We start from the raw sequence: 57,671 nt of genomic DNA, 5'->3' as shown, positions 1-57,671 counted from the left end.
GGTCATGCCGAGCTGCGGCGTCCGCGACAGCTGGACATGACGACGATAGGTGTCCAACTCCTCACCTACGGCACGGATTCGCTGAGTAAGCTTCGGCTGGGGAAAAGTGTCGAATCCATCGGAGGGGGTGTAGCGAAGCCGCGTCTCCAGCGTCGACTCACCCTTGACGGTCCACCAGTTGAAATGCCAGGTGCTGGTCAAGAGCGCGAGCATTGCAGCGCAGTCTGAAGTATAGAAGACACACAGAGCATGCGAAAAAACCTGGCCATTTGGGACGATGGCCGGTAGGCCGTATTTGCTATGCAGCCCAATAACTAGGACCTGATCATGTTTCGAGATGACTCGGCGCATCTCGGGCCGCGGTCGATGGAACCTCCACCATGCCTCTCGATTAGGGCGGCCACATGCCTCGATACGCGCAAGGAGGGAGGGGAAACTTTGCGCCTCCTGGAGACTCATCAACCCAAAATCTATCACCGATTTAGCGGCTCCAAGAGTCGGTTGATTGTTGACCTCGTCGGCATTCAGCAGCGGCAAGATTACACTTGCATTTCGCTGGTCCAGTGCAATCAGACTCTGAACTTCGTCGGGATCGTCAAGAACGAGGCCGTCCCCGGTTACCTGACATCCCACTGAGTATTGTCCGGTCGACGCAGCAAGCTTTCTCGGCGCGCCAACGGTGCGCGACGGGACAGTAAGGCTTTGCGAAATTTCGCGCACGGGTCGACCTTCGAGGATGAAGTTCTCTCTATCCCCAGCCATCCCGACCCACACTAGCGAGACATATACGCCGGCCTGACCTGGCCATTCCATTGACTTAACGGCACGCCAGATCTTCCAGCCTTGTGAAACAACTCGATCAAGGCCGACTTCACGAGAGTCAGTCTGCGCAATGCTATTGGTTGCAATGATGCCGGTTCGCCGAGCCGGTGCGAGGTCAAGGTTACGCAAGAGGAAATACGTGCAGAGGTCAGCCCGACCGCCCGATCCATGACCCTTTGCAATTACTTGCACGTTATAGTGCAGACAATCCTTCCCGATGCGGGCACTGGTCTGCACCCCACCGGAAAAGGGGGGATTCCCGACGACGGCATCAAAATGATGGTCGCCTCTAATTGAGTTAGCAAAGATCTCGGGGAATTCCAGCGGCCAATGCAACGGACGCAGGGGCGCCCTGCGTGGCCCGTCGCTGGGGCCACGCAGCCAGCTGTCAATGATGGCGCGAGCCTCGGCCGCCGCGTCACTGTCATCCAGCAGTGCCCGCTCGACAAGGTCGGCAATAGAGGCGAGACGATCGTCATAGGCGTCTTCGGACTTGGTTGTCGCGGTGGACAGCTTCGCTGCCACCACGGCGTCCGAAACAAGCCGCAACCGTTCCGTCAACGACTCGGCCTCAGCGAGCTTCTTTGCCTTCTCCCGCGCATCGCGGATGTCGAAGACCTCGTGCTCCTCGATGTCCCGGCGCAATTCCGCGGCTCGTGACAGCAGCGGGCCGATGACCTTGTCGATCTCGTCGGTAAGACGGACTTTCATCCGGCCCTCGCTGGGCATGAGGTGGAAGGCCTCGATCTGATCCACCGTAAGGCAGCCGATGAGGGAGTCACCACAGCGCAGTGCGTGATCGACGAAGTTGAAGGGTCGGCCCTTGGCGAGGGTGACCAGCCACAGTGAGAGCTTGGCGAGTTCCACCGCCATCTCGTCTTTGTCGACGCCGTACAGGCAGCGGTCGGCGACCATGCGGCGGGCTTCGAGGAGTAGAGCGTCACGGTCCTCAAGTTGTTGGCCCAGGCGCGCGACGACCGTCTCCGGCACTCCATCGCGGCCCCATGCTTCGACGACGCGTTCGGACAGGTACCGGCATGCCGAGACCAGGAATGCTCCGGAGCCCATCGCGGGGTCGAGGATCTTGAGCGCCAGGAGTTCCGAGGCTGGCCGTACTCGCCACTCGGCCGGCTGGGTGCCGTCGGCGGGGCGCGGGATGCCATCCGGGGAGCCGGGTGCGAAGCAGAGCGGGTCGAGGGTGTGGATCACGATCTCTTCGGCGAGGGCTCGCGGTGTGTAGTGCGTGCCGGAGTCGCGTCGGTCGCCGACCTGGGTGACGATGACCGTCCCGGCGGGGTGGACGACTGGCTCGTCGCGCAGGTCGAGGCGCAGCAGGCCGTAGAACGGCCTGACGCGGGCGGCGAGTTCGGGGTCGTTGTCGCAGGCCGCGTCGAGCTGGCCGATCTCTTCCCCGGTCGGTTCGGTGGCCAGTGCAGTGGTGAACTGCTTGTCTGTCAGTCCGGCGAGCTCGGTTACCTCAGTCTGGAGGCGTCCGGTGGCGTGCCAGGTTTCGAGGTCGGCGAGCTTGGCGGTGCTGCCGGACTTGCCCTTGAGGCCGAGGTGCGTCTCGTCGAGGCGGACTGCGGAGTGTTCGAGGAGGCCTTCGTAGACGTGGCCGATCTGTTCGACGTCGAGGCCCTTGTAGGAGAGGCGTTCCGGTGGCGCGCTCTTGCCGGTCGTGGTGATGCGCTTGAGCAAGATGAGCGCTTCGAGCATGGCGAAGACGACGCGGTCGCTGACCTTCAGCCGTTCCAGCCACGGGAACCTGCTGGGGTCGAACAGTGATCCGCCGTACGCGGGGATCCACATGTCCGGGTGGCGGGCGCCGCCGTGGATCGCCCGGAAGGTGGCGAGCAGGGTGGGCCAGGCGGCCCACTCTCGGTCCGCGATGGTGGCGTCGTCCTGGTCGAGGCGTTCGTAGAGCTTGGTGACCGAGTAGGACTCCGCGTACAACTCATCGTCGGCGGGCAGCAGGGCCTGCTCCTCTGCGTAGAGGAGGAAGACGACGCGCATCATGGCTGTCAGGGCGGCACGGTAGACGGTGCGGGGGGCAACGTCCGCCAGCACCCCGCCGCCGGCCTCGCGGTCGCGGCGGGAGAGCTCGGCAATGAGGAGTTCCACGGCCGCGCGGATCTGCCGGCCTAGAGTCTTGGTGACGGCAGTGGTGTCTTGGGCGGTGCGGGCCAACAGGGCGCCCAGGGAGTCTGTGTCCTTGCCGTCGCGGTCCTTCGGAGCGATCGCGGCGCAGCGGGCTCCCATCAGCGAGACAAAGGCGCGAAGCAGCAATGGCTCTTCCGACCAGAGGTCGGCGTCGAAGTCGGCGACGGACGTTGGCGTCGAGGGTCGTGCATGGACCAGGACCCACAGGCGCCCGTTGGTGAGCAGCGCGAGGGGGACGGCGCGTCGTCGGCACAGTTCGGCAGCCTGCTCGACCAGTGACGGCAGGCCCCTTCGGGCGCGGGTGAGCGATTCACCCCAGGGACGGCGGTAGATCAGGGCGCGTTCGGCTGCGCCGGGCAGGGCGCTGGTCGGGTCGGCCGGGCCCATCAGCAGTGCGTCGGGGGCGGTGCCCGAGCTTTCGGCGAGTTCGCGTGGCAGCATCGAGCCCTGGCGCAACGCTTGCCCGCGGTAGTCGAGAAGTTCCTCCAGGACGAGGTTCTGCCAGGCGGAGCACAGGGTTTCCGGCGCGGCCTGGAGCTCGGCCCACGCCTGCCGGAGGCGGGCCCGGAGCGCAGTTTCGACGACTCCGAGGCCCTGCGGGAACGCCTCGGCGAGGATCTTCGCGCTGATGAAGGGGCCGTCCGCGCGCAGTAGATTGAGCCACTCGCCGTGCTGCTCGATCGGGGTCTGCTGCTTGGGTTTCGGGGTGCGGGTGCGTGCTGGCATTAGCGGCCTGCCTGGTGTGCGGTAGCGCTTACGGTCAAGGAGGCAGGGACAAGGAAGGTGACCGCGGCGGGGAAGCGGCGGGCGACCGGGTCGGCGTAGCGGTGGCGCAAGGCAGCGGCCTCCGAGTCGCGCTGTGCGGGGATGGCTGCGAGGCGTGCCTCCAGCTCCGTATGGTCCTTCTCGAGTTGCTCGCGCTCCGGATCGGCGGTAAGTAGAGAGATCTGCTTCCACTGCGGGCTGGAGCCCAGGGATTCGCGGATGTTGCGTTCCAGTTCGGTCAGCACCGTCTGCATCGCCTTGACGTCCTCCTCGCAGCGCTTGGCCAGCACCTTGCGCTGCTTGCGTACGATCTTGTTGGACTCGACCGCCAGTGCCTTGCCGAGCGGTGCCTCCAGCGCGCCCCACAGTTCGGCGATCCGGTCGAGGAGCTCGGGCGGCGGTGCGTCCTGCGACGCGGCGGCGAGCCAGCGCTCCAAGACGTCGGAGTCCTTCTCCACAGCCAGCTTGCCGTGTTCGATCAGTCCACCGGCCAGAGCGATCTGCTCGTGCAGGCGCACGCCGCGGTTTCCGGTGATCACGACACGGCCGTGTGCGATCACCGCCGGGCTGCGCAGCAGGTCACTGGGGACGACGCGGGCGGTGACCCGGGTCAGGTGGTCACCGTGCTCGCCCTGGGACCACAGTTCGGCGCGCAGTAGGCGCAGACAGAGATCGACCAGGGGATGGTTCAGGTGCAGCAGCACCGCGTCGGCGCGGCCAGCGTAGTCCTGGTCGAAGGTTACCGGGCGCTCCTTGCCGCTCACCGGGTGCCGCAGGCCGTTGTTGCGGGCCTGCGCCCAATCTCCCTTGAGTTCCGGAAGCCTGAAGCAGCGCGCAGCAACCTTCTTTGGCGACGGAATGTCGATCAAGTCCTTGTTGTGGGCCAGCCGCAGCGCGGTACGCACCACCCGCTCGATCGTCTGCGGGCCCAAGTTCAGCTCGGTGCGGGTCCGGGTGAGCTGGTCCTGGGCCTGCTGCAGATCGTGCGCCAAATTCCGTTCAATCTTCAGTACGGCCTTGCCGACTCGGCGCTGGATCTCCCGGTCGGTGGTCTGCCAGCTGGAGCGCCTGCCGAGCATCTTCTGCTCGACCTGGCTGGCGATCACGTCTCCGGCGCTGCCGAGGTCGATGCGGATCTGTTCGACCTTGCGGACCGCGACGCCAAGGAACGCCATCGCGTCCTCCAGGGTGCCTTCGGCGAATCCAGTGTCCTCCTCGCGCTGCCGATCCCAACCCTGGGGGACGAAGTGCACGATCTCGACCTGTGCTGCGGTCTGTCCGTGCCGGTCCACTCGGCCGTTGCGCTGCTCGAGGCGGTTGGGGTTCCACGGGATTTCCCAGTGCAGTACGCGATGGCAGTGGTTTTGCAGGTTGATGCCCTCGCTCGCAGAGTCGGTAGCGAGCAGGATGCGCACCGGGTCGACATCCAGGTCGTCCTGGAAGACGTTCTTGACGCGCTCGCGTTCGTCAAGGTCCTGACCGCCGTAGAGCTGAGCGATGGCCTCTCGGGGGATCCCGGCGCTGATCAGCCGTTCGTACAGCCAGCGCTGCGTGTCGCGGTACTCGGTGAACACGATGACCCGCTCGCCGTCCCAGCGACCGTTCACACCGTCGGCACCCGTCTCCTTCCGCTGCACGTTCTTGCGTAGCCAGCCGAGGAACGCGGTGAACTTGCCGTCGGCTTTGTCCGAGTTGCGCAGCCCCCAGTCGCGCAGCTCCCCCAAGAGAGTCTTCTCGGCAGGGGACAGCGGCGGGACGAACCTGCGGGCGGTGGTGAGGGCCTCCCGCGCGGCCTCCTCGAAGGCGGTGTCGTCCTCCGCCGTCTCGTCCAGCTGCTCGATCATCTTGACCAGGATCTTCTCCGACGTCGTATGCGCGCCGGAGTTACCATCCCGCTCGGGCTGGTCCTGCCGCTCCCGAGCCAGCATTGTCTGCAGATGGGCCTCCACCGTGTTGGCGAAGGCCTTCGGGCTGGACAGGAAGCGGCGCTTGAGGAGCGTGACGACGAAGTCCGCGGCGCGGCTCGGAGCTATGCCTGCCAGCGTCAGCTGCCCGTTGATCGCCTCTCGACGGGACTGCGCGTACTGATCGAGCTTCGCGTAGGCATCGCGGGTGCCGACGTCGTAGGCGACCTCCAGGGGATGGTCGAGGTCGCGCTCCGGGAAACGCGGGCTGCCGTCCCAGTTCGGCGGCAGGTCCCGCTTCAGCCTGCGCACCATCACCTGAGCCTTGGCCTCCTCCGAGGGCTCGAGCGTACGAGCAAAGCGGTGGCTGTCGAGCAGTGCCAGCAGTGCGGTGAAGGAGGACAGGTAGCCGTTGTGCGGGGTGGCCGAGAGGAACAGCCGGTGCTCGGTGTGCGGGGCCAGAGTCTTGATCGCGTTTGTGCGCTGAGAGTCGACCACGTACCTCCCCGAGCCCGAGGGCGCGCAGGTGTGCACCTCGTCGACCACAAGCAGATCGAAGGTCCGCGGGTACTGGGGCACAGGCGGCAGGATCGAGCGCAGAAGCGCCAGCGGCCGCTCGCGCTTGAGCCAGTCGATCGAGACGATCAAGCGCGGATAGTGCTTCCACGGGTTCGCGTACAGGCCGCGTGACCGTCGCAGCTCCTTCAGCAGCTCCGCGTCCACGATCTTGAAGGTGAGACCGAACTTATCCCGCATCTCATCGCGCCATTGCAGCGTCAGTGACGCAGGGCACACGATCAGCATCGTCCGCGCCCGGTGCCGCAGCTTCAGCTCTTGCATCACCAGACCGGCTTCGATGGTCTTGCCGAGGCCGACGTCGTCCGCGATCAGCAGGTTCGTACGCGGCATCTGCAGTGCCCGCACCACTGGGTCGAGCTGGTAGTCCTCCGGCTTGACCCCGGAACGGAAGGGCGCCTGCAGCAGCGTCTTGTCCGCCGTCGCCACCGCACCCCAGCGCACCGCGTCCAAAAAGGCGTCCAACTTCGCCGGATTGTCGAACCCTGCAGCCGGTGAGGGCAGGGCGTGCTGCTCACGAGCTGTGGCACCGGGCTCCAGCTCCCACAGGACGCGAAGCTCCTCGTCGCCGGCGTCACCGTCCACGGATACCAGAGAGACCAGGTGCTGGGCTTCGGCGAGTAGTGGACTGCCTGGCTGCTCGACTGCGATCGAGGAGCGCTCCACCGCCGTGGCCACCCATTGACGGTTGCGTACGGTAACCAACTGTCCTACGGCCGGCACCGCAGCACCGTACGTGAACACGTCCGCTTCGTCGCGCTCTTCGACACCCACCCGCGCCAACTCTCCGCCCCTGGATCACCTACTGCTCCCTGTGCATCCTTCCACGAGCCTGAGGACTGCCCCAGATCCTGGGAGACGGTGAACGAAGCCGGACAGCGACGGCTCGGGAAGCGGAGCGGCTTCCCGTGATCTTGAACAGCAGAAACCTGCGTGCATGGACCAAGTCGCCTACAAGGTGCCCAGGTAGTCCCCCGGCCGTTGACGGCGGTCAGGAGTCGCCGGTGATGGTGCGCCAAGGTGCGGCGGTGACCGGCCGACTCAGCGCGCCGCCACGTCCGCCGGCGCCTGGTCACGGGTTCTGTAGAGCGGGCCGGGGTGGGTGCCGAGGTAGCCGGTCCAGCCGTAACGGGCCCTTTGACGGGCCACAGCGAAGTGGAAGCCATAGCCCCGCGTGGCCGGAACGTGAGCCCGGCTCGGCCGCAGCCCGCGCGTCACCCGCCGAGGCTTGGTACGTAACCGTGCACGTGCCTGGGCAAGTTCGGGCGTACGCCGACAGCAGGCCTGAAACCCGCTCGACGCCGCCGTTCGGGCGCTCTATGGCCCGGGTCGGTGAACACCACCACGGGAAACGGCAAGCGGGCGCGGGATACGCACCATCGTGGCCAAGGAGTTTTACCCCCGAAGATCTCTTCGGCCCGGCGGTAGGGCAGCCCGACCCGACCGGGGAAGCCTGGAATCATCAGCGGGTCTGGGCAAGCTCAAGCTCTGAGGCGAACATCAGCGTGGCGGCCCTAAGAACTGCATTGGCACGGCGCAGGTCCCGGATTTCACGCTCCAACTCGCGCAGCCGATCGTCCCCGGGAACCTCGGCCGTGGGCTCGCGACGGCTCGCCTCGGCCTTCTTGACCCAATGCCGCAGTACCTCAGGGTGAATCTTCATGAGGTCGCCGACAGTACCGACCACGCCAACACGGTCCGGGTCCTGTGCGCGGATGTCGAGCACCATGCGCACCGCACGTTCCATGACCTCGGGCGGATACCTGCGCTGAGCGGGCACGTCGTTACCTCCAAGCCGTTCGGCACGGCCGGACTACTGCCACGGACTGCAGCCTACTGAGCTGTCTCCACGCGTTACTGGAAGAATTATGCACAACTGTTCATGGTGGTGAAAGAGGCGCGAGTGATCAAGTCGGTGGCGTGTCTCCGTCTCTGCCCGACCCTGTGCTCCACGCGTTCGGAATGCACCTCCGGCGCATTCGCGAGGATCGCGGCATGACCTTGGAGGAGCTGGCAGCCCATAGCGGCCTGAGCTTCCGCGGAGTGGTCTATATCGAGCACGGCCAGCGCAATCCAAGCTTGACAACCTTGATCAACCTTGCTGGCGGCCTGCACATCCAACCTTCTCGTCTACTGGCCGTCTTCGATGTCGAGCAAGGGACATTCCCGGAGGCTGGCAGCCCGGCGCAAGATTGAGGCTAAAGAATCGGAAACTCGCGGCAGTAACAGAGTGCCGGCGGCCCCAGGCATTGCGAAGGCCCCGGCCGTCTCGACCGGGGCCCGCGCCCGCCCCACCGCGCTCTGCCTCAACCGATCGTCACGGTGACACCGACACCGCTGCCGATCATGACCAGTGCCAACGCGATGGCGCCCACTACCACAAGGATGCTGATTGGTCGTGCCGTCCGGCGCTCCTCCTTGATGGCGTACCGGACGGTCCGCCACCACTCGTTCCCCCAGCTTCATGCTCCTCACCTCCTGTGCTTTGAAGCTCAGTTGAGCATCCCAGTAGCGAGGGACCAGACTTCCAAGTCCCTACGCTGTGCCCCAAGGTTGCACAGCGCGCTACAAGACGATTTTGAGGACAGGGTGGCGATCGACATCCCGAGCCACTGGCCGGCTGGACCAGTGCTCGACTACCTGACGTGACTGCACAAGCTCTACGAGGAAGCAGGCAAGCCGGGATCGGCGAGACTGGGCCGTGCCATCGGGTGCGCGCACACCACCGTCCTTAGTCTGCTCAAAGGGCCTCCGCCGGGCCGCCGCCCGCGCGGGCCTGATCGCCTCCACCGAACTGCTGCCTGACCTCCCACCCCGCTGGAGCGGACACAGCCTGCGCCGCGGCTTCGGCACCGCCGCCAAACAGGCCGGCAAAGACCTCATCGAGACCGGACGCCACGGCGGCTGGGTCGACGGCTCGAAGTCCCTGGCCGGGTACTTCGGGCAGGCCGGGATGTGGGACGAGACGAACCCGCTGTACGGCATCGACCTGTAAGAGTTCCTTTAATACTCCAGCCCGACTTCTGTATTTTTCCTGGTCAACGGCCTGGCGGTGGGGATGTAGCGAGGGTTGGGCATCGATGGGACGGTGTTGGGCCGGTCGTCCTGCGAACGTGTGCCCGCGCCGCATGTAATGACAACCCTCCGTCGTCGTTATCTAGGGTTGTCAACCTAATCTCCCATGTCAGAGCGTGGATCAGGCTTCTGGCACGTTAGGCACGTAGGTCCAGCGATATCCGGAGACTTCGGGCGTTCGCTTCGCTCGGCCGGTGCCATCGGCGCCGACCCTGACGGAGCATGACCCTCAGCCTCATGGGGTTACGGGACAGCTCTTTGGTAGGTGCCGCTCGGGGCGATTCTCAAAACCCCTGCTGCGCAAGCCCTCGCCTTGTCAGGATGTGCGCATGGACACTTCACCCGCCCTGCCGGATCCTCTCCGCGCGATCATCTTCGACGCTAACGCGCTCGGCAAAGGACTCCCTCATCTAGGGAAGGTGCGGCGGATCGCGGCCCTGGCAGGAGACGCAGGAGTCGAGACATGGGTTCCGGAGGTGGTGGCCCTGGAGTGGGCGGAGCACCTCGTCCGCGAGGTCGAAACATTCCGCGTCGCAGCGAAGTCCGCAGTGAAGTTGATGTCTGCGGCAGGCATCAAGGTGCAGCCCCCAGTACTCCCTTCGGACGGTCAGGGTGTCGCCGAGGACTTTCTCCGGGAGCTGAAAGCCGTGCCGGGCGTCACGATCGTGGAGCTAAGCGGAGACGCGGCACGCGCTGGACTGAGGGACCAGATCATGCAGACTGGGCCCGGCCGGAAAAAGCAGGGAGTCAAGACCGGGGGTTCCGACTCCGCCTGGCTGCGGGACGTCCTAGTAAAGGCTGGTGGCTCGTTCGACGAAGTCGCCCTGCTCAGCCAGGACGGCGATGTACAGGTCGCCTGTAAGGCTCTCCGGGTGGCTCCTCCCCAGATGATGAACTGGAAGGACTTCAACCAGGCGCTGTTCAGGCTGGTGCAGAGCCCGCAGGTACTGGAGCGCAGGATCACCCACTACTTCTCCTCACTGGTGGGCGACTCAAACGGGACTCATCACGACTGGGCCGAACCGGAGATGGATCTCGGCGGCTTCGAGGCCGATGAGGCGCTCCTGCTGGCCGGCAGCCACCAACACCAGCCCGAACTGAATGACGTCACCCTGCGCCAGGTGTATGAGGTGCTCGATGTGTCGGACATCCGCATGGAGTACGCGACGATGGGCGAGGAAGCCGGCGATGACCCTCGAAACGCCACGCTGGAGGCGACCGTTGCGTTCCGTGCCGACCTAAACGTCTCTACCTATGAACTCACAGTGGATGGCGGCGTCGAGATGGGCTGGCACCCCGTAGACGATGTACGCGTGACCAGTTCGCTCATCATCGAAGTCTCCGAAGGAGAGATCCGCTCTTACGAGCCGGTCGATAGCTCCCGCGTGACGCGTATGTGATCCGCGCGTATACGGCCGGGCACCCGTTCGAAGAAGGTCTCCAAAAGGGCGTTCACCACGCCGTGCTCGGCATCGCCCGCCTCAACAACCCTGTCCTGGCTGGGTGAGTCATGGCTCCGTACCCGATCGACTGTCGTAGATCATTTACGGGACAGTCCTTAGGGCTTGCAGATCATCAAGGTGTTGCTTCCCGACCCATGGCTCGTTGATGTGGTATGCGCATCCCGGACGAGATCCGTGCCCAACTCAGCGTGAAGTTCATGGTGTTGTTCCCTCATCTGGATGAGCGGCAGCGACGGCTGCTGATGGCCGCAGAGGCCCGTGTCCTGGGACACGGTGGTGTTCGGGCCGTCGCGCGGGCGGCGTCGGTGAGTGAGACCACGGTCCGCAAGGGCGTGTTCGAGTTGGAGGCGGGCGAGGAGCCTCTGGGGCGGGTGCGGCGGCCGGGCGGAGGACGCAAGAGGGTCGCAGATCTCGATCCGGGGCTGCGGCCGGCCCTGCTGGCGCTGGTCGAGCCGGACGAGCGCGGTGACCCGATGTCGCCCCTGCGGTGGACCGTGAAGTCGACCCGCACGCTGGCGATGGAGCTGGCCCGGACCGGGCACAAGGTCAGTGCGGACACCGTCGCGGACCTGCTGCGGGAGGAAGGCTTCAGCCTGCAGGCCAACGCCAAGACCATCGAGGGAAGCCAACATCCGGACCGGGATGCCCAATTCCGCTACCTCAACGAGCAGGCCCGCGAGCACCGGGACGCCGGCCAGCCAGTGATCAGCGTGGACACCAAGAAGAAGGAACTCGTCGGCGAGTTCAAGAACAACGGTCGCCAGTGGCGGCCTGCGGCTGATCCGGCGCCGGTGAACGTCCATGACTTCGCCGACCCCCAGCTGGGCAAGGCCGTCCCGTACGGGATCTACGATCTCGCGGCGAACACCGGCTGGGTCAACGTGGGCACCGATCACGACACCGCCGCGTTCGCGGTGGAATCGATCCGCCGCTGGTGGTGCGGCCAGGGCCGGGTCGCCTACCCGCAGGCCACACGACTGCTCATCACCGCCGACGCGGGCGGCTCGAACGGCTACCGCACCCGGGCCTGGAAGCTCGAACTCGCCCGGCGCGCGGCCTAAACAGGACTGACGATCACCGTGTGCCACCTACCGCCGGGCACATCGAAGTGGAACAAGATCGAGCACCGGCTCTTCTCTCACATCACCATGAACTGGCGCGGCCGCCCGCTGACCAGCCATGAAGTCATTGTTCAGTCCATTGCCGCGACCACCACCCGCACCGGACTGCGCGTCACGGCCGAGCTGGACACGAACACCTACCCCACCGGAGTCCGGATCGACGACGCAGAGATGGCGTCCCTGCCACTGACCCGACAAGCCTTCCACGGCGACTGGAACTATGCCCTGCACCCCCAGCCCTGCCCAGCCATCCCAGCACCCCGGGCTCCGCAGGAGCTGGCCCAGGAGTGGGACCACGCTCTCCTGTCCGACCCCCTCCTGACCGGCATGTCCCGGCAGCAACTGAGCGATCTCATCAACACTTTGGCCCTCCACGGCGACGTCAAGCGCGGCCGCCCGCCCCGGCTCATCTTCCCCGACCAGGTCCTGGCAGCCGTCCTTCACCTGCGGGTCGCCCTGGCCGCGGAACCCCTCGCCGTGCTCTTCGACAGCAGTCGGACCGCCATGCACCGCACCCTGCTGAAGATCAGGACACTGCTGAAGGCGCACAGCATCGTCATCCCGTCGGCGGCCACTCCGCCCTCTGCCCTCACAGCCCTCCAGGCTCGGGTTCGAGCCCTGAGTGGCGACCCCAGCAGCATGATCAAGACGACGTGTTAATGATCTGCAAGCCCTTAGGGGACGAACCTTGGATTCTTGACCGTCCCGAGCCTCCTTCGGGGACGGTGCCGCATTGAGGGGCTCCTGCACTATTCAGGCCAGACGCGAGTACCGGTAATTACGTGAGCAGGGCGGCGAGTGCTGCGGTCACGGAGGCGGCGAGGGTGAGGACCGCGGCGAAGGTGATGGCAGCGCGAGTGAAGGCGGCGGGGTAGGTGGCACCGTCCATGCGGGCGAGCTTGCCCGCGCCGGCCGCGGCGAGCAACGCGACGACGATGACGAGTGCGGTGGTCAGCAGAACGACGGACACGACGGACTCCCTGTACATGGTGGGGTGTTGACGTGCTCGAAGGTCGCGGAAACGGTGTGCGCCGTGGTTCGCCCGGACGAAGATGAACACCGGCGAACACACCACGGCCCCGGGGGCGAGCACGTGCACGACGAACAGAGCGGTCACACTCCGGACTCGGCTCTGCGGGAACTACGCAGGAGACTGGCTGACGGCTTGGCCCAGGGCAGGCTGAACAAGACACAGCTCGTCCGGCGCACCGGGCTGGGGCGTACCTCCGTGTCGAATGCGTTCTCGCCCCGAATGCCTGGGCCGTCGCCGGAGACGGTGGTGGCGCTGGCCCGCGAACTGAAGCTGCCGGTGCAGGAGCTGCTGGCGTTGCAGCGGGTCGCGGCCGGGAAGTTGGACGCGGCCGAAGCGGGCAGGTCGGCCCCGGGCAGGCCGATCGGTGAGTGGGAGCCCCATGCCCTGGAGGTCCACCCGGCCGGGCCCGGCTCCGGGTCGCCCGGGCGGCGGTTGCTGCCCGGATACGTGCCCCGGCCGCATGACGAGGTGCTGGCCGATGCGGTGCGTGTTGCCGCGGGCGGCTTCAGCCGGATGGTGGTGCTGGTGGGCACCTCGTCGACGGGGAAGACACGGGCGTGCTGGGAAGCCGTCCAGCCGCTGGCGGCCGAGGGATGGCGGTTGTGGCATCCCTTCGCCCCGACCCGAGCCGAGGCCGCGCTGGAGAAGCTGGCTCGGGTCGGGCCGCGCACAGTTGTGTGGCTGAACGAGGCCCAGCACTACCTCGGCGACCGGACAGTTGGTGAGCGGATCGCGGCGGACGTGCACGATCTGCTGGTCAGCCCGGAACGTGGGCCCGTTCTCGTGCTGGGCACGCTTTGGCCCGACTACCTCAAGCAGTACACGGCCCTGCCCGTGCCGGGTGAGGTAGACCTGCACAGCCGGGTCCGGGAACTGCTCTCTGGCTGCACCGTGAAGGTCCCTGACGAGTTCGATGCCGAGGCGCTGGCCAGCGGGGCCGCCCTTGCCAGGGGCGGCGATGCGCTGCTGGGCGACGCACTGAGACGTACCCGCGCCGACGGGCGCGTCACCCAGGACCTGGCCGGCGCCCCCGAACTCCTGCGCCGCTACGAGCACGCCAGCCCGGCCGCCAGAGCACTACTTCAGGCGGCGATGGACGCACGCCGCCTCGGCGTCGGTCTCCACCTTCCCCAGGCCTTCCTCACCTCCGCCGCCCCCGAGTACCTCAGCCAGGCGGACTACAACGACCTCACCGACGACTGGGCGGAACGGGCCTACGCCGAGCTCGCCGAACCCGTCCACGGCAAACAAGCCCCGCTGCGCTGCACCATCCCCCGGCCCCTGCTCCGCCCGCCCACCCTCTCCAGCACCATGCCCGCATCGGAACAGCCTCTGGCGGCACCGGTGTTCCGGCTCGCCGACTACCTGGAACAGCACGGCCGCACCACACGCAACCACTGCTGCCCGCCCGCCTCCTTCTGGCACGCCGCGCAAAGCTTCCTCACCCACCCCGATGACCTGTACAACCTGGCCACGGCAGCCGAAGCCCGGAACCGCCTGCAAATCGCCCACCACCTCGACCACCGCGCCGCCGAACACGGCAGCAGCGCTGCCCTGGTCCGACTGGCCCTGCTGCGAAAGAGCACCGGGGACCGGGAGGGCGCCGCGGCACTCCTCCAACACGCCGCCGATCGCGGCAGCACCGAAGCCCTGGCCCGCCTGGCCGGGATACGGCAGGAGGCCGGGGACCAGGAAGCCGTCGACACCCTGTCCGAGCAGGCCGCCGACCGCCGGGACACGGACGCCCTGGAGCACCTGGCCGGGATGCTGGACGAGGCCGGGGACCGAGAGAGGGCCGAGGCCCTTTACCAGCGGGCGGCCCAGCACGGCAGCATCACCGCCCTGAGACGCCTGGCCATGATGCGGGAAGCGGCGGGGCACCGGAAACCCGCCGAGGGACTGGCCCGGCAGGCTGCCGAGCGCGGCAGCACCGACGCGCTGGTCAGCCTGGCCGTGGAGCGGGAGAAAGCCGGCGAACGCGAAGCCGCCGAGGCCCTTCACCAGCAAGCGGCCGAGCACGGCAGCACCATGGCCATGACCCGCTTGGCCATGATGCGGGAGGCGGCGAAGGACCGGAAGACAGCCGAAGCCCTGGCCGGACAGGCCGCCGACCAGGGCAGCGCCATGGCCCTGATCAAGCTGGCCATGATGCGAGAGGCGGCGGGGGACCGGAAAGCAGCCGAAGCCCTGGCTGGACGGGCCGCCGAGCACGGCGCCGCCGTCGCTCTGGTCAGCCTGGCCAGCATGAGGGAGAAGGCCAGGGAGCCGGAGTCCGCCGAAGCCCTTCTCCAGCGGGCGGCCAGGCACGGCAACACCATGGCCCTGACCCGCCTGGCCGACCTGCGAGAGGCGACAGGGGACGCTAAGGGCACCGACGATCTTCTCCAACAGGCGGCGGACCACGGCGACTCCGACGCCCTGGTCCGCCTGGCCGGAATGCGGGAGAGGACCGGGAACCGGGCAGGTGCCGATGCCCTGGCCCGGCAGGCCGCCGGCAACGCCCACGCTCTGGCCCGCCTGGCCATGATCCGGGAGGCGGCGGGGCACCGGAAACCCGCCGAGGAACTGGCCCGGCAGGCCGCTCAGCACGGCAACATCCAGGCCCTGATCGACCTGGCCGAAAAGCGGGACGCAGCGGGAGACCACCAGGCTGCCGTGGCCCTGGCCCAGAAGGCCGCCGACCACGGCACCGGGACCCAGCACCATCTGCCCGTGCATCGGGGGATCTTCAGCAGACTGTGGCCGTACGGCCTGGACCCGGACGGCACGCCGACGCCTGCATGGCAGCGATCCATGTGCTGCGGGCAGGAAGGACTGAGACCCAGCTAAAGTCGAGTGAAGGACGGTGCCGACCTTGGACACAAGCAGTGTCCGGTCGTCCTGGTGCTCGTCGGAGTGGCCGTGTCACCGCGTGCAGTACTGACACCCCTCGGAGGGGACGGCGTACATCGACTGGCACCGGTTCTCTCCCTGGTGGCGCTCGCGCAGCTCGTCTGCGTAGATCGTGGTCGGCTCCACGGTCCAGTGCGTAGCTTCCAGAGCGGCAACCTGGAAGCGCACCGCCTCCACAGCGAACTGCCCTGCTTACCCGGCACAACCTCGCCCACTGGCGGGGGCGGGAATGAGGCACGGGGCAGAGCGGTCGAGTGAGTACCCGGCGTTGGGAAAGAGATCCCCGACGTTGATGATCAGCTCCCGGCAATGCGTGACTTCCGCCCGATGCGGCAGACGTGGCTGCCCAGTTCGGTTCAAGCCCGGCGACATGCTGTCAGGCGTTCGTGCGATGATCCCCCGTCATGGGGAGATACAGGTGGGGGACAGCAACCGTCGGAGCGCTCCTGACGGTGACCATGGCGGCAACGAGCGGCTGCGGCGGCGACACGAAAGCCTCGACCGCCGACAGCAAGCCTGCCGCCGTGGCGCCCAGCTTCAGTAAGGCGGCTGCGGCTTTCCAGGACGAGGCCGCGAACGCGTACCTGGACGACGAGTGCACGGAGGAGGCTGGGACGTGCTGGGACAAGATGAAGCACATCGTGGCCTCGGCCCGGGTCCTGCGTAAGGCCATGAACGGCGAGAAGAGCGTGGGCCCCGAGTTCTGGACCGACGCCTACGCTCTGATCGACAAGATGGAGAAAGGCCTCGAGCCCGGCGAAGACCTGGGCGTGAACGAGATGACGTCCAACCGGCCGACGGTCTTCGGCTCTGCTCACGATCTGGCCGCCTGGCTCGACGAGCACCCGATCAAGTAGCACCCGACTCCGCTTCACACAGGGGCCCCGCACGCGCCGTGCGGGGCCCCTGTGGCGTTCTCAGACAGGCTGGGCTGACCTCTCGTAGTTTGTAAGGAGGAAGGATCTCCCCGGCTTCGGGGGAAGGCAGGTGACGGCAGCCCGCATGTTGACGTCGCCGACACGCGACCGCGGCTTGAGTGACTGGAGGAGATGTCGAACACCGCGCCCGGCTGCGCTGGTGATCCCGTACAACTGGATCGCGCTCTGATGCATTGTCAGTGGCGCCCGCCACACTGGCCTTCTCAACGATGTAGCAGGGGGGCCGATGGCGTTCCGGGCCGTGCACGCGCAGTGGGGGACGGTCTTCGCGCACTTACCCGATCTCGGGTGCGGGCGGTCGTGGGAGGCGGTGTGGAGAGTCCGGCCGCCCGCGCCGATCACCTGCGACGAGTGCCGGCACTCGATGCACGCCAAGCGGTCCCCCAGCGGCCTGCGGTTCTTCGCCCACGCCCCGGGGGCCCCGGAATGCGCGCTCGCCGGGGAGACGTTGGCGCACCACCTGCTGAAGCTAGAGCTGGCAGCCGCCGCCCGAGAAGCCGGAGCGCATGCGGAGTTAGAGGTCCGTGGTCCGGAGGGCGCATGGCGGGCCGATGTGCTGGCGAGCGATCCAGCCGGAGTCTGGCGGATGGCTCTGGAAGCACAGCTCTCGCCCATCACGGCGGACGACATCGGGACCCGTACGGAGCGGATGCAGGCTGATGGCGTGTCCTCGGTGTGGTTCAGCGACCGGTACCGGCCGCCGTGGTTCGGACAGGTGCCCTCGGTGCGGGTGAAGGCCGTCGACAGTGGCGGTCTGGTCGTGGTGGAGGGCCTGGCTAAGTTCTCCGGTGGGCAGTGGGAAGAGGGCCCTCAAGTGCCGCTCGCAGAGTTCCTGCGGTGGGTGTTCACCGGCCGGGTGGTGCCGCACCGGCGGCGGGGTCCCGTACGCAGCCCCCTTCAGGCTCGTCTTTCGGTCTGGACGCCCCCGCAATACGCCCAGCAAGAGGCCGCCCATCTGGAGAAGGAGGAACGCCGGAAGCGTCTGGAACAGGAGGAGAAGCGCCGTCTCCTGGACGAGGAGCGGGTCCGGTGGGAGTTCCTCCAGGAGCACCGGCGTCGGGAGGCCAGCGAGAGGGCTGCGGCGCAAGGCGATCATGCGGCGGCCATCCACGCGCTGCGCGAACGGCAAGCCCGCCTAGAGAAGCCGGCCTTTGAGTTCATCCGTCGGGAAACCGGCGTCCACCCCTTCGTAGAAGACGGTGGCGCTGCCGAGTTTGCCATGGGCGTGCCGGTGTACGTGGGGATGACCCTGTACGGCGTCATCTGCCCCGTCGCCAGTCGGGTCGCTGCCATCCGGGACCGCCTCGCGGCACTGGTGGTGTTCGTTGCCTCCGAGAGGGAGCGGCGGCGCATCGCCGCGCACGCATGCCCGGGACAGCGCATTGAGGTTCTGAACGGCGGTCCGGCTGCCGTCCCGCCTCCCCGGCAGCCGACAGGGCAAGACCCCCTCCCGCTCCCCGATGGCGAGGACGCATCTGGCCCGGAGGCTGATCGCTACTCCCGACGCGATCGGATGAACCCGTGAGGCGTGTGACCCAAATACGGATCAAAAGGGCAATGAGGAAACCGGGCCAAGGCTATGCCGCGGGTGTGGTGGTCCGCTGATGCCGGCGGCGAAGACGAGGGGCTCGTCCGCGTGCCGGTCGCGGCACGGACGATCGGCCTCGAACGCCCTGTCTCAGCAATGTACTGCTCTCCCCGGTGCCGCTCGGGCCTGGCGCAGGCGGCGCGCGGCGGACACCGGGTTGTGAGACCGCGCATACGGCAGCTGTCGTGGTGCTTCACTGCGTGGCCGTGCGCCCTGGCCAGTGCGTGGAGTCGGCTGGATGGTGCGGATTGACGGCCTGCCGGGGCGAGTTGACGGCATGGACAAGGTGCCGCACCCGCGTCCGCCGGGGGGGATGTCCGGATGCCCGCGATGATCGGGAGTGTGACCCGGGAACGCTATGACGAGTTGGTCAAGCTGGGGCGGGACCGGGTCGCGGCGATGAGTAGTGTCCAGTGGCGGCTCGGGGATGCGGCTGTGGAGATCGAGCCGATGCGTTCGTATGGGGGTGCGAATCCGTCCGGGAAGGACGACTTGCTCACGGTCAGCGAGGCCATCCGGATGTTCGCCGAAGACGTGGGGCTGGCTTACACGACGGTCCGCAGTTACCGGTGGGTGTCCTCGCGCTGGCCGAAGGAGCGCCGGCGGGCAGACATCTCCCACACGATCCACAAGATCCTGGCCAGCATCCCCGATGAACAGGAGCGTTACGAGCGGTCACCAACCCCCCTGCCAACTCACGCGGCGGACAGGCCCGGCGGCAGCGGATTGCGCGTCCAGTGAGCCTTCCTGCCGCCGCAGCTTCTTGACCACGCTTTCCGCTTGGTGGCACTGCCCATCGGTCCTTCGCAGACCGGGCAGATGGTGGCGAGTGGATCCTCGTGGACGGGCTTGCCGACAGTTTGCGAGTTCGGCGGCCTAGGCAGTGGTTCGCCTCGCTGGCGGAACTGGAAGGCGACTCGACGGCAGTGCGATGAGCACATGTAGCGGCGCTGTCCGAGCCGGAACCTCATCGCTCGTCCGCAGACCCGGCAGGGGACTTTCGTCAACTCTGCCGGTGGGATGCGTCGGCGGTATCGCTTCTGTCGGCAGGATCTCGAGCAGGTGAGGGGCTTGACTCCGAAGCTCGCCATCGGCCGCATCGGGGCGCCGCATTCCTCGCACTGGATCGTCTCCAGGATCTGCCGCAGTCCGCCGGGGTCGCGTCCAGCTGCCGCGGCGAGCCGGTCCCAGCTCGGAAGACCGCGGTGCATGGGGGGCTCGGCGAGGTATTTCCGCAGGTAGGCGGGTGGAAGACAGTTAGCTTGAGCGAGCCGGGTGATGAACGTGCGGGCTCCTTCGCCGCTTTTCGGCCGGACCTGGAACGGCAGCCGTGCGACGTGGCTGCGCCCGGTCGGCGAAGTCACCGGTCCGTGTCCGTGCGCTTGCGGCGGGAGGCGATGTCCAGATCGACGGCCAGCAGACCTGCTTTGTTGATCATCTCGTTGCGGCCGAGGATGGCGTCGACGGCGGCTCCGCGAATCTGGTGGGAGAGCGTGCCGATCATGCCGCCGGTGCGGGTGTGGATGAAGCGGTCCAGGCGGGTAAGGGTGCCGCGCTTGTGCTCGTGCAGCACGAGGTTGGCCTCCATCTGAGCGACCAGGGCCTTCCACTCGGCGTTGTAGGGGAAGGGGTGGGTGGCCATGGGGGTGAAACGGGCGGCGATCTGGTCTCCCCGGGTGCCGGACAGCAGGCTGCCGTCCTCGATGTCGATGCCTGCGTAGGCGAAGGTCGCCGGGATGCGTTCGGAGAAGTACTTCAGCGTGTCCGATGCCTCCGCTCCATGACGAGTCATCAGGGAGATGTTGTGGATCTCGTCCACCAGGATCAGGCCGGTCCGGGCTCTGTTGCAGACGCCGACGACTGCCTCGGTGAGGTCGGTGATGTTCGAACTCCGCAGGACGGGCAGGCCCAGGAAGCGGGCGAACTCGGCGGCGATCATGCGGGGTGTCGCGGCCGGCGGGACGGTGATGTAGATGACCGGAATGCGGTCGTCCCCTCCCGGGTGCCGACGGCGGTCCTGCAACTCGTGGGCCAGCCCGAGCTGGGTGAGAGCGATGGTCTTACCGGTGTTGGCAGGTCCGGAGACGATCAGGCCGCGGCGAGCGCTGATCGCGCCGCGGTTAAGAATGATCAGACGGCGCCCGCAGGTGACAGTTGAGCGGACCGTGGAGGTGGCGACCACCTGGAGGCGGGCATGATGATCGAGCCGGTCGTCGTCGTAGGCATCCCGGCTTTCTGCCTCCAGTGCCTCGTACTCGGCCTTCGTCAGCACGGCCATGGGCTGGCTCAGGCAGGCACCGACGAACTGGCGCCAACCGGGCAGAGTCGTCAGCTGCCGTCCGAAGTCCGTCTCCGGGCCGTCGGCAAGCAGCGCGATCACGGTCGCCTCCAGGGGTCTTCGAGCGGGTCGAACAGTCCCAGCGGGATCACCTCGGCGAGATCGTTTTCCTCGACAGGCGCTTCAACCTCGAGTTCCTGCGGCGGCTTTGGTGGTGGGGAGGAGATGGTGGGCGGGGCGGCCTTCGTGCGGGCGGCGACCTGTCGCTCGGCCTTGGCCGCCTTGGCTGACCTGGGCTTTCTCTTCGCGGCCGGCCGGTCGGGGCCGGCATGCGCCCGGGTCAGCAGGTCGGCAACCGCCTGGGCGAGTTCTTCCTCGGTGGCCTTGGGCAGTTGATGTCTGACGTGGTCCCAGGCCAGATCACCGAACGGGAACGGGGCTCGCTTCAGGTACTTCCAGGTCGCCTGGACCCAGCTGCCGTCGCCGCGATGGTCGCGTACCCAGACGTAGGAGACGTCGTAGGGGTCGCGGTGGACTTCCCAGAGCCCCCGCTTCGCGGTGACACCGGAGTCGCGAAGGCGCATCGGTCCCAGTTCGGAGCTGTCGTAGGTCCGGTTGTTGATCCGGACTCCATAAGGATTGACGGCTCGCCAGGCCGCAGGCAGGAGTTCCACGTAGTCCTGCCCGCTGAGCGCGACCGGAACGTAGCCGCATGCCTCGACCAGGGCGGCGTACTTCTGGTTCGGGGTGAACAGCCGTCCGGGATGGTCGGGGTCACGAAGGCCTTCGTGGGGGCGGTTCTGCCACTTGGCGACGACCCATTCGTCCAGCAGGTCCTGCAATTCGGGCAGCGACCAGAGGTTCTCGCGCTCGGGGTGGCGTCCGCGGTGGTCGGTGTTGCGGCCGGTGTATCCCGTCAGGAACTGGGCAAACATCGTGGCCACCGAGCCCAGCATCTTCTCGATGTGCCCCTTCTGGAAGGGCGAGCCCTTCCAGGTGGGCTGGAAGTCGATCTCCAGGAACCGGCATGAGGACCGGAAATTGCGGGAGATGAACACCTTGCCGTGGTCGCAGACAATCGTCTCAGGGACGATGACCGGCTTGGCCGCCGCATGCTCGAGACGTTCGTCCAGCGACAGCAGCCTGCGGTGCGGCAGCACCGACCGGGACATCTTCAGTGCGTCGACCCAGCCCGGCCGCATCAGCTCGGGGGTGACCGTGCGGGCCAGCAGCAGGCTCGCGTCCACCGACTTCGTCGTCGGCCGCAGGACTGCCGCCGACAACGTCCTGGTCCCGACGTCGATCATGCCCGTCAGTTCGACCTTGCCGACCACCCCGTTGTCAAGACGGACCAGCACGTCCATCGGGGTGGAGTCCATCTGCATGACCTCGCCGGGAGCCGACACTGTCAGCTCTCCGAACGGGGCCGCCGCCCCGTGGGCCTTCGAACGGCGCGTGACCGCCGAACCGGTCGCGTGGGTGCCCTTCGTCAACTTCGCAAGCAGCCGGTAGAGCGTCCGCTCGGTCGGCAGCTCGACATGCTCATCGTCCGATTCCCGCAGGATCTCCCCGGTCCGCCAGATCAAGTAGGCCCCGTTGCGGGTTGAAGTGTCGACACCTTCCTTGATCGCCTTCCGCATAGCTTCGACGACGGGTTCGGGCACCGAGCCGAACTCTGTGCGCTTGCGGACCGGCCGGTGGTCGGCCAGCCCGACCAAGCCCTGTTCCTGGTAGCGGCGACGCCGGTTGCCGATCGTGTTGGCCGCAACATCGTGGCCGGCGGCCGTCAGCTCGGCTGCCTTGGTCCGCTGCCGTGACGTCACCGACGAGCCCGGCCCGTAGCCCAGCCGCGGACGCGAACCGGGCTCAGCGTCCGGAGCAAGCCCGTGGATGACCTCCAGGATGTGCCCCTCCCACCACAGAGCCTGTTTCACGACTTGGGGCGGGAACGCTTCCAGCAGTCCGACTGTCGGCAGCGGCATCCGCTCGGGCTGGAACAGGACTTCGAAATCCGCCGCTTCGAACAGGTCGATCAGGGCGACCACCCGGTGCTCAACCTCCGCGTCCTCCACCACCGCAGCCTGGGCGGTGACCTCGAGAACCCCCCGGACCTGGCCCTCGAAGCGGATCTTGTGACCGACCGCCAGCACCGGCGGCCGCCTCAGCAAGCTCAACGGCTTCCCTCCGTCCAGACCAGGCTGTCGGTCTGCATCAAGCCGCCCACCAGGTCTGTTTCTAAGGCGCCGGACCACAGCAGATGGAACAGCACCGGCAGGACCTGCAACCGGTCCCCGACCGAACCGGCGCCCTCCCACAGCCCTTTGGGCTCACGGAACACGCCAAGCAACCGGTCGGCCACCGCTTGAGGCTGGCCGCAACGGGTGCGCCGGTAGCGGGCAAGCCAACGGATGTTTGCCATGAACACAGGATCGGGCCGCCCCAGCCAGTCGAACTCCCAGCCGACTGCCCGGCAAGCATGCTCGGTCGCGGTGAACGACTCCCGGGTGTCGTCGTCCAGGTCGTCCTCAGCACGGACATCGACGACACGGGCGCGTCCGTCGGCGAGCCGGACAAAGTAGTCGGGAGCGTGTCTGCGCTTTCGCACCCCGTCGTGCCAGTGCAGTCAGAAGGGCTGCGAGGCGATAGCCGTGACCTGCGGGTCCCGGTCCAGCAGGACCAGCCGGTCTCTCTCCAGCCACGACTCGTAGCCAACGTGATCTCGCACGGTCACCGAGTAGTACCAGCCTGCGAAGCCCCGGCCGTATTTGCGCCAGGAGAAACTGCGGACCGGCTCCACTGTCTCGAACCGCACATCCCAGCTCGTCTGCAACAGGCGGCGCTTACGAACCCCGTCGAGAGAGAAGTCCAGCTCAAAGGCTGTGAGCGCAGACTGACCGACTGCTCGGGCTAACGCCCCCACCGCACCCCCCGTCTGCCAAATCCCCTAGCGGCCCAACTTCGCCGTCACAAACTAGCGTTGGCCCAACTTCAGTGGCAAACGGCCCATCTTCGCTGTCACAGGTCAGGTCGCATGGCAAGGCCCCGCCGGTCGAGCGGATTCAGCGTGCGTCGCGAATCCCGAGGACGTACGTGGCCGTCAGTGCGACGACGCGGTCGTCGTCATGGGCCAGCTCCGCGAGGGCACGGGACGCCGTGGGTCCCGGGATGTCCGCGAGCGCCTGGGCCAGCCGCCGACGCGCGGACGGTTCGGCGGTGTCATGGGCGAGGCCGTCGACGAGCCCGGTGGCGATCCGCTCCGCCGACTCTGGATCACTCGCCAGCGCGCTCAGCGCATCGGCCGCGTCGACGTCGTTCGCCTCCTCGACGACCATGCCGATGAGCGTCGGCACCGCGTCGGCCACTCCACGCGCCCCGAGCTCCAGAGCCGCGTATCGGCGGACCACGACGTCGGGATGCGCGAGGGCGTCCTTCAGCAGTGCGGTCGCCGCGGCGTCCGGCATCTCGACGAGGGACTGGACGGCCCGCTTCCGGACCTCGGCCACGGGTGAGCCGAGGCCTTCGGCGAGCAGGGCCGAGCCGCCCTCGCCCGATTGCGCCAGAGCCCATCGAAGGGCTCCCGCGACGTTCGGGTCCGTCTCGCTCAACGCCGCCTCGACCAGGGCTTCCACCGGCCACGGAACCTCTTCGGCCGAGGACAGGGCCGCGCGTTGGCGCCTCCCGGGGCTCTTCGATCCCAACGCGTGGAGGAGACCGACGGTCTGGAGGACGTCCTCCCAGCCCGCGGGTTCCGCTGCACCGATCCGCCGGAGTCGCGTGAGCAGCTCCGTCTCACGCGCGATGCGCTCTCGCGTCCGGTGGACGAGGTCGTCGACGAGCTCCGAGGGGCGGAAGCCGGGATCGTCCAGCGCGCGTCCGACCTCGCGCAGCGACAGCCCCAGGGAGCGCAGGCTCTCGATATGGAAGATCCGCCGGATGTCCTCGCCGGAGTAGGCGCGGTAGCCGGCGCCGGTACGGCCCGTCGGCCGCACCAGGCCGAGCGACTCGTAGTGCCTGAGCATGCGGGCGCTGACCCCGGACCGTCGTGCCACCTCACCGATCAACACGGTCTGTCATCCCTCCCGGCCGGTCGTGCCGAGGGCCACGACGCGCTTCGCCTCCTCGACCGCGAACCCGAATCCGGTGTCCGGGTCGCGCCACAGCCGTTCCGTGGCGATCGCGTGCTCACGCACCCGAGGGTCGGGATCCGTCATCACGGCGCGCAGGGACGGCGTGATCGCGTCTCCGAGCGCGATCAACGCCCGGCTGAGGCTCAGCCGCGTCTCACGCTCGCCGCGTCCGAGCTGGGCCGCCAGCACCCCGGCCAGCCCGGGCTCTTCACCTTCCGGCACGAGGACGACCGCCGCTCGCCAGGCGCTCCGCGCCACCTCGTCGTCGGGGTCGGTCAGCAGCGCCCGTGTGATCGCCGGCCAGGCTCGACGATCCCCGATCTTGGACAGCGTGTGCAACGCCTGGCTTCGTGCCTGCGGACGCTCCGCGCGGAGTTCATCGACGAGCCTGGGGACCGTGAGGGAAGGTGAGTGGCGGGTCAGCGCCCATGTGAGCATGTCGCGCACGTGGAACTCGGGCTCGATCGCGCAGCGTTCGACGAGCGGGTCGACGAACCGGGGGTCCGGCGTCGTGCCGACCGCGAGCGCCGCTTGCAGCCGGACCGACGAGTCGCCGCTCTCCAGCCCCTGGAGAGCTCGCATCGGGTGCGTGTCGTCTCTTGCCGTGGTCATCGGAACCACCTCCTCGGCCACAGTGAAGACCTTGTCACCGTGTCAAGGTCAAAGCAGTGCCACACCGAGAGAGCCGATGCGGGCCGAGCCGGCCGGCCAAGATCCGTGAATCGGGCCAGGACTCGTGAATTGGCCTTGGTGCACGGCCCGGAGGGGCCTCTAGCGTCGAGGGATGCGGATTCGAATCGTCGACGCCTTCACCGACCGTCCCTTCACCGGCAACCCGGCCGGAGTCATGCTCCTGAACGACGCGGACGCCTTTCCGGACGACAGCCGGCTGCAGAGCATCGCCCTGGAGGTCAACCACGCCGAGACGGCCTTCGCCCATCCCCTCCCCGGGGGCGGCGAGGCCGACTGGGCGCTGCGCTGGTTCACGCCGGCCGCCGAGGTCGCGATGTGCGGCCATGCGACCCTCGCCACCGCCCATGTCCTGCACACCACCGGCGCCCACGTGGGACCGGTGCGGTTCGCGACCCGCAGTGGCGTCCTCGTCGCCACGCCCACCGACGACGGCTCCGTCACCATGGACTTCCCGACGGCTCCGCTCACCCGGGTCGACCCGCCCCGCGGCCTCGCCGAGGCCCTGGGAGCCGAGCCGCTGACGGTCCTCGACACCGGCCCGAACGTCGGCGATCTGCTCGTCGAACTCGCCGACGAGAAGACGGTGCACGGCCTCGGCCCCGACCTCAAGGCCCTCGCCGCCCACTCCGCGCGCGGAGTCATCGCCACGGCCCGCGCGCAAGACCCGGACCAGGGCTACGACTTCGTCTCGCGCTGCTTCTTCCCGAACATCGGCATCGACGAGGACCCGGTCACCGGCAGCGCCCACACCGCGCTCGCCCCGTTCTGGTCCGAGCGCCTGGGCCGCCCCGGCCTCACCGGCCTCCAGGCCTCACGCCGCTCCGGCCGCGTCCGCACGGAACTGCGCGGCGACCGCACCCTGCTGACGGGCAGGGCGGTCACGGTCATCGAGGGCGAGCTGCTGGCCTGAGACGAGGGAGCTGTCATTCACGCCGTCGGGAGCCACCCCACCTTGCCCGCCAGCAGCGCGTATCCGACGAACGCCCCGATGTCGAGCAGCGAGTGCGCCACCATGAGAGGACCGACCCGCCCCCAGCGGCGGTACAGATAGACAAAGACGACGCCCATGACCAGGTTCCCGATGAAGCCGCCGATGCCCTGGTAGAGGTGGTACGAGCCGCGCAGCACCGAGCTGCCGACCAGCGCGGCCATCGGGGTCCAGCCCAGCTGCCCCAGACGGCGCAGCAGATAGCCGACGACGATCACTTCCTCCAGCACCGCGTTCTGGATGGCGGAGAGGATCAGCACCGGGTACTTCCACCACACGCCGGGCAGCGCCTCCGGCACCACGGTGAGGTTGAAGCCGAGACCGCGGGCCGCCAGATAGAAGGCGATGCCGGTGCTGCCGATGACCGCCGCGATCGCCGCGCCGCGGCCGAGGTCGGGCCAGGGGCGGGTGCGGTCGAAGCCGATGGTGCGCAGACTCGCGCCCTCGCGCAGCAGGAAGTGCGCGACGAGGGCGACGGGCACGAGTGCCGTGGTGATCCCGAAGAGCTGCCAGGCGAGGTCGAGCCAGGGACGGCCGGGCGCTGCCGAGGCGTTCATCGTGGCCGCCTGGTCCTTGAGCCCGCCGGGCTTGGTGACCGAGCCGATGAAGCTGATCAGGGCGGAGACTCCGCTCGCCCCCAGCGAGAGCGCCAGCACGAGCAGGGTCTCGTTGCGGAGCATCCGCCGCGAGAGCCCCTGCTGGGGAATGGAATCGTCGGCCACCGGGCTCGCCTCCGCCTGCACACCTGCCTCCACTTCACCGGCCTGTCGAAAACGACCTTGTCGTGAACGACCTTGTCGTGAACGACCTTGTCGTGAACGACCTTGTCGTGAACGACCTTGTCGTGAACGACCTTGTCGTGAACGACCTGTCGTAAACGACCTGTCGTAAACGACCTGTCGAAATCGATCTGCCGGATCAGTATGAAGGCAGCAGGATGTCACCCCGGCGGCGCGTCAGCCCAGCGGCACCGGCTCCGGCAGACCCACCGGCCAGGTGTGCACCGGATCCCCCTGGTGCATCAGCTCGCGGTAGCGCCGAGTGGTGGCGGCCAGCGCGGCCTCCCGCGTATGGCCCGCGTCCAGCGCCTTGTGGAACGTCGCGGCCTGCCAGCTCGCCCCGTTCACCCGGCGCCGGCACCGCTCCTCGATCACGCTCAGGTACAGGTCGCGGTCGGCCGGCTCGACACCCCACGCGTCCAGCCCGGCCTCGGCGAGCGGCAGCAGTTCGTCCCGTACGAGGCTCACCGCGTCGACCTGCGTGGTGCCGCCGTACCGGCCGCGCCGGGGCCAGGTGAAACGGGCGTCGATGCCGTCCTTGCAGGCGGCGTCGAAGTTGGCGGCGGCCGCCTCGAACGGCAGCCGGGTCCACACCGGCCGGGGCTCCTCGGCGAGGGCACGGACGACGCCGTAGAAGAACGCCGCGTTGGCGACGACGTCGGTCACGGTGGGCCCGGCGGGAAGGACGCGGTTCTCCACGCGCAGGTGCGGGACGCCGTCGGCGATGCCGTAGACCGGGCGGTTCCAGCGGTAGATCGTGCCGTTGTGCAGGACGAGCTCGGCGAGCGAGGGCGTGCCGCCCCGGTCGAGCACCTCCAGCGGGTCCTCGTCGTCGCAGATCGGCAGCAGGGCCGGGTAGTAGCGGAGGTTCTCCTCGAAGAGGTCGTACGCCGAGGTGACCCAGCGCTCGCCGAACCAGGTGCGCGGCCGGACGCCCTGGGCCTGGAGTTCGGGCGGGCGGGTGTCGGTGGACTGCTGGAACAGCGGGGGCCGCGACTCGCGCCACAGCTCGCGGCCGAACAGGAAGGGCGAGTTGGCGCCGACGGCGATCTGGGCGGCGGCGACCGCCTGGGCCGCGTTCCACACATCGGCGAACCGGCCCGGGGTGACCTGGAGGTGCAGCTGTACGGAGGTGCAGGCGGCTTCCGGCGCGATGGACTTCGACGTGCAGGTGAGGTGCTCCACGCCGGCGATGTCGAGGGTGAACTCCTCGCCCCGCGCGGCCACGATCTGGTCGTTGAGGAGGGTGTAGCGGTCGACGTCGGAGAGGTTGGACGACACCAGGTCGTCCCGGTCGAGGGTCGGCAGAATGCCGATCATCACGATTCCCGCGTCGACCTCGCCTGCTTTTCGGTCGGCATATGCCAGTGACGTGCGGAGTTCCTCCCCGAGCCGGTCGAATACCCGGCCGTCCAGACGGTGTGGAGGAATGTTCACTTCCAGATTGAACATGGCGAGTTCTGTTTGGAAGTCCCGGCTCGCGATACGTTCCAGGACTTGCGCATTCAACATTTTCGGCATGCCGTCGGCGCCGGTGAGATTCAATTCGATCTCCAGCCCCATGAGGTTCTTGGGGCGATCGAACCGCTTCTCCGCCAGGAGCCGCTCCAGGCCCGTCAGACACCGACGGAGCTTGTCGCGGTAGCGCTGGCGATCGGACAGGTCGAACCGCCCTGCCACCACCTTCTCCCCCATCGAAGCGTCCCTCCTCGGATGATGCGGGCCTCAAGATCCGGCCGCCGGGGTCACGGTCAGGTGGAGGATGCCCAGCGAAGGCGATCGATAACGTCCCGGACGGGCCCGCCGACCGCTACGCTGGTCGCGTGTGACCAGTGGCACATTCAATCGGCATGTCGCACGGGCCAGGTTTCGATGTTCGCCCGGTGTCCACGAACTAGTGAAAAACGCCGACGAGAATGGGCCGACCGGTTCGCGGACATTCGCCGAGGTCATCACCTCGCACCCCCGCCTGAAATCGGGATAATTCTCGCGTATCGCCGACCGAATGTACCCTTGTTCTACTCACCGGAAACGGCTAGGCGAAACACAGTCTGATCCCGTGTCGTATAAACTCCGCGAACAAGGCAGAAGGTTGGCGCCCACGGTCGATGGGTCCTGCCGTCGAGCAGATGATCGGCGGACCCCACCCCCCTCTCGCTCATGAGACCCGGCCCTGCCTCTGCCGACCCCTCGTGAGCAGACAGCGCCGTCCGCCCCCGCCCTCGTGCCACCGTGCCTTTGAATGAGAGGCGACCCACCATGCCGCTGCATGTCCCCCCGGCTCCCGCGCCAGCACTCCGTTCCGTCCTGACTGCGCTCTCCTCGCCCACCGCGGTCCGGGAGGCCCGAACCCCCTCCCTGCTCCGCGCCCAGGGACCTGTCGCAGCCGAGCTTCCGCTGCCCGTCCACGTCCTCGACCGGGTCACGGCCGAGGGGGTGTCGGCCACCCGGCTGGCCGGGTGGCGCTTCCTGATCCGCTGCGGCGAGCGGGCCGTGGCCGCGGCGGAGACCATGCTGACCCCCGACGGCTGGGCCTTCTCCCACTTCTTCGAAGGCCCGTACATCACCTCCACCGAGCGCGCCCTGCGCCAGGCCGAGACGATGCCGCAGCCGTACCAGCCCCGCCTGCTGTCGGTGCCGAGCCTCTACATGCTGACGCTCTGGCTGCACGAGGACTGCACCGCGGACGGTGCCGCCGGCCACCCCGCCGCCACCGATCTGCTCGTCCCGCTGGCACCCGCGCCTCCCGGCATCGCGGCACACCGCCCGCACCGCGTCGCCGAACTCCTCCCGGTGCTGACCCACCGGGCGACTCCCACGCGACTGCTCGGCTCACCCGCCTGAAACACCCCGCCGGAAACACCCCACGTGAAGCCTCCCGCACCCTGTCACCGAATTCCCGGCGACGGGGTGCGGGCTTTTTATCGCTCGTACGAGCACCCAATAGCTCGTACGAGCCGGAAATGGCCCCCGACCTGACGTGACTAGCCCTATCCGGCCACTGCGAACCACCCGAAGTGACAGCCCAGTTGGGATGAACCGTCCGCGCGGGTGACGCGTCCTGAATCTATGAGAAGCGGTGCCGCGAAATCCCTGCGGAATGACGCCCGTGGGGCAACACTGGGTTCCGACCACTTATCACGGGGGGCGGCCATGAACGACACTTCTAGCCGCGGAACAGACACGACGACCGACTCAGACAACTCAGTCACCTCACCCATCACGACAGAGCGAAAGATCCCACCCATGTGCCAGCACCAGACACCATGCCCCTCAGCCGAATCCGCCGACCGGGAGTCCGCCCGTCTCATGGCGCACCACCCGGAGCAGGGGTGGAGCCTGCTGTGCAACGGTGTGGTGCTCTTCGAGGACACCGGTGAGCTTCTGCCGGACGGCCGGGTCATCGCCCCGCACCGTCCGCTGGCCAGCAGCCAGGTGATGACGGCTGCCTGAGGGCCGCCGGGCGGGGTGACGCCCCGTCCACAGATATGAGGGGCCGGCCGCAGGAGACCCTGCGAACCGGCCCCGACGCATGTCCGGGGGCCGTCACTCCCCGTCACTCGCCGCGACTTGCCGTTCCTGGCTCGTACGCCTTCCCAGGGATGCCCGTTTTCCGGAAGACTCCTGGAAGTTTCGCGGTCACCCGTCGACGGAGGTGGGGCAAGTGGCAGCACGTGAGGCCGACGCCGAGGGCAAGGTCACGATCACGGAGATCGCCCGGCAGGCCGGCGTGTCCGTGCCGACCGTGTCCCGGGTCGTCAACGGCCGCTCCGACGTGTCGCCGCAGACCCGGGCCCGGGTCGAGGAGCTGCTCCGCCGGCACGGCTACCGCAAGCGCCCCGCGGCCCCGGGTACCCGTGCGGCCCTGCTCGACCTGGTCTTCAACGACCTCGACAGCCCCTGGGCCGTGGAGATCATCCGCGGGGTGGAGGAGGTCGCGCACGCGGCCGGGGTCGGCACGGTGGTGTCGGCCATCCACGGGCGGTCGGGCGACGCCCGCGAGTGGATGCGCAACCTCCGGGCCCGTGCCTCCGACGGCGTCATCCTGGTCACGTCGGCGCTGGAACCGATGCTCCACGAGGAGCTGCGGATCCTCGGCGTCCCGCTGGTCGTCGTCGACCCGGCGGGCTCCCCCGCCCTGGAGGCGCCCACGATCGGCGCCGCGAACTGGTCGGGCGGCATGGCCGCCACCGAGCATCTGCTGTCCCTCGGCCACCGCCGGATCGGCCTGATCGCCGGCCCGCCGCGCCTGCTGTGCTCCCGGGCCCGGCTGGACGGCTACCGAGCGGCCCTCGAAGGCGCCGGTGTCGCGATGGACGCGTCCCTCGTAGTCCCCGGCGACTTCCGCCCCGAGTCCGGCTTCACCGCCTGCAACACCCTGCTCGACCTGCCCGAGCCGCCGACCGCCGTGTTCGCGGCCAGCGACCAGATGGCACTCGGCGCGATCGAGGCACTGCGGCGGCGCGGGCTGCGGGTGCCGCAGGACATGAGCGTGGTCGGTTTCGACGACCTTCCGGAAGTCCGCTGGTCGGCTCCCCCACTGACCACGATCCGCCAGCCCCTGGCCGACATGGGCAAACTGGCCGCCCGCACGGCCCTCCGCCTGACCCGCGACGAACAGCCCGACTCCCCACGGGTGGAACTGGGCACGGACCTTGTGATCCGCGCCAGCACGACACCTCCGGCCGGGCGGGGCTGACGGGCCCGCGCCGCCTGCCTCGCCCCGCCTGCCTCGCCCCGCCTGCCTCGCCCCGCCTGCCTCGCCCCGCCTGCCTCCCTCGCCTATATCTCTCCGCCTACTTCTCTCCGAGCGCCTCACGCAGCGCGAAGTACGCCGGCTTCGGCCTGAGCTGCTCGTCCCACGGCAGGGCGGCGCCCTCGCCCGGGAAGAACGGCGGGATCCAGGAGTATTTGTCTGTGTAGTCCCAGAGGGTGACTCCGACGCACCGGCGTACCGCCAGGCACGCCTCGGTCAGGTCCCGGTACCACTCGGCCTGCTGTGCCAGCTTCTCCCCGGTCGCGGGCAGCAGCATCCGCACGTCGACCTCGGTGAGCGCCGTGTCGAGGCCGAGGCGGGAGAAGCGGCGGAGGTTGTCCTCCAGGGTGGTGGGATAGCCGTACTGGAGGGCGAGGTGGGCCTGGAGGCCGATGCCGTGCAGGGGGACGCCCTCGGCCTTCAGCTCCTTGGCCAGCTTGTAGTACGCGTCGCTCTTCGGGCCGATCCCCTCGATGTTGTAGTCGTTGAGGTACAGCTTCACGCGCGGATCGGCCTGGTGCGCCCAGCGCAGCGCGTCGGCGATGTACCCGGGCCCGAGCGTCTTGTAGAAGACCGACTCACGGTACGTACCGTCCTCGTTGAACGCCTCGTTGACGACGTCCCAGGCGAACACCTTGCCCCGGTAGTGCCGTACCTCCGCCTGGACGTGCTTCTTCAGCACGGCCCTCAGCTCCGGCGCCGTCCACTCCCGCCCCGTGAGCCACCCGGGCAGCTGGCTGTGCCAGACCAGGGTGTGACCGCGTACCTTCTGCCGGTTGGCGCGGGCGAGGTTCACGATCTCGTCGCCCTTGGAGAAGTCGAACACGCCCTGCTGCGGCTCGGTCGCGTACCACTTCATGCCGTTGCCGGGCGTGATCTGGTCGAACTCGCTGCCGAGCAGGGCCTTGTACGGCGCGTCGACGAGCTCGGGGTTGTCGGTCGCGCTGCCGAAGTAGCGGCCGTGCCGCTGGGCGAGGTCCGCGAGGGTGGGTTCCTTGCCGTACTCCTCGCCGGCCTGTGCCGCCGGGCCGGTGGCGACGCCTCCGGCCACCAGCACGGCGGCCAGCGCCCCGGCGAGTCTGAGACGTATGGCGGTCCTGCGCATGGTCGACTCCTCACGATTCGCGATCCATCCGGATCGGATCAGGTGGGTGGGTGAGCCGTACGTCCGCGGCGCGCGTCAGCCCTTCGTGGCGCCCGCGGTGAGGCCGCCGACGAGCTGGCGCTCGGCGACCGAGTAGAAGGCGAGTGCGGGGACCATGGCCAGCACCAGATAGGCGAAGACCTTGGCGTACTCCGCGGAGTACTGCCCCTGGAACTGCTGCACACCGATCGGCAGCGTCCACCACTGCGCGTCGGTGAACACCAGCAGCGGCAGGAAGAAGTTGTTCCAGCTGGTGACGACGGCCAGCACCGAGACCGTGCCGAGCGCGGGCCGCGCCATGGGCAGCAGCACCCGCCAGAAGAAGCCGAACGAGCCGCAGCCGTCGAGCGTGGCCGCCTCCTCCAGCTCACCGGGGATCTGCCGGAAGAAGCCTCGCAGGATGATGATGGTCATCGGCAGTCCGAAGGCCGCCTGCGGGAGGATCACGCCGAGGGGGTTGTCCAGCAGTCCCAGGGAGCGCAGCAGCAGGAACAGCGGCAGGGCCGCCACCGCGAACGGGAACATCAGCCCCATCGTGAACAGCGTGAACAGCACCTCCCGGCCACGGAAGGCGAACCGCGCGAAGGAGAAGGCCGACAGGGCGGAGACCGCGACGACCAGGACCGTCGTGCCCACCGCGATCAGCGTGCTGTTGCCGATGAGCCGCCAGAACTCCCCCGAGCCGAGGATCTGGGTGTAGTTGGAGGTGACCCACGACTCGGGCAGACCGACCGGGTTGCGCGACAGCTCGTCGGTGGACTTGAAGCCGGAGAGCGCGGCGTAGACCAGGGGGACGGCCATGACCGCGCCGACGGCGACCAGGACGAGGTGCAGCGGAAGGTTCCGACCGCTCTTCTGACGGGATGTCATTTTCCGTCCCCCCGCATGGTCGTGGTGGCCCCTTCCAGATCGCGCCGGAGCACGAACCGCTGGTAGGCGAGGGCGAAGACGAGACTGATGCCGAACATGACCACGCTGATCGCGCTGGCGTAGCCGACCTGGTAGCGCTTGAAGCCGTACTGGAACATGGTCACGGCCATGGTCTCGGAGTGGTGGTCGGGACCGCCCGCGGTGGTCACCCACACCAGGTCGAACAGCTGGATGGCCCCGATGACCGACAGGAAGACGCTGATGCGCAGGGTGGGCGCCAGCAGCGGCAGCGTCACGTTGCGGAAGCGCTGCCAGGGACCGGCTCCGTCGATGAGCGCCGCCTCGGTCAGCTCCTTGGGGACGGCCTGGAGTCCGGCCAGGTACAGCATCATGTGGAAGCCGAAGTACTTCCACGTCATGACCAGGAACAGGGTCGCCATGACCGTGGACGGGTCGGCGAACCACTCCCCGCCCAGTCCCTCCAGCCCCACCTTGCCGAGGAGTTGGTCGGCGAAGCCGTCGTCCGGGGCGAAGATCATGCCGAACAGGACCCCGGTGATCGCCTCGGACAGCACGTAGGGGGCGAAGAACAGCATCCGGTACACGGCCCGGCCGCGCATGCGCTGGTTGAGCAGGACGGCCATGGCGAGCGCGAACGGCAGCTGGAGGACGAGCGACAGCACCACGAGGACCAGACAGCGCCACAGGTCGCCCAGGAAGACGTCGTCCTGGAAGAGCCGGGTGAAGTTCTCGCCGCCGATGTAGTCGGAGGGCATGCCGAAGCCGCCCCAGCGGAAGAACGCGGTGTACAGGGCGAACAGCATCGGCAGCAGCACGAGCCCCAGGAACAGCACCAGGGCGGGCAGCTGGAAGCCGGTGGCGGTCAGCCAGTTCAGCGCGCGTCTGCGGGCCCGGCTCCTGGCCCGGTCCGCGGCCGGGGGCGGAGGGCCGACGCCGGGGCCGGTCCGTTTGTCCGGCAGGAACGTGGAGGTCATCGCCGGCTACTGCTCTTCCTTCGCGGTCCTGGTGATCGACTGGGCGACCTGCCCGGGGGACTTGGATCCGGCGATGAGCGCGGCGACGCTGTCGTTGACCTCCTGGCCGACGGCGGGCGCGTAGGCCTGGTCGAGGTAGAGCTGGAAGCCGGTGGCCTTCTTCAACTGCTCCTGAACGGCCTTGATGTTGGGGTCGGCGATGGCGCTCTCGGCCGCCGGGACCACGGGGAGGACACCGGTCTTCTTGACGAGTTCCAGGTCAGTGGCCTCGGACGCGAAGAACTTCAGGAAGTCGACGGCCGCCTGTGGGGCGCCCCGGCGCAGGGCGTGCCCGCCGCCTCCGCCGAACACCTCGGTGAGGGCGCCCTTGCCGCCCTCGACCGCGGGGAACGGGAAGAAGCCGAGGTCCTTGCCGAGCCCCTTGCCCGCGTCGGCCTGTACCACGGGGGCCCACTGCCCCATGAGCTCCATGGCGGCCTTGCCGTTGCCGACGGTGGCGGCCTGGCCGGTGGGCGTGGAGTAGGCGGCGCCGAGGTAGCCCTTCTGGAACGGCTGGAGGCCGACGAGTTCGTCGAGGTGCTCTCCCGCCTCGACGAAGGGGGCGCCGGTGAAGTCCTTGGCCTCATAGGCCTTCTGCAGCGCGTCGGCGCCGGCGGTGCGCATCGCGAGGTAGGCCCAGTAGTACATGCCGGGCCACTTCTCCTTGCCGGCCAGGGCGAGAGGCGTGACCTTGGCGGACTTCAGCTTCCGTACGGTGTCGAGGAAGCCGGTCCACGTGGTCGGGGGTGCGCTGATGCCGGCCTTCTCGAAAAGCGACTTGTTGTACCAGAAGCCGATCATGCCGATGTCGAACGGGATGCCGTAGACCTGGTCGTCGAGCAGGTACGGCTCCCTGGCGACCGGGAGCAGGGCGTCGGCCCACGGCTTGGTGCTGTCCGTGAGGTTCTCGACGAGTCCGGCGTCGACCTGCTGTTTCAGTACGCCGCCGCCCCAGGTGTGGAAGATGTCGGGCAGCTTCCCGGAGGAGGTCAGGGCCGTCATCTTCGACTTGTAGGCGTCGTTCTCCATCTGGACGATCTTTATCTTGACCTTGGGGTTCTGCGCCTCGAACTTGCGGGCGAGCGCAGCCCAGACACTCTTCGCCGGCTCGGTGGTGGAGATGTTCCACCACTCGATCGTGGTCGTCCCCGACGACCCTCCGTCCGAGTCGCCGCCGCATGCTGTCAGTGCCGTCGTCCCCAGACCGGCCACGGCGGAGGCCGCCAGGAAGCCGCGGCGGGACAGTGCCGGGTCGCCCATCATGCTCCTCGAAAGTTTCGGATGAACTCCAGAAAGCTGCGTCGTTGCCGCACCCTAGAGACAGCCCCCAAAGGGTGACAACCCCTCGTGCACGGTGAATCGCTCCGCGAGGCAAAGGCGGGAGATGAGTACGAAACATTCGATCTGCTCAACGAACCTTACGGAACCCACCCGATCCACCGTCACGCAGGGTGTTCGGATACGGGGCGGCCGCGGACACCACACCGGCGCACGGGCGGGCGGCTCGACAGCCGTCCCACCCGCCCCCATCTCGCGTTTCACACCTTCGGCATCCCGACCGCCGTCGCCCGGCGCCGAGTCTTAACGGAAGCTTGACGCGCTCAGCCCCCTCATCCGAGGGCCATGACATCACGCTCCGCTTACGCTGATCGGGCCGTCCAGTGATGGCCGGAAATACCCTGCGCCGCCTCCCGGGAGCAGCTTCGATGGCCACCACTGAGCACCTGCCACCGAGCCGTACGGAGCGCACCCCACCCGGTCGCCTGCGGACCTGGATGCTGGAGGGCCTGTCCGACATGGGCAAGGGCGGCGGCCACACCGGACCCCACGCCGAACCGGAGCCCCCGCACCAGGGCCAGCCCTGGTGGCGGGTGATGTGCCTGACCGGTGTCGACTACTTCTCCACGCTCGGCTACCAGCCGGGCATCGCGGCCCTCGCCGCCGGACTGCTCTCCCCGATCGCGACGATCGTGCTGGTGATCGTCACACTGGCGGGTGCCCTGCCGGTCTACCGCCGGGTGGCCGAGGAGAGCCCCCACGGCGAAGGCTCGATCGCGATGCTGGAGCGGCTGCTCTCCTTCTGGCAGGGCAAGCTGTTCGTACTGACCCTGCTGGGCTTCGCCGCCACCGACTTCCTGATCACCATCACCCTGTCGGCCGCCGACGCCTCCACCCACCTGGTGGAGAACCCGCACCTGAACAGCGCCCTGCACGACAAGCAGTTGCTGATCACCCTGATCCTGGTCGCGCTGCTCGGCGCGGTGTTCCTCAAGGGCTTCCTGGAGGCCATCGGCGTCGCGGTCGCCCTGGTGGGCGCCTACCTCGCACTGAACGCGGTCGTGGTGGTCGTCGGCCTCTACCACGTGGTCACCGCCGGTCACGTGGTCACCGACTGGTCCAGCGCGCTCACCACGCAGCACAGCAACATATTCGTCATGATCGGCGTCGCCCTGCTGGTCTTCCCGAAGCTGGCCCTCGGCCTGTCCGGCTTCGAGACCGGCGTCGCCGTGATGCCGCATGTCAAGGGCGACGACGGCGACACGGAGGAGAACCCGAAGGGCCGCATCAGGGACACGAAGAAGCTGCTCACCACGGCCGCTCTCATCATGAGCGTCTTCCTGATCACCACCAGCTTCATCACCACGCTCCTCATCCCGGAGAAGGAGTTCGAGGCGGGCGGCCAGGCCAACGGACGCGCGCTGGCCTATCTGGCACACGACTACCTGGGCAACGTGTTCGGCACCGTCTACGACGTCTCGACGATCGCCATCCTGTGGTTCGCCGGTGCCTCCGCGATGGCGGGCCTGCTCAACCTCATGCCGCGCTACCTCCCCCGCTACGGCATGGCCCCCCACTGGGCCCGCGCCGTACGCCCCATGGTCATCGTCTTCACCCTGATCGCCTTCCTGGTCACCTGGATCTTCGACGCCGACGTCAACGCGCAGGGCGGCGCCTACGCCACCGGTGTGCTGGTCCTCATCAGCTCCGCGGCGATCGCGGTGACCATCGCCGCCCGCAAGGCCCGGCAGCGGAACTGGACCATCGGCTTCGCGGTCATCTCCGCGGTGTTCCTCTACACGACCGTGCTCAACGTCATCGAGCGCCCGGACGGTGTGAAGATCGGTGCCTGCTTCATCGCCGGGATCATCCTGGTCTCGCTGCTGTCACGGCTGGCCCGGGCGTTCGAACTGCGCGTGACCAGCGTGTCGCTGGACGCCATGGCGGAGCGCTTCGTCCGGGACATGGCCAGCCGCAGGATGCGGTTCATCGCCAACGAGCCCGACCGGCGCGACATCGCGGAGTACCGGGACAAGATCGAGCAGATCCGGCAGGACAACGATGTGCCCGAGCCGGAGGACTTCGTCTTCGTCGAGGTGACGGTCACCGACCCGTCGGAGTTCGAGGCGAGCCTGACCGTGCGCGGCGAGGTGCTCCACGGCCGCTACCGCGTCCTGACCCTGGAGTCGTCCTCCGTCCCCAACGCGCTGGCCGCCCTGCTCCTGCACGCCCGCGACCTGACCGGCCGCACCCCGCACATCTACTTCGAGTGGACCGAGGGCGGACCGTTCACCAACCTCCTGCGCTTCTTCCTGTTCGGCCAGGGCGAGGTCGCCCCGGTGACCCGCGAGGTCCTGCGCGAGGCGGAACGCGACCGTAAGCGGCGCCCGAGGGTGCACGTCGGCTGACGGGCCTCAGCCGCGGGGTCTTCTCCTGCCGAAACCTCTCCGAGGCCGGCGCACCACGACCTGCCCGAAGCTGATCTCACCAGTGATCCGCACCCGCAGCAACACAGGCACGTCAGCCCTCGCTCCGGCCCGGCGCGCCTTGATCCTGGAGTAGTTCAGCACCAGCGAGCCGGTGTCCACCACGACACCCGGCGGGGTCACCAGCTTCAGGGCACCGCCGCCCATCTCCAGGTCGATGTGCAGCGTGTCCTGGGTGATCATCGCGTCGGTGAAGTCCAGCGTCACCTCGCCGAACGACGAACGGATCTCCAGGCGCCGCGGCACCACCCAGGCGTCGCCACGCCGCGTCGAGGCCCCCTGCTGCTCGATCCGGACGACGTCCTCGGCCTCGACGGGAGTCTCCCCCACCACGTCGGGCAGATCCGTCGTCAGCACGGCCAGCTCGCCGACGGTACGCGCGGACAGCGCGGCCTCCAGCCGCTCATCGAGCTCCTCCATGGTCAGCCGGCCGTCCCCGGCGGCGACGCGCAGCACCTCCACGATCCGGTCCCGGTCCGCATGCGAGGCCCTCACCTCGGGCGATCCACCGGCACGCGAGAACTCTCCCGCCATCACTTCCCCCGATCCCCGGGCACGGCACCCGGCCCACCCCATCACCGACTAACGCTATATCGCGTTATAACCAACGGCCAACCCCGCATCCGCCGTTCCGCTCCCGCGCCCCTATCGTGACCGGCATGCAGTCCTACACGATCGGCCAGGCAGCACGACTGCTCGGCGTGAGCCCGGACACCGCCCGGCGCTGGGCGGACGCGGGCCGCATCACCACCCATCGCGACGAGGCCGGGCGACGGCTCGTCGACGGACGGGACCTGGCCGCCTTCTCGGTCGAACTCGCCAGGTCAGGCACCGCCGAGGAGGACGCCCCGTACACCTCGGCCCGCAACGCCTTCCCCGGCATCGTCACGGCGATCAAACTCGGCGACGTCGCCGCCCAGGTGGAGATCCAGGCCGGTCCTCACCGGCTCGTCTCCCTGCTCACCCGCGAGGCCGTGGAGGAGCTGGGCCTGGAGGTGGGCATGGAGGCGACGGCCCGCGTGAAGTCGACGAACGTTCACATCGACCGCGTCTAGGACCGTACGTGCGAACGCACATACACACCCGTGGGGCCACCCACCCTCGCTCATGCGAAGCGACAGGAGGCTTCTGCCTCGCAGATGCGTCAGTATGATCGACGTATCGGAAGGGCCCGGTGGGCTCTTCCTCCGGCACACAGAGGGAGTGGCCCCGAGATGACCCGTTCCGCGCATCGGACCCGCCGGATGCTCCAGGTCGCCGGTGTGTCCGCCGCGGCGCTGCTGGCCCTGAGCGCCTGCTCCTCCCCCGGCTCGGGTTCGGACAAGGGCTCCTCGGCGTCCTCGTCACCGAAGCTCTCCGGCGAGGTCACCGTCTTCGCCGCCGCTTCCCTCAAGGAGAGCTTCACGACGCTGGGCAAGGAGTTCGAGAAGGACCACCCGGGCACCGAGGTCACCTTCAACTTCGGCGGCAGCGACACCCTCGCGGCGAGCATCACGAGCGGCGCCCCGGCCGATGTCTTCGCCGCCGCCAGCACCAAGACCATGGCGATCGTGACGGACGGGAAGGACGCGGCGGGCACGCCGGCCACCTTCGTCCGCAACCAGCTGGAGATCGCCACGCTGCCGGGCAATCCCGACCGGATCTCCTCCCTGAAGGACCTCACCAGGTCCGGCCTGAAGGTCGTCCTGTGCGACAAGACGGTTCCGTGCGGCGCCGCCGCCCAGACGGCGCTGGACGCAAGCGGCCTGAAGCTCACTCCCGTCTCGTACGAACAGGATGTCAAGAGCGCCCTGACCAAGGTCGAACTGAAGGAGGCCGACGCCGCCGTCGTCTACAAGACCGACGTGCGCGCGGCGGGCGACAAGGTGGAGGGCGTGGAGTTCCCCGAGTCGGCCAAGGCCGTCAACGACTACCCGATCACCCTGCTCAAGAACGCCCCCAACCCCGGCACCGCGAAGGCCTTCATGGCACTGGTGAGGTCCGCCGAGGGCCAGAAGGTGCTCTCCGGGGCCGGGTTCCTCAAGCCATGACGCGTACCGACACCGTGGAGAGCCGGCCCCGCCGCGACCGCCCCGGCCGACGGAGCCGCACGGTGCCGGTGCCCCTGCTGGTGCCCGCCCTGGCCGGCCTGGCCTTCCTGCTGCTGCCGCTGATCGCCCTGCTCGTCCGGGCGCCCTGGCGCAGCCTGCCCGAGCAGCTCACGAGCGCCGAGGTGTGGGAGGCGCTCCGGCTCTCCCTCTTCTGCGCCACGGCGGCGACGGGTCTGAGCTTGATCGTCGGTGTACCCCTGGCCTGGCTGCTGGCCCGCACGCGGTTTCCCGGCCGCGGTTTCGTCCGGGCCCTGGTGACGCTGCCCCTGGTGCTGCCGCCGGTCGTGGGCGGTGTGGCCCTGCTGCTGGCCTTCGGGCGCAACGGGGTGATCGGGCAGTGGCTCGACTCCTGGTTCGGGATCACCCTGCCCTTCACCACGACGGGTGTGGTCCTCGCCGAGACCTTCGTGGCGATGCCGTTCCTCGTGATCAGCGTGGAGGGCACACTGCGGGCCGCCGACCCGCGCTACGAGGAGGCCGCCACCACCCTGGGCGCCTCCCGCTTCACCGCGTTCCGCCGCGTCACCCTGCCGCTGATCGCGCCGGGCATCGCGGCCGGTGCCGTGCTGGCCTGGGCCCGGGCGCTCGGCGAGTTCGGCGCGACGATCACCTTCGCGGGCAACTTCCCGGGCCGCACCCAGACCATGCCGCTCGCTGTCTACCTCGCCCTCCAGAACGACCCGGCCGCCGCGATCGCCCTCAGCCTGGTGCTGCTGGCTGTGTCCATCACGGTCCTCGCGGCCCTGCGCGACCGCTGGATGACGGCCTCCTGACACCCTGGACGTACACCTCATGACCGAGACGACCGACCGAGACGACAAGGAACCCGGCACACCCGGCACTCCCGGCACACCCGGCACACCCGGCACACCCGGCACTCCCGGTGCATCCGGCACTCCCGGCGCACCCGGCGCGCCTGACATACCCGGCACTCCCGGCGCATCCGGCCTCCCGGCCGAAGGTCTCGACGCCCATCTCGTCGTCGACCGCGGCGGCTTCCGCCTCGATGTCGCGCTCTCCGCCGCCCCCGGCGACGTGGTCGCCCTGCTCGGCCCCAACGGCGCCGGCAAGACCACCGCCCTGCGCGCGCTCGCGGGCCTCGCGCCGCTCACGTCGGGCCATCTGGAGCTGGACGGCAGGCGGCTGGACGGTACGCCGCCCGAGTCCCGCCCGGTCGGCGTCGTCTTCCAGGACTATCTGCTCTTCCCGCATCTGACCGCCCTGGACAATGTCGCCTTCGGCCCGCGCTGCCGGGGCACCGGCAAGGCCGAGGCCCGTGCCCAGGCCGCCGAGTGGCTGGACCGGATGGGCCTGGCCGACCACGCCGGCGCCAAGCCCCGCCGTCTCTCCGGCGGCCAGGCCCAGCGCGTGGCCCTGGCCCGGGCCCTGGCCACCCGGCCACGCCTGCTGCTCCTGGACGAGCCTCTCGCCGCCCTCGACGCCCGCACCCGACTGGAGGTACGTGCCCAGCTCCGGCGCCACCTCGCCGAGTTCGAGGCCGTCGCCGTCCTCGTCACCCACGACCCGCTGGACGCCATGGTGCTGGCCGACCGCCTGGTCGTCGTCGAGCACGGCCAGGTCGTCCAGGAGGGCACGCCCTCCGACATCGCCCGCCACCCCCGCACGGACTACATCGCCCGGCTCGTCGGCCTCAACCTGTACCGGGGACAGGCCGATGGCCACACGGTCCGGCTGGACGCGGGCCCGGCCATCACGACCACTGAGGACCTCTCCGGCCCGGCCTTCGTGGCGTTCCCGCCCAGCGCGGTGACGCTGTACCGGGACCGCCCCACCGGCTCCAGCGCCCGCAATCTGTGGCACGGCGAGGTCGCCGGCCTGGAGACGCACGGCGACCAGATCCGCGCCGACCTCACCGGCGAACTCCCGCTGACAGCCGACCTCACCACGGTCGCCGCCGCCGAACTCGATCTGCACCCCGGTGCTCCGGTCTGGGCTGCGGTCAAGGCGACGCAGACGCATGCATACCCGGCATAAGGAACGTACCGGGCTACCGTGCACCCATGAGTCTGAGCATCCGCAACCAGCTCCCCGGCACCGTCACCGCCGTCACGCCGGGCGAGGCCATGGCCACGGTCAGGGTCCGCCTCACCGGCGGCCAGGACCTCACCGCCGCGATCACCCGCGAAGCCGCCGACGACCTCGGCCTCACGCCGGGCACGGCCGTGCGCGCCCTGGTGAAGTCGACGGAGGTCGCGCTGGCCACCGCGCCCGTCGGGGGCCTGTCCATCCGCAACCGTCTCCCCGGTACGGTCACGGGCGTCGCGACAGGCGACGCGATGGCCTCCGTCCGGATCACCGTCGAGGGCGGCGAGCTGACGGCGGCGATCACCAAGGACGCCGCGGACGATCTCCGTCTGTCGGCCGGGACCCCCGTCGTCGCCCTGGTCAAGTCGACCGAGGTGTCACTCGCCGTCGCATGACGGACAGCCGTCGCATGACGGACAGCCGCCGCGCGACGGGGGCCGGGCACGACGGAGGGGCCCCGCGCGGCGGAGCCCCTCCCTCTGACCTGGCGGTCGATCAGTCCTCGTACGCGTCCAGCGGCGGGCAGGAGCACACCAGGTTCCGGTCACCGAAGGCCTGGTCGATGCGGCGCACCGGCGGCCAGTACTTGTCGGAGGCCGTGACCCCGGCCGGGAAGACCGCGTCCTCACGGCTGTAGGCGTGCTCCCACTCCCCGGCGAGCGCGCCGGCGGTGTGCGGGGCGCCCCGCAGCGGGTTGTCGTCGGCGGGCCAGGCGCCGGAGCCGACCTTCTCGATCTCCGCACGGATGGCGATCATCGCCTCGCAGAAGCGGTCCAGCTCGGCCAGGTCCTCGGACTCGGTCGGCTCGATCATCAGCGTCCCGGCCACCGGGAACGACATCGTCGGCGCGTGGAAGCCGTAGTCGATCAGCCGCTTGGCGACGTCGTCGACGCTCACTCCGGTGGCCTTGGTCAGCGGCCGCAGGTCGATGATGCACTCGTGCGCGACGAGCCCGCCGGGGCCGGTGTAGAGCACCGGGTAGTGCGGCTCGAGGCGCTTGGCGATGTAGTTGGCGCTGAGCACGGCCACCTGTGTGGCCCGCTTCAGCCCCTCGCCGCCCATCAGCCGGACGTACGCCCACGAGATCGGCAGGATGCCGGCCGAGCCCCACGGCGCCGCGGAGATGGGGCCGACCCCGGTCTCCGGGCCCGCCTCGGGCTGCAGCGGATGGTTCGGCAGATACGGCGCGAGGTGCTCACGCACCGCCACCGGACCGACGCCGGGCCCGCCACCGCCGTGCGGGATGCAGAAGGTCTTGTGCAGGTTCAGGTGCGAGACGTCCCCGCCGAAGTGTCCCGGCTTGGCGAGCCCCACGAGCGCGTTGAGGTTGGCCCCGTCGACGTAGACCTGCCCGCCCGCCTCGTGCACCTGGCCGCAGATCTCGGAGACGTGCTCCTCGAACACGCCGTGCGTGGACGGGTAGGTGATCATCAGCACGGCCAGCTCGTCACGGTGCTGCTCGATCTTCGCCCGCAGGTCCTCGACGTCGATCTCGCCGTCCTCGGCGGTCTTGACGACGACGACCTTCATGCCCGCCATCACCGCGCTCGCGGCGTTGGTCCCGTGCGCGGACGACGGGATCAGGCACACGGTGCGCTGCTCGTCCCCGTTGGCCCGGTGGTACCCGCGTACGGCGAGCAGACCGGCCAGCTCGCCCTGCGATCCGGCGTTCGGCTGGAGGGACACCTTGTCGTACCCGGTGACCTCGGCGAGACGTTCCTCCAGCTCGTGGATGAGCGTGAGGTAGCCCTCGGCCTGCGCCGCCGGCGCGAAGGGGTGCAGCTGCCCGAACTCGGGCCAGGTGACCGGCTCCATCTCCGTGGTCGCGTTGAGCTTCATGGTGCAGGAGCCCAGCGGGATCATGCCGCGGTCGAGCGCGTAGTCGCGGTCGGCCAGCCGGCGCAGGTAGCGCAGCATGGCGGTCTCGGAGCGGTACTGGTGGAAGACCGGGTGGGTCATGTACTCGTCGGACCGCAGCAGGGCACCCGGAAGCCCGTCCTCCGTGGCGGCGTCCAGCGCCTCGACGACACCCTCGATCCCGAACGCGGCCCAAACGGCACGCAACTGGGCCCGCGTCGTGGTCTCGTCGCAGGAGATCGAGACGTGGTCGGCGTCGACGAGACGCAGGTTGACCCCGTTCCGCTCCGCGGCGGCCACGACCTCGGCGGCCCGGCCCTCGACGCGCACGGTCACGGTGTCGAAGTAGGCCCCGTGCACAACCTCGGCACCGCCGTTCGCGAGCCCGGCGGCGAGAACCGTGGCGTACCGGTGGGTGCGCCGCGCGATGCTCTTCAGGCCCTCCGGCCCGTGGTAGACGGCGTACATGCCGGCCATCACGGCGAGCAGCACCTGAGCGGTACAGATGTTGCTGGTGGCCTTCTCACGACGGATGTGCTGCTCACGCGTCTGCAGCGCCAGCCGGTAGGCCTTGTTCCCGTCGGCGTCCACGGACACACCGACGAGCCGCCCGGGCAGGCTGCGCGCCATCTTCTCCCCGACGGCCATGTAACCGGCGTGCGGGCCGCCGAAGCCCATCGGCACACCGAACCGCTGCGTCGTGCCGACCGCGATGTCCGCGCCGAGCTCCCCGGGCGACTTCAGCAGGGTGAGCGCCAGCAGGTCGGCGGCGACGGTGACGAGCGCCCCGAGTCCGTGCGCCTGGTCGATGACCGGCTTGATGTCCCGTACGGCTCCGGAGGCACCCGGGTACTGGATCAGCACGCCGTTGATCTCGCGCTCGGCGATCCCGGCGGGGATGCCGTCACTGAGATCGGCCACGACGACCTCGACACCGGTCGGCTCGGCCCGGGTCTCGATCACGGCGATGGTCTGCGGCAGGGCGTCCGCGTCGACCAGGAACAGGCCCTTCTTGTTCTTGCCCAGCCGCCGCGACAGCGCCATGGCCTCGGCCGCGGCGGTGCCCTCGTCGAGCAGGGAGGCGCCGGAGGTCGGCAGTCCGGTCAGGTCGGCGACCATGGTCTGGAAGTTGAGCAACGCCTCCAGCCGGCCCTGCGAGATCTCCGGCTGGTACGGCGTGTAGGCCGTGTACCAGGACGGGTTCTCCATGACGTTGCGCATGACGACCGGCGGCGTGAACGTGCCGTAGTAGCCGAGCCCGATCATGGAGCCGAGGACCTGGTTGCGGTCGGCGAGGGAGCGCAACTCGGCGATCACCTCGGCCTCGCTGCGGGCGCCCGGCAGGTCCAGTGCCTCGGCGCTCTTGATCACGGCCGGGACGGCGGCGGCCGTCAGCTCGTCCAGCGAGCCGTAGCCGACGTGCGCGAGCATCTTGGCGCACGCCTCGTGGTCGGGGCCGATGTGGCGCTGCTCGAAGGGGACTGCCTCTTCGAGTTCGGAGAGCGGAATGCGGTGGGCGGTCATATGCGGAGGCCTCCTGGTCTGACACGACCTTCGAGGGGCACCACGGCACGGGTACCCGGACGGCCTCCCCCTCTGTCATGTCAACCTGAGAGCTTCACCGGATCGCCCGAAGGCCTCCGGCTTTCACCGTCGGTGAGAGCGGAAGCCGTGACATCCGCCCTGCTTTCCAGAGTGACCTCGTCCGTGCGGTACGTGAGCCTGAGAGATTCCGGGGAGGATTTGCTCCTTCGGCGCCTCCGATGGTGTCTGGAGGACTCTCCCGCACGGGGTCAGCAGCCGTTGTCAGCCTACCAGCGCGGTCAACGCACGAACCTTCGAGTGGCCGCCTCCTCGATTGTGCCGTTTTGTAGTGGTTACGGATGAGTTGCGACCATGTGGAGGGCCCGTGCGAACCGATATCGATCCGCGCAACCTGATCGGCCGCAAGGCGTTCGACCGCAACGGAACGAGGATCGGCACGATCGACGAGGTGTACCTCGACGACGCCACCGGCGTGCCGGAGTGGGCGGCCATACGGACCGGCCTGTTCAGCCGGGACGCCTTCGTCCCCCTCGAGCCCAGCGAGCTGATCGACGGCGCTCTCCACGTGCCCTTCGACCGCGCCCTCATCAAGGACGCCCCCGACTTCGGCGTGGGACGCCACCTCTCCCCGGAGCAGGAACTCCAGCTCTACCACCACTACGGCCTCGACGTCGCCGCCCCTCCCCCGCTCCAGGACCACCAGTTCGGCAAGCTGGCGGGCACGGACGAGACGACCTGAAGCCCCCGGCGAGCCTTCTAAGGAGCGGCGGAACGCAGCCCCACACCCCTGGAGTCACCATCCGGCCCATCGCCCCCCTCAGACTCTCGTAACACCAACGGCAACGGATCCGCCGACTCCAGCTCCGGATCGTCGACCCGGAAGGTCCGCACCCGCCCTGGCTCCGAGTCGGGCGTCTCGAACCGTACGGTGACCCGTCCCAGGCCGCTGCCCTGCACCCACCCGTGCCCGAACCCGGCGTGCCGCACATCGTGCCCGGCGGGCCACCGCCGCTCGGCCGGCGCGGGCCGCTCCTCGACGACCGGCGCCGCGGAGTGCTCCTCGACGGGGCCCTCCGCGACCGCCCGCTCCCCGGCCGCCTGCGCGAACAGGTCCTCCTGCGTGTAGTCGGCGAGCCCGCTCACACCCACGCCGAGCAGCCGCACGCCGCCCGTCGTGTCGACCGAGTCCAGCAGTCTGGCCGCCGCCTCACGGATCACCCCGGGATCGTCCGTCGGCCCGCGCAGCGTCTCGGACCGGGTGCGTGTCGAGAAGTCGTACCGCCGCACCTTCAGCACGATGGTCCGCCCTGACAGCCCGGCCCCCCGCAGCCGCTGTACGCAGCGGTCGGCGAGCCGCTGCACCTCCAGCCCGACCCGCAGCCGGTCGTGGATGTCCACGTCATAGGTGTCCTCGACCGACACCGACTTCGCTTCCCGCTCCGCCACCACGGGCCGGTCGTCCCGCGCCAGGGCCATGGCGTAGAGCCCGTGCCCGTGCGCCTTCCCCAGCAGCCGCACCAGCTCGTCCTCACCGGCCTCGGCGATCTCCTCGACCGTGGTGATCCCGGCCCGCCGGAGATGGTCGCCCGTGGCCGGCCCGACTCCCGGCAGGGTCCGCACCGACATCGGCCCCAGCATCGCCCGCTCCGTCCCCGGCTCGATCACCACCAGCCCGTCGGGCTTGGCCTGCTCCGAGGCGATCTTCGCGAGCATCTTGGACGCGGCAAGCCCCACCGACCCCGTGAGTCCCGTGACGGCCCGGATGTCCGCACGCAGCTTCACCCCGGCCAGCCGCGCCGACCGCTCGTCCCAGGCCGCTCCTCCGGCCTCCAGGTCCACGAACGCCTCGTCCAGGCTCAGCGGCTCGACCAACGGCGACAGCGCACCCAGCAACTCCATCACCCGCTCGCTGATCGCGCGGTAGAACCCGAAGCGCGGCACGAGATATGCGGCGTTGGGCGCCAGCCGCCGGGCCTGCGCCATGGGCAGCGCCGAGTGCACCCCGAAGACCCGGGCCTCGTACGACGCGGTCGCGACCACACCCCGCGGCCCGAGCCCGCCCACGATCACGGCCTTCCCGCGCAGGCTCGGCTTGGACGCCTGCTCCACCGAAGCGAAGAAGGCGTCCATGTCGAGATGCAGGATCGTGGGCGCGGTTCTCACAACTCCGATGCTGCCCTACGCCACTGACAACGCCGTGGCGAACCCTCCCGACCGTCCTGGGAGATACCGCTTGCGGGCCGACGCGGAAACGTCCCGCCTACCACGGCCGCACGCACACCACACCGTCCAGCGGGTCAGACGGCCCGGTTCCGCCGCCGCGCCAGCTCGTCCGCCGGATTGGGTCCGACCAGGGTCTCGCCGGTGTCGATCCGCTCCCCGTGCAGCTGGGACAACGCGCTCTCGACGTCCCGCCACACCACGCCCACGGCGATCCCAAAGACGCCCTGGCCCCCTTGGAGCAGGGCATGGACCTCGTCCGGCGAGGTGCACTCGTAGACCGTCGCGCCATCACTCATCAGTGTCATCCGCTCCAGGTCGCGGAAACCGCGTTCCCTGAGGTGCTGGACCGCCGTGCGGATGTTCTGCAGCGACACCCCGGTGTCGAGGAACCGCTTGACGATCTTCAGGACGACGACGTCCCGGAAGCTGTACAACCGCTGTGTCCCGGACCCGTAGGCGGGGCGCACACTCGGCTCGACGAGACCGGTGCGGGCCCAGTAGTCCAGCTGCCGGTAGGTGATACCGGCGGCCGCGCAGGCCGTGGGGCCGCGATAGCCGATCTGCTCGGACGCCATGGACGTCGTCCCTCCGCTGCTCGGCACCGCCGACGGTCGCCGCGGAGCGTGCTCGGCCGCACCGTCGGGCTGGGGATACCCCTCGCCCGAAAGGAGCCGAGAGCCGGGGGGAGCGTACGGACCACTCACCCTGAGACTGCGCTCGGGGCCGCCCCCAGCCGTACCGTCGCCGCTGCTGCTCACGCCGACCTCCGTCCTTGACCTGCCTTCTCGACGGTAGGCAGTCACCCGGGGTGCGTCAACGATCGCCACACTCGCCACGCCGAGTGATAATCACCCTAAGAGTGGTTTCCCGTGCCCCACCGCGGGGAAAGGCTAGCCGAATGCCTTCGGCACAGGCCGTGTGACGCTCTCACGCGCCACCGGCACATGCGGGCAATTCACCCGTCACACATACGGCGGCGGCCCTGCCGCGGACTCATCGTCCGCCGGGCCGCCCCACACGTCTCACGACCGCTGCCGCTCCCTGCCGGGCCGGGCACTCACCGGCCTCCGGAGCTCACTGGCTGCTGCTGCCGAAGTCCTCCGGGGAGATCTGGTCGAGGAACTCGCGGAACTTCTCCACCTCGTCCTCCTGCTCGTCCGGGATCGCGATACCGGCGTCGTCCAGCACCGTGTCACTCCCGTAGATCGGCGTCCCGGTGCGCAACGCCAGCGCTATGGCGTCGGACGGGCGGGCGCTCACCTCGACGCCACTGGCGAAGACCAGCTCCGCGTAGAAGACGCCCTCACGCAGGTCCGTGATACGCACTTCCGTGAGCTCCTGACCGACGGCTTCCAGCACGTCCTTGAACAGGTCGTGGGTCAGCGGCCGCGCCGGAGCCATGCCCTGCTGGGCGAAGGCGATCGCCGTCGCCTCGCCCGGCCCGATCCAGATGGGGAGGTAGCGGTCGCCTCCCACTTCACGCAGCAGCACGATCGGTTGGTTGGAGGGCATCTCGACCCGGACACCTACGACATCGAGCTCGTTCACACAGCAACCCTAGGCCGTGCTCGGGACGTTTGGGTAGTCGGGCAGAGATCGGGCGCCTGATCCGGCCCCCACGCGTCCGGCCGCCTCATGGCAGCCGCACCCCGAGCGCCGTCTGCACCAACGCGGCGTGCAGCTTCACCGTGAGCCCCGCCAGCTCCTTCGTACGGGCCTCCGCATGAGCCCTGGTCTGCGGGTTCCGGTGCCGCTTCAGCGGGGCGACCACCTGGTCCACGAGCCCGGCCTCGCGATCGGCGGCGGCCTTCATCACCCGCAGATGCCGCGGCTCGATCCCGAACCGCCCCAGCTCGGCGACGAGCGCCGCCACAGTGACCGCCTCCGCCTCGAACGCACCGTCCTCCAGTGGAGTGACCAGCCCGTACGACTCCCACTCCCTGAGCTCCTCCTCGTCCACCCCGGCGGCGGCGAGCAGCTCCTCACGACCGATCCTGGCAGCCGTGGGCGGCCCCTCGGAGGACTCGGGCGCGGAATCGCCCTCACGCTGACGGCCCACGGTCGGCAGCGGGGCGGCCTCACCGCGCTCCATGGCCTCCAGGTGCTCGCGAATCACCTTCAGGGGCAGATAGTGATCCCGCTGCATCCTCAGGACGTGCCCCAGGCGCTCGACGTCACGGGCGCTGAACTTGCGATACCCCGAAGGGGTCCGCTGTGGCTCGATGAGACCCTCCGACTCCAGGAAGCGGATCTTGGAGATGGTCACTTCGGGGAACTCGTCGCGCAGCGCGTTCAGCACCGTGCCGATGCTCATCAGCCCACTGTCCGTGGCGGCGGCGCCGTGCCCGGCACCGCCGCTCGGTGTATGAAGCATGGACCTTCCCTGACGGACGGACCTTCGCTGGGGTTCCCCGGAGGCAGTCCGGGTCAGTAGCCCCGCTGGCTGGCGTAGAAGACCAGCCGGTACTTGCCGATCTGCACCTCGTCACCGTTGCTCACGGCGACCTGGTCGATCCGCTCACGGTTCACGTACGTGCCGTTCAGGCTGCCCACGTCGGCCACCGTGAACGAGCCGTCCTGACCGCGACGGAACTCCACGTGCCGCCGGGAGACCGTGACGTCGTCCAGGAAGATGTCGCTCTGCGGATGACGGCCGGCCGTGGTCAGATCGCCGTCCAGCAGGAAGCGGCTGCCCGAGTTCGGCCCACGGCGCACGACCAGGAGCGCGGAACCCAGCGGCAGCGCGTCCACGGCCGCCTGCGCCTCGGGAGACAGCGTCGGCGTGGGCGTCTGGCCGGTGGCCTCGGCGTCGTAGGCCTCGAGTCCGGAGATGGAGATCGTGGAGGTCGTCTCGGAGGGACGCTCCGGAGTCGCGCCCGCCCGCAGCGGCGCGCCGCAGTTGGAGCAGAAGCGGCTGTTCTCCGCGTTGCGGTTGCCGCACCTCGTACACACCAGGGCCGACATAGGATCCTCCTGCCGCGGCTGCCCACCAGGAGCATTGGACGCATACGGGTCGGAAAACCCTCCACCCGCACTTGAGGGTTGCCCGAAACCTATGCCGCCGGGCTGCGCAGGGTCAACCGACGGCGCGCCCTGACCTCCGGGAACGTCGCCGCCCGGACCGCCGACCTGGTCCCGGAACAGCGGCCGCTGGCCCTCCGCGTCAGGCTGTGCGCGATGACGGGCGGTCGCATTGTCGCTGCCCTCTCGCGGGCTCTTGCCGAACAACTTCGCAAACAACTTCACGGGCGATTCCCCTTGACCGAAACAGACCCGCCCGTGGGGCAGGACGAACCCTGACTGAACACTCTGGCCGACCCGGACATCCTGACAACGTCCGTCTGCACCAGACAGTTTCCACCACGCACCACCCATTCGGTGCGCCGACCCCCCGCAACCTCATGCCCTCGCCGGACGCCGCCCATGCACCGCCGGTTCACTGGGAGGACGACCGAGCGTAGTCAGGCCGCTTCGCCGCTCGCAAGGCGTCCACGACGATCTTGGTCGACCGCTCCACGGTGACGATGGCCTGTTCCTTCTCGAGAGTCTGCACCACGCCTCCGGGGATGTTGAGCGCCGGCTCGAGGTCCTGCGACTTGCCGATGACCTTGAAACGATAGGGCGCGTTGATCTTGTTCCCGTCGACGCTCACACCCTTGCCGGAGTCCGTGAGATACGTACCGGCGACGACCCGTACGCCGTTCACCTGGATCGCCTCGGCGCCCGCCGCACGCAGTTCCTGGACCGCGTCGAGCAGCATGTCCGACTCGACCGTCCCCTTCGTGTCCTCGATGGTCATGGTGATGCCAGGCCCCTGCGCGGCCACCGTGCCCGCCAGGATGCCGAGTTGCCGCTCCTTCTCGATCGTCTGCTTCCGGGCCTCCTCGGCCTGGTCCGAGCTGTTCTCGAGCTCGTCGCGCTGCTTCTCGAGTCCCTGCTTCTCGTCCTCAAGACGCTGGGTACGGTCATCCAGTTCATCGAGGATGCGGACAAGATCTTCCTGGCGCGCACCGCGCAGGGCGCTGTCACTGTCGCTGTTCGAGGCCACCTGCACCGCCAGCCCGAAACCGAGGCCGAACAGCAGCAGCGCGACGATGAGTTGGGCCCGGCTGACCCGAGGCGGCCACAACCCCTGCACCAGCCGCTGCCGACCGGTCAGCCGAGGCTCGGGCGCCACCTCCGGCTCCGGATCAGGCACCGGCTCAGGCGTTGACTCAGGAGGCTCAGGAGTGTCCTGGGCGGCGGGCTCCGCCGCGGCCACCTCCTGGGGCAGCTCCTTGCGAAGCCGGTTCCCGCCCTCGCCGCTCCCGCCGCGCTGCTCCGCGCGCGTGTCGCCGTTCTCCTCGGCGCGCTTCTCGTCGTTCTCGCTCATCGGCCTCACGCCCGGAACACGTGCCGGCGGATCGCCGCGGCGTTGGAGAAGATCCGGATGCCGAGGACGACCACCACACCGGTGGACAGCTGGGCGCCCACGCCCAGCTTGTCGCCCAGGAACACGATCAACGCGGCCACGACCACGTTCGACAGGAACGACACCACGAAGACCTTGTCGTCGAAGATGCCGTCGAGCATGGCGCGCAGACCGCCGAAGACGGCGTCGAGCGCCGCCACGACAGCGATCGGCAGATAAGGCTCGACCACCGCCGGAACCTCAGGCCGGACCAACAGGCCGGCCACGACTCCCACGACGAGGCCCAGTACGGCGATCACGATGTGCCCTTCTCGCTCTTCTCAGTGCTCGGCTGTGCTGTACGTACGATCACACTCGGTGCGGCAGGCAGCCGAAGGTCGTCCTCCGCGGAGATGGCCGTCCTGACTCCGTAACTCTCCTGGAGCGCGTTCAGATACAACCCGTCCGCGCTGTTCTGGAACCGCGTGCTCAGCCGCTGCCCGTCCCCCACCGCGAGCACCGTGTACGGCGGCACCAGCGGTTTGTTGTCGACCAGTATCGCGTCCCCCGCGGCCCTGATCGCGGACAGCGCCGTCAGCCGCTGCCCGTTGATGGAGACGGCCTCGGCGCCCGACTCCCACAGCCCGTTGACCACGCGCTGCATGTCCCGGTCACGCACCCGGCCGGTGTCCGAGAACCCGGAGGCCTCGCGCGGGTCGCCGTCACCGCCCGCGCCGGTGTCCTTGGCGTCGTTCACCACGAGCTTCACGCCGGGACCGTGCACCGCCGCGGCGCCCGACATGATGCCCACCAGATCGGAGTCGGCGCTGCCACTGTGCTTCAGCGCCTCGCGCTGCCGGGCGCTCACGTCCGCGCGCAGCTCGTCGACGGAGTCCTCCAGCTTGTCCGCCGCCTCGCTCTCCCGGTCGATGCGGTCGACCAGCTCTTCCCGCTCCTTGGCGACGACCGGTGCGGCGACCCGCGCCTGTGCCGCTCCGACGGTCACGACCAGGGCCGCGAGCACCAGTCCCGCCGCGAGCCCCAGCTTCGCCCTGAGGGTCTTCGGCATGCCGGCGTCGCCCGCGGCCTTCTTCCGCTCGGCGGCCTCGGCATATCCGTCGTCGAGGCTGTGGTCCATGACGTTGTTGAGCAATGACATGGACGCATCGGGGCGCCGGGGCCGCGTCGGTGTGCTCCGAATGGGGGGTTGCTGCGGCATGCCGCACATCGTCGCACGTCGCGGCCGCTACCTCCGAACGGCCCCACCGGCGTGCCGGACAGGCCCCGTTGGGGACACTTGTCCGGCACGCACGCGTGCAGCTCGTTCTACCGTCCGGCGCTGTCCACGACGGCCGACCACTCGTCGAGCAGTGCCTGCGCGGATGCGTCGTCCGGCCCCTCGGCCCACAGGTGGGTGACGGCCTCCGCCGGATCGGGCAGCACCATCACCCAGCGCCCGTCGGTCTCGACCACACGCACGCCGTCAGTGGTGTCCACGAAGCGATCTCCGGCCTCCTCGACGACCCGCCGCATCACGAGACCCTTGACAGCCCACGGGGTCGCCAGATCCCTCTTCAGGACGTGCGCCCGCGGGATCCGGGCGTCGATCTGGCTGAGCGTGAGCTGCGTCCGCGCCACGAGCCCGATGAGCCGTACGAAGGCAGCGGTGGCGTCGTACACGCTGCTGAACTCGGGGACGATGAAGCCGCCCTTGCCGTCACCGCCGAAGATCGTCCCTTCCTCTCCACCGACGCGCGTGAGGTCGTCGGGAGAGGTCGTCGTCCACTCGACCTGGGTCCCGTGGTAGGCCGCCACCTGCTCGGCGATCCGGGTCGTGGTCACCGGGAGCGCGACCCTGCCGCTACGCCGCTCGGCGGCCACGAGGTCCAGCATCACGAGGAGCGCCCGATCGTCCTCGATGATGCGTCCCTTCTCGTCGACGAGGGACAGCCGCTCACCGACCGGGTCGAACCGCACCCCGAAGGCGGCACCGGAGGACGCCACGATCTCCCCGAGACGCACCATCCCCGATCGCCGCATGTCGGCCGTCTCCGTCGGCCTGGACTCGTCCAGACCGGGATTGATCGTCAGCGAGTCGACACCGAGCTTCCCGAGCAGAGACGGCAGCACGAGTCCCGCACTGCCGTTGGACGCGTCCACGACGACCTTCAACCCGGACTCGGAGATGCCCGTCGTGTCGACGTTCCGCAGCAACGACCCGGTGTACGAGTCGAAGACGCTGGCCGGGAAGTGCAGATCCCCGATCTCACCGGGGAACGCCCGACGGTACTCCTGCCGCGCGAACACCCGGTCCAGCTTCCGCTGACTGCCCTGCGACAGGTCGGCACCGTTCCCGTCGAAGAACATGATGTCCACGGAGTCCGGCACCCCGGGCGTGGTACGGATCATGATCCCGCCCGCACTGCCCCGCGCGGTCTGCTGCCGGGCCACGGGCAGCGGGACATTCTCCAGATCCCGTACGTCGATGGCGCTGGCCTGCAGCGCGGAGATCACCGCCCGCTTCAGAGCCCGGGCGCCACGGGAGTGGTCCCGGGCCGTCGTGACGGTCGAGCCCTTCTTCAGGGTGGTCGCATACGCACCGGCAAGCCGCACGGCCAGCTCCGGCGTGATCTCGACGTTCAGGATTCCGGACACCCCGCGGGCACCAAAGAGGTGCGCCTGCCCCCTGGACTCCCAGATGACCGACGTGTTGACGAATGCGCCGGCCTCGATGGTCTTGAACGGATAGACCCGCACATTGCCCTGGACGATCGATTCTTCACCGATCAGACACTCATCACCGATGACCGCCCCGTCCTCGATCCGCGCCGCGCGCATGATGTCGGTGTTCTTCCCGACCACGCACCCGCGCAGATTGCTGTGCGGCCCCACGTAGACATTGTCGTGAACGACGGACTTGTGCAGAAAGGCGCCGCTCTTGACCACCACGTTGGAACCCACGACGGAGTGCTCGCGGAGCTCCGCGCCGGCCTCGACCTTGGCGTAGTCCCCGATGTAGAGAGGACCGCGGAGCACGGCGTCGGGATGCACCTCCGCGCCCTCGGCAACCCAGACTCCTGCCGAGATCTCGAAGCCGTCGATGTCGACGTCGACCTTGCCCTCCAGGACGTCGGCCTGCGCCTTCACATAGCTCTCGTGCGTTCCGACGTCCTCCCAGTACCCCTCGGCAATGTAGCCGTAGACGGGCTTGCCTTCCTTCATCAACTGCGGGAAGACATCGCCGGACCAGTCGACGGGCACATCGGGCTCGACATAGTCGAAGACCTCGGGCTCCATCACGTAGATGCCGGTGTTCACCGTGTCCGAGAAGACCTGGCCCCAGGTGGGCTTCTCGAGGAAGCGCTCCACCTTGCCTTCCTCGTCGACAATGGTGATGCCGAATTCCAGCGGATTGGGAACACGCGTCAAGCAAACCGTGACCAGCGCACCCTTTTCCTTGTGGAAATTGATGAGCTCGGTGAGGTCGAAATCCGTCAGAGCATCGCCGGAGATGACGAGGAAGGCATCGTCCTTCAAGGCCTCTTCGGCGTTCTTGACGCTTCCGGCGGTACCGAGTGGCTTCTCCTCATTGGCATAGGTCAGTTCCATACCGAGCTCTTCGCCGTCACCGAAGTAGTTCTTGACCAGCGAGGCCAGGAACTGGACAGTAACAACGGTTTCATTGAGCCCATGCCTTTTGAGCAGCCGCAGAACGTGCTCCATGATCGGGCGATTGGCCACGGGCAGGAGCGGCTTGGGCATGCTTGAGGTCATGGGGCGAAGACGCGTGCCTTCGCCTCCGGCCATCACGACGGCCTTCATGTCGGAAGCGTCCTCCTCTAAGAGACGACGGTCTAGCCGACTTCCCCCGCCAGGATTGTCCCCCACTTTTCGACCACCGGCCATCGGACAGCCACGGTGGGACCAATCCGCAAGTTCAATCGGCCATGGCGTCCGCACGGACCAAGCGGCGGACTTGTACCACGTAGAGGACTCCTGCCCACCAGTACAGCGTTGTACCCCATCCTGCGAACGCCCATCCGAAAATAGCAGCGAGTGACGAGATCCAACCGCTTCCGTCACTGAGCAGGAGCAGCGGGAAGGCATACATCAGGTTGAAGGTGGCGGCCTTGCCCAGGAAGTTCACCTGGGGCGGCGGATAGCCATGACGGCGGAGGATGCCCACCATCACCAGCAGAACCAGCTCGCGCAGCAGAAGTGCAGCGGTCAACCAGAGAGGCAGAATCTCGCGCCAGGTGAGACCGACCAATGTCGAGAGAATGTAGAGCCGGTCGGCCGCGGGGTCGAGAAGCCGGCCGAGACTGCTGATCTGGTTCCAGCGCCGTGCGAGCTTGCCGTCCAGGTAGTCGGTGATGCCGCTCAGGGCCAGTACCAGAAGGGCCCATCCGTCACTCTTGGGCCCACCGAACTCAGGCCTCAGAATCAGCCACAGGAAGAGGGGCACGCCGACGAGCCGAGCCATGCTGAGGATGTTCGGGATGGTGAGCACACGGTCCGTCTGGACGCGAGTCTCCTGAACCTCCACCCGGGGGCCTCCTGTGGGAAACGTGCCAACGATGCTCACTGACCTTACCTCAACGCAAAAAAGCTCTGGCTCTCGGGCTGTGTGCCCAAGAGCCAGAGCTCTAAAAGGAGTTCGGCGGCGTCCTACTCTCCCACAGGGTCCCCCCTGCAGTACCATCGGCGCTGAAAGGCTTAGCTTCCGGGTTCGGAATGTAACCGGGCGTTT

At 68.6% G+C, this 57,671-nt stretch carries 45 protein-coding genes, 1 rRNA gene, 2 pseudogenes and 1 riboswitch (1 of these 49 running past the window's edge); of the genes and pseudogenes, 19 read left to right on the top strand and 29 right to left on the bottom strand.

The window, feature by feature from the left end:
- The 3 genes from ACIBK5_RS43060 to ACIBK5_RS43050 form a co-directional block, all read right to left on the bottom strand.
- Positions 1–3,708 carry the 5' portion of an Eco57I restriction-modification methylase domain-containing protein gene (locus tag ACIBK5_RS43060; RefSeq protein ID WP_399028873.1) on the bottom strand. 360 nt of this gene lie to the left of the window's left edge, so only the first 3,708 of its 4,068 coding nucleotides appear in the window; it begins with the start codon at positions 3,706–3,708; its stop codon lies off the left edge, out of view.
- Positions 3,708–7,001: a DISARM system SNF2-like helicase DrmD gene (drmD, locus tag ACIBK5_RS43055; protein WP_399028871.1), complete on the bottom strand. Its 3,294-nt coding sequence runs from the start codon at positions 6,999–7,001 to the stop codon at positions 3,708–3,710. The genes ACIBK5_RS43060 and drmD overlap by 1 nt, the downstream gene beginning before the upstream one ends.
- 688 nt (positions 7,002–7,689) lie before the next feature.
- Positions 7,690–8,007 carry a transposase gene (locus tag ACIBK5_RS43050; RefSeq protein WP_399028869.1) on the bottom strand — a complete coding sequence of 106 codons (318 nt, stop codon included), beginning with the start codon at positions 8,005–8,007 and terminating at the stop codon, positions 7,690–7,692.
- A gap of 182 nt (positions 8,008–8,189) precedes the next feature.
- Here ACIBK5_RS43050 and ACIBK5_RS43045 point away from each other — a divergent pair, with 182 nt between their 5' ends.
- The 4 genes and pseudogenes from ACIBK5_RS43045 (at position 8,190) to ACIBK5_RS43030 (ending at position 12,546) form a co-directional block, all read left to right on the top strand.
- Positions 8,190–8,423 (top strand): helix-turn-helix domain-containing protein, encoded by a 234-nt coding sequence (locus ACIBK5_RS43045; protein ID WP_399028886.1) that lies wholly within the window; start codon positions 8,190–8,192, stop codon positions 8,421–8,423.
- Positions 8,424–8,928: 505 nt separating this feature from the next.
- On the top strand, positions 8,929–9,222 hold the full coding sequence (locus ACIBK5_RS43040; protein WP_399028867.1) for a hypothetical protein: 294 nt from the start codon (positions 8,929–8,931) through the stop codon (positions 9,220–9,222).
- Positions 9,223–9,631: 409 nt separating this feature from the next.
- Positions 9,632–10,702 carry a hypothetical protein gene (locus tag ACIBK5_RS43035; RefSeq protein ID WP_399028865.1) on the top strand — a complete coding sequence of 357 codons (1,071 nt, stop codon included), beginning with the start codon at positions 9,632–9,634 and terminating at the stop codon, positions 10,700–10,702.
- 215 nt (positions 10,703–10,917) lie between these two features.
- Positions 10,918–12,546 (top strand): annotated as a pseudogene (locus tag ACIBK5_RS43030) (ISAzo13 family transposase).
- Between the two features lie 118 nt (positions 12,547–12,664).
- Here ACIBK5_RS43030 and ACIBK5_RS43025 read toward each other — a convergent pair.
- Positions 12,665–12,856 (bottom strand): hypothetical protein, encoded by a 192-nt coding sequence (locus ACIBK5_RS43025; protein ID WP_380871452.1) that lies wholly within the window; start codon positions 12,854–12,856, stop codon positions 12,665–12,667.
- 282 nt (positions 12,857–13,138) lie between these two features.
- Between ACIBK5_RS43025 and ACIBK5_RS43020 the strand changes: the two genes are divergently transcribed.
- From ACIBK5_RS43020 to ACIBK5_RS43005, 4 genes are all read left to right on the top strand, one after another.
- Entirely contained in the window at positions 13,139–15,748 is a 2,610-nt protein-coding gene (locus tag ACIBK5_RS43020; protein ID WP_399028863.1) for a hypothetical protein, read from the top strand.
- A 515-nt stretch (positions 15,749–16,263) separates the two neighbouring features.
- A complete protein-coding gene (locus ACIBK5_RS43015; RefSeq protein ID WP_399028861.1) occupies positions 16,264–16,668 on the top strand; it encodes a hypothetical protein in 405 nt (134 codons plus the stop codon).
- 307 nt (positions 16,669–16,975) lie between these two features.
- Positions 16,976–18,274, top strand: coding sequence for an RNA methyltransferase (locus ACIBK5_RS43010; RefSeq protein WP_399028858.1), 1,299 nt, complete (start codon positions 16,976–16,978; stop codon positions 18,272–18,274).
- Between the two features lie 384 nt (positions 18,275–18,658).
- The gene (locus tag ACIBK5_RS43005; protein WP_399028856.1) at positions 18,659–19,078 is read left to right on the top strand and encodes a DUF6192 family protein; all 420 of its coding nucleotides are present in this window, start codon (positions 18,659–18,661) and stop codon (positions 19,076–19,078) included.
- Positions 19,079–19,697: 619 nt separating this feature from the next.
- Here ACIBK5_RS43005 and ACIBK5_RS43000 read toward each other — a convergent pair.
- From ACIBK5_RS43000 to ACIBK5_RS42975, 6 genes are all read right to left on the bottom strand, one after another.
- Positions 19,698–20,717 carry an ATP-binding protein gene (locus ACIBK5_RS43000; RefSeq protein WP_311699409.1) on the bottom strand — a complete coding sequence of 340 codons (1,020 nt, stop codon included), beginning with the start codon at positions 20,715–20,717 and terminating at the stop codon, positions 19,698–19,700.
- Positions 20,714–22,789 carry a Mu transposase C-terminal domain-containing protein gene (locus ACIBK5_RS42995; RefSeq protein WP_399028884.1) on the bottom strand — a complete coding sequence of 692 codons (2,076 nt, stop codon included), beginning with the start codon at positions 22,787–22,789 and terminating at the stop codon, positions 20,714–20,716. Before ACIBK5_RS42995 ends, ACIBK5_RS43000 begins: the two co-directional genes overlap by 4 nt.
- Positions 22,786–23,238 (bottom strand): TnsA-like heteromeric transposase endonuclease subunit, encoded by a 453-nt coding sequence (locus tag ACIBK5_RS42990; protein WP_399028882.1) that lies wholly within the window; start codon positions 23,236–23,238, stop codon positions 22,786–22,788. Before ACIBK5_RS42990 ends, ACIBK5_RS42995 begins: the two co-directional genes overlap by 4 nt.
- Positions 23,239–23,427: a hypothetical protein gene (locus ACIBK5_RS42985; protein WP_399028853.1), complete on the bottom strand. Its 189-nt coding sequence runs from the start codon at positions 23,425–23,427 to the stop codon at positions 23,239–23,241.
- Positions 23,428–23,674: 247 nt separating this feature from the next.
- The gene (locus ACIBK5_RS42980) at positions 23,675–24,679 is read right to left on the bottom strand and encodes a HEAT repeat domain-containing protein (RefSeq protein ID WP_399028851.1); all 1,005 of its coding nucleotides are present in this window, start codon (positions 24,677–24,679) and stop codon (positions 23,675–23,677) included.
- A 6-nt stretch (positions 24,680–24,685) separates the two neighbouring features.
- Entirely contained in the window at positions 24,686–25,354 is a 669-nt protein-coding gene (locus ACIBK5_RS42975) for a HEAT repeat domain-containing protein (RefSeq protein WP_399028849.1), read from the bottom strand.
- Positions 25,355–25,526: 172 nt separating this feature from the next.
- Between ACIBK5_RS42975 and ACIBK5_RS42970 the strand changes: the two genes are divergently transcribed.
- Positions 25,527–26,345 carry a PhzF family phenazine biosynthesis protein gene (locus tag ACIBK5_RS42970; RefSeq protein WP_399028848.1) on the top strand — a complete coding sequence of 273 codons (819 nt, stop codon included), beginning with the start codon at positions 25,527–25,529 and terminating at the stop codon, positions 26,343–26,345.
- Positions 26,346–26,362: 17 nt separating this feature from the next.
- Here ACIBK5_RS42970 and ACIBK5_RS42965 read toward each other — a convergent pair whose 3' ends face one another.
- On the bottom strand, positions 26,363–27,166 hold the full coding sequence (locus ACIBK5_RS42965; protein WP_399028845.1) for a CPBP family intramembrane glutamic endopeptidase: 804 nt from the start codon (positions 27,164–27,166) through the stop codon (positions 26,363–26,365).
- A gap of 213 nt (positions 27,167–27,379) precedes the next feature.
- Entirely contained in the window at positions 27,380–28,897 is a 1,518-nt protein-coding gene (locus ACIBK5_RS42960) for a glutamate-cysteine ligase family protein (RefSeq protein WP_399028843.1), read from the bottom strand.
- A gap of 564 nt (positions 28,898–29,461) precedes the next feature.
- Between ACIBK5_RS42960 and ACIBK5_RS42955 the strand changes: the two genes are divergently transcribed.
- From ACIBK5_RS42955 to ACIBK5_RS42945, 3 genes are all read left to right on the top strand, one after another.
- A complete protein-coding gene (locus tag ACIBK5_RS42955) occupies positions 29,462–30,046 on the top strand; it encodes a hypothetical protein (RefSeq protein WP_382500175.1) in 585 nt (194 codons plus the stop codon).
- 402 nt (positions 30,047–30,448) lie between these two features.
- On the top strand, positions 30,449–30,655 hold the full coding sequence (locus tag ACIBK5_RS42950; protein ID WP_399028841.1) for a DUF5999 family protein: 207 nt from the start codon (positions 30,449–30,451) through the stop codon (positions 30,653–30,655).
- Between the two features lie 211 nt (positions 30,656–30,866).
- Positions 30,867–31,901, top strand: coding sequence for a LacI family DNA-binding transcriptional regulator (locus tag ACIBK5_RS42945; protein WP_399028839.1), 1,035 nt, complete (start codon positions 30,867–30,869; stop codon positions 31,899–31,901).
- A 97-nt stretch (positions 31,902–31,998) separates the two neighbouring features.
- On the opposite strand, the gene ACIBK5_RS42940 is transcribed toward ACIBK5_RS42945, so the two are convergent.
- The 4 genes from ACIBK5_RS42940 to ACIBK5_RS42925 all read right to left on the bottom strand — a co-directional run bounded on the left by ACIBK5_RS42940 (position 31,999) and on the right by ACIBK5_RS42925 (position 36,266).
- Positions 31,999–33,063 carry an endo-1,4-beta-xylanase gene (locus tag ACIBK5_RS42940; RefSeq protein ID WP_399028837.1) on the bottom strand — a complete coding sequence of 355 codons (1,065 nt, stop codon included), beginning with the start codon at positions 33,061–33,063 and terminating at the stop codon, positions 31,999–32,001.
- Between the two features lie 75 nt (positions 33,064–33,138).
- A complete protein-coding gene (locus ACIBK5_RS42935) occupies positions 33,139–33,972 on the bottom strand; it encodes a carbohydrate ABC transporter permease (protein WP_399028835.1) in 834 nt (277 codons plus the stop codon).
- On the bottom strand, positions 33,969–34,967 hold the full coding sequence (locus ACIBK5_RS42930) for a carbohydrate ABC transporter permease (RefSeq protein WP_399028833.1): 999 nt from the start codon (positions 34,965–34,967) through the stop codon (positions 33,969–33,971). The genes ACIBK5_RS42935 and ACIBK5_RS42930 overlap by 4 nt, the downstream gene beginning before the upstream one ends.
- A gap of 6 nt (positions 34,968–34,973) precedes the next feature.
- Positions 34,974–36,266 carry an extracellular solute-binding protein gene (locus ACIBK5_RS42925; RefSeq protein WP_399028880.1) on the bottom strand — a complete coding sequence of 431 codons (1,293 nt, stop codon included), beginning with the start codon at positions 36,264–36,266 and terminating at the stop codon, positions 34,974–34,976.
- Positions 36,267–36,712: 446 nt separating this feature from the next.
- On the opposite strand from ACIBK5_RS42925, the gene ACIBK5_RS42920 reads away from it, so the two are divergent.
- Entirely contained in the window at positions 36,713–38,692 is a 1,980-nt protein-coding gene (locus tag ACIBK5_RS42920) for an amino acid transporter (RefSeq protein ID WP_399028831.1), read from the top strand.
- A gap of 6 nt (positions 38,693–38,698) precedes the next feature.
- On the opposite strand, the gene ACIBK5_RS42915 is transcribed toward ACIBK5_RS42920, so the two are convergent.
- Entirely contained in the window at positions 38,699–39,265 is a 567-nt protein-coding gene (locus tag ACIBK5_RS42915; protein WP_399028830.1) for a DUF1707 domain-containing protein, read from the bottom strand.
- 164 nt (positions 39,266–39,429) lie between these two features.
- Between ACIBK5_RS42915 and ACIBK5_RS42910 the strand changes: the two genes are divergently transcribed.
- The 5 genes from ACIBK5_RS42910 to ACIBK5_RS42890 all read left to right on the top strand — a co-directional run bounded on the left by ACIBK5_RS42910 (position 39,430) and on the right by ACIBK5_RS42890 (position 43,301).
- The gene (locus ACIBK5_RS42910) at positions 39,430–39,825 is read left to right on the top strand and encodes a molybdopterin-binding protein (RefSeq protein WP_142165137.1); all 396 of its coding nucleotides are present in this window, start codon (positions 39,430–39,432) and stop codon (positions 39,823–39,825) included.
- Between the two features lie 159 nt (positions 39,826–39,984).
- Complete coding sequence (modA, locus tag ACIBK5_RS42905) at positions 39,985–40,800, top strand: molybdate ABC transporter substrate-binding protein (RefSeq protein ID WP_399028828.1); 816 nt, start codon at positions 39,985–39,987, stop codon at positions 40,798–40,800.
- On the top strand, positions 40,797–41,633 hold the full coding sequence (gene modB, locus ACIBK5_RS42900; RefSeq protein ID WP_399028825.1) for a molybdate ABC transporter permease subunit: 837 nt from the start codon (positions 40,797–40,799) through the stop codon (positions 41,631–41,633). The genes modA and modB overlap by 4 nt, the downstream gene beginning before the upstream one ends.
- Positions 41,634–41,652: 19 nt before the next feature.
- A complete protein-coding gene (locus ACIBK5_RS42895; RefSeq protein WP_399028823.1) occupies positions 41,653–42,855 on the top strand; it encodes an ABC transporter ATP-binding protein in 1,203 nt (400 codons plus the stop codon).
- A 26-nt stretch (positions 42,856–42,881) separates the two neighbouring features.
- Positions 42,882–43,301 (top strand): molybdopterin-binding protein, encoded by a 420-nt coding sequence (locus ACIBK5_RS42890; protein ID WP_399028821.1) that lies wholly within the window; start codon positions 42,882–42,884, stop codon positions 43,299–43,301.
- A gap of 100 nt (positions 43,302–43,401) precedes the next feature.
- Here the strand turns inward: ACIBK5_RS42890 and gcvP are convergent, their stop codons facing one another.
- On the bottom strand, positions 43,402–46,287 hold the full coding sequence (gene gcvP / locus ACIBK5_RS42885) for an aminomethyl-transferring glycine dehydrogenase (RefSeq protein ID WP_399028819.1): 2,886 nt from the start codon (positions 46,285–46,287) through the stop codon (positions 43,402–43,404).
- Positions 46,288–46,463: 176 nt separating this feature from the next.
- A riboswitch (glycine riboswitch) is annotated at positions 46,464–46,559 on the bottom strand.
- Positions 46,560–46,672: 113 nt separating this feature from the next.
- Here gcvP and ACIBK5_RS42880 point away from each other — a divergent pair.
- Entirely contained in the window at positions 46,673–47,047 is a 375-nt protein-coding gene (locus ACIBK5_RS42880; protein ID WP_399028817.1) for a PRC-barrel domain-containing protein, read from the top strand.
- Here the strand turns inward: ACIBK5_RS42880 and ACIBK5_RS42875 are convergent.
- The 11 genes and pseudogenes from ACIBK5_RS42875 to rrf all read right to left on the bottom strand — a co-directional run.
- A pseudogene (locus ACIBK5_RS42875) lies at positions 46,966–48,471 on the bottom strand (DNA polymerase IV). The gene ACIBK5_RS42880 and the pseudogene ACIBK5_RS42875 overlap by 82 nt on opposite strands.
- A gap of 134 nt (positions 48,472–48,605) precedes the next feature.
- Positions 48,606–49,289 (bottom strand): MerR family transcriptional regulator, encoded by a 684-nt coding sequence (locus tag ACIBK5_RS42870; protein WP_399028816.1) that lies wholly within the window; start codon positions 49,287–49,289, stop codon positions 48,606–48,608.
- A 316-nt stretch (positions 49,290–49,605) separates the two neighbouring features.
- Positions 49,606–50,079, bottom strand: a complete 474-nt coding sequence (locus ACIBK5_RS42865) for a bifunctional nuclease family protein (RefSeq protein ID WP_003988851.1) — start codon at positions 50,077–50,079, stop codon at positions 49,606–49,608.
- 85 nt (positions 50,080–50,164) lie between these two features.
- Positions 50,165–50,905 (bottom strand): MerR family transcriptional regulator, encoded by a 741-nt coding sequence (locus ACIBK5_RS42860; protein ID WP_399028815.1) that lies wholly within the window; start codon positions 50,903–50,905, stop codon positions 50,165–50,167.
- Between the two features lie 53 nt (positions 50,906–50,958).
- Entirely contained in the window at positions 50,959–51,906 is a 948-nt protein-coding gene (locus ACIBK5_RS42855; RefSeq protein WP_399028814.1) for an FHA domain-containing protein, read from the bottom strand.
- A gap of 61 nt (positions 51,907–51,967) precedes the next feature.
- Positions 51,968–52,903, bottom strand: a complete 936-nt coding sequence (locus ACIBK5_RS42850; RefSeq protein WP_399028812.1) for a DUF881 domain-containing protein — start codon at positions 52,901–52,903, stop codon at positions 51,968–51,970.
- A gap of 5 nt (positions 52,904–52,908) precedes the next feature.
- A complete protein-coding gene (locus tag ACIBK5_RS42845; protein ID WP_003988855.1) occupies positions 52,909–53,241 on the bottom strand; it encodes a small basic family protein in 333 nt (110 codons plus the stop codon).
- A complete protein-coding gene (locus ACIBK5_RS42840) occupies positions 53,238–54,149 on the bottom strand; it encodes a DUF881 domain-containing protein (RefSeq protein WP_399028809.1) in 912 nt (303 codons plus the stop codon). Before ACIBK5_RS42840 ends, ACIBK5_RS42845 begins: the two co-directional genes overlap by 4 nt.
- A gap of 98 nt (positions 54,150–54,247) precedes the next feature.
- Positions 54,248–56,743, bottom strand: a complete 2,496-nt coding sequence (locus tag ACIBK5_RS42835; protein WP_328415863.1) for a mannose-1-phosphate guanyltransferase — start codon at positions 56,741–56,743, stop codon at positions 54,248–54,250.
- A 115-nt stretch (positions 56,744–56,858) separates the two neighbouring features.
- Complete coding sequence (locus tag ACIBK5_RS42830; protein WP_399028807.1) at positions 56,859–57,467, bottom strand: CDP-alcohol phosphatidyltransferase family protein; 609 nt, start codon at positions 57,465–57,467, stop codon at positions 56,859–56,861.
- A gap of 109 nt (positions 57,468–57,576) precedes the next feature.
- Positions 57,577–57,671, bottom strand: a 5S ribosomal RNA gene (gene rrf, locus ACIBK5_RS42825); the annotation flags it as partial.

The organism is Streptomyces sp. NPDC050546, assembly GCF_044457425.1.
Lineage (GTDB): Bacteria > Actinomycetota > Actinomycetes > Streptomycetales > Streptomycetaceae > Streptomyces.
Note: the sequence above shows the minus strand (reverse complement) of the source record. Positions and strands in the feature narration are given on the sequence as shown.

What these genes read in the sequence shown, in the direction of transcription:
- ACIBK5_RS43035 (WP_399028865.1), top strand. Translation starts at nt 9,632, where the DNA reads ATGGACACTTCACCCGCCCTGCCGGATCCTCTCCGCGCGATCATCTTC.
- ACIBK5_RS42950 (WP_399028841.1), top strand. Translation starts at nt 30,449, where the DNA reads ATGTGCCAGCACCAGACACCATGCCCCTCAGCCGAATCCGCCGACCGG.
- gcvP (WP_399028819.1), bottom strand. Translation starts at nt 46,287, where the DNA reads ATGACCGCCCACCGCATTCCGCTCTCCGAACTCGAAGAGGCAGTCCCC.
- ACIBK5_RS43045 (WP_399028886.1), top strand. Translation starts at nt 8,190, where the DNA reads ATGCACCTCCGGCGCATTCGCGAGGATCGCGGCATGACCTTGGAGGAG.
- ACIBK5_RS42920 (WP_399028831.1), top strand. Translation starts at nt 36,713, where the DNA reads ATGGCCACCACTGAGCACCTGCCACCGAGCCGTACGGAGCGCACCCCA.
- ACIBK5_RS42855 (WP_399028814.1), bottom strand. Translation starts at nt 51,906, where the DNA reads ATGGGTGGTGCGTGGTGGAAACTGTCTGGTGCAGACGGACGTTGTCAG.
- ACIBK5_RS43010 (WP_399028858.1), top strand. Translation starts at nt 16,976, where the DNA reads ATGGCGTTCCGGGCCGTGCACGCGCAGTGGGGGACGGTCTTCGCGCAC.
- ACIBK5_RS42940 (WP_399028837.1), bottom strand. Translation starts at nt 33,063, where the DNA reads ATGCGCAGGACCGCCATACGTCTCAGACTCGCCGGGGCGCTGGCCGCC.
- modB (WP_399028825.1), top strand. Translation starts at nt 40,797, where the DNA reads ATGACGCGTACCGACACCGTGGAGAGCCGGCCCCGCCGCGACCGCCCC.
- ACIBK5_RS42910 (WP_142165137.1), top strand. Translation starts at nt 39,430, where the DNA reads ATGCAGTCCTACACGATCGGCCAGGCAGCACGACTGCTCGGCGTGAGC.
- ACIBK5_RS42970 (WP_399028848.1), top strand. Translation starts at nt 25,527, where the DNA reads ATGCGGATTCGAATCGTCGACGCCTTCACCGACCGTCCCTTCACCGGC.
- ACIBK5_RS42840 (WP_399028809.1), bottom strand. Translation starts at nt 54,149, where the DNA reads ATGTGCGGCATGCCGCAGCAACCCCCCATTCGGAGCACACCGACGCGG.
- ACIBK5_RS42975 (WP_399028849.1), bottom strand. Translation starts at nt 25,354, where the DNA reads ATGACCACGGCAAGAGACGACACGCACCCGATGCGAGCTCTCCAGGGG.
- ACIBK5_RS43020 (WP_399028863.1), top strand. Translation starts at nt 13,139, where the DNA reads ATGCCTGGGCCGTCGCCGGAGACGGTGGTGGCGCTGGCCCGCGAACTG.
- ACIBK5_RS42890 (WP_399028821.1), top strand. Translation starts at nt 42,882, where the DNA reads ATGAGTCTGAGCATCCGCAACCAGCTCCCCGGCACCGTCACCGCCGTC.
- ACIBK5_RS42860 (WP_399028815.1), bottom strand. Translation starts at nt 50,905, where the DNA reads ATGCTTCATACACCGAGCGGCGGTGCCGGGCACGGCGCCGCCGCCACG.
- ACIBK5_RS42895 (WP_399028823.1), top strand. Translation starts at nt 41,653, where the DNA reads ATGACCGAGACGACCGACCGAGACGACAAGGAACCCGGCACACCCGGC.
- ACIBK5_RS42835 (WP_328415863.1), bottom strand. Translation starts at nt 56,743, where the DNA reads ATGAAGGCCGTCGTGATGGCCGGAGGCGAAGGCACGCGTCTTCGCCCC.
- ACIBK5_RS42925 (WP_399028880.1), bottom strand. Translation starts at nt 36,266, where the DNA reads ATGGGCGACCCGGCACTGTCCCGCCGCGGCTTCCTGGCGGCCTCCGCC.
- modA (WP_399028828.1), top strand. Translation starts at nt 39,985, where the DNA reads ATGACCCGTTCCGCGCATCGGACCCGCCGGATGCTCCAGGTCGCCGGT.
- ACIBK5_RS42935 (WP_399028835.1), bottom strand. Translation starts at nt 33,972, where the DNA reads ATGACATCCCGTCAGAAGAGCGGTCGGAACCTTCCGCTGCACCTCGTC.
- ACIBK5_RS42850 (WP_399028812.1), bottom strand. Translation starts at nt 52,903, where the DNA reads ATGAGCGAGAACGACGAGAAGCGCGCCGAGGAGAACGGCGACACGCGC.
- ACIBK5_RS42930 (WP_399028833.1), bottom strand. Translation starts at nt 34,967, where the DNA reads ATGACCTCCACGTTCCTGCCGGACAAACGGACCGGCCCCGGCGTCGGC.
- ACIBK5_RS42955 (WP_382500175.1), top strand. Translation starts at nt 29,462, where the DNA reads ATGCCGCTGCATGTCCCCCCGGCTCCCGCGCCAGCACTCCGTTCCGTC.
- ACIBK5_RS42960 (WP_399028843.1), bottom strand. Translation starts at nt 28,897, where the DNA reads ATGGGGGAGAAGGTGGTGGCAGGGCGGTTCGACCTGTCCGATCGCCAG.
- ACIBK5_RS43005 (WP_399028856.1), top strand. Translation starts at nt 18,659, where the DNA reads ATGCCCGCGATGATCGGGAGTGTGACCCGGGAACGCTATGACGAGTTG.